Annotated in this window: 51 protein-coding genes and 1 pseudogene (1 of these 52 only partly in view); 12 read left to right on the forward strand and 40 right to left on the reverse strand. The window is 60.5% G+C overall.

What is annotated here, in order from left to right; genetic code table 11:
- From HMPREF3153_RS12505 to HMPREF3153_RS09250, 14 genes and pseudogenes are all read right to left on the reverse strand, one after another.
- Positions 1-208, reverse strand: a pseudogene (locus tag HMPREF3153_RS12505) (ammonium transporter); it reaches 691 nt to the left of the window's first position.
- A 78-nt stretch (positions 209-286) separates the two neighbouring features.
- Positions 287-655 carry a Na+/H+ antiporter subunit G gene (locus HMPREF3153_RS09190; protein WP_046645266.1) on the reverse strand — a complete coding sequence of 123 codons (369 nt, stop codon included), beginning with the start codon at positions 653-655 and terminating at the stop codon, positions 287-289.
- Positions 656-657: 2 nt separating this feature from the next.
- The gene (locus HMPREF3153_RS09195; RefSeq protein WP_046645265.1) at positions 658-948 is read right to left on the reverse strand and encodes a cation:proton antiporter; all 291 of its coding nucleotides are present in this window, start codon (positions 946-948) and stop codon (positions 658-660) included.
- Positions 948-1,478 carry a monovalent cation/H+ antiporter subunit E gene (locus tag HMPREF3153_RS09200; protein WP_005528845.1) on the reverse strand — a complete coding sequence of 177 codons (531 nt, stop codon included), beginning with the start codon at positions 1,476-1,478 and terminating at the stop codon, positions 948-950. Before HMPREF3153_RS09200 ends, HMPREF3153_RS09195 begins: the two co-directional genes overlap by 1 nt.
- On the reverse strand, positions 1,479-3,020 hold the full coding sequence (locus tag HMPREF3153_RS09205) for a monovalent cation/H+ antiporter subunit D family protein (RefSeq protein WP_046645264.1): 1,542 nt from the start codon (positions 3,018-3,020) through the stop codon (positions 1,479-1,481). It abuts the gene before it with no gap.
- On the reverse strand, positions 3,020-3,463 hold the full coding sequence (locus HMPREF3153_RS09210) for a cation:proton antiporter subunit C (RefSeq protein ID WP_005528840.1): 444 nt from the start codon (positions 3,461-3,463) through the stop codon (positions 3,020-3,022). Before HMPREF3153_RS09210 ends, HMPREF3153_RS09205 begins: the two co-directional genes overlap by 1 nt.
- Entirely contained in the window at positions 3,463-6,441 is a 2,979-nt protein-coding gene (locus HMPREF3153_RS09215; RefSeq protein ID WP_070420635.1) for a DUF4040 family protein, read from the reverse strand. Before HMPREF3153_RS09215 ends, HMPREF3153_RS09210 begins: the two co-directional genes overlap by 1 nt.
- A 286-nt stretch (positions 6,442-6,727) precedes the next feature.
- Positions 6,728-8,326 carry a signal recognition particle-docking protein FtsY gene (ftsY, locus tag HMPREF3153_RS09220; protein ID WP_070420636.1) on the reverse strand — a complete coding sequence of 533 codons (1,599 nt, stop codon included), beginning with the start codon at positions 8,324-8,326 and terminating at the stop codon, positions 6,728-6,730.
- A 49-nt stretch (positions 8,327-8,375) separates the two neighbouring features.
- Positions 8,376-11,918, reverse strand: a complete 3,543-nt coding sequence (smc, locus tag HMPREF3153_RS09225; protein WP_070420637.1) for a chromosome segregation protein SMC — start codon at positions 11,916-11,918, stop codon at positions 8,376-8,378.
- A gap of 28 nt (positions 11,919-11,946) precedes the next feature.
- On the reverse strand, positions 11,947-12,225 hold the full coding sequence (locus HMPREF3153_RS09230; protein ID WP_005528834.1) for an acylphosphatase: 279 nt from the start codon (positions 12,223-12,225) through the stop codon (positions 11,947-11,949).
- Positions 12,226-13,743 carry an alanine/glycine:cation symporter family protein gene (locus HMPREF3153_RS09235; protein WP_070420638.1) on the reverse strand — a complete coding sequence of 506 codons (1,518 nt, stop codon included), beginning with the start codon at positions 13,741-13,743 and terminating at the stop codon, positions 12,226-12,228.
- Between the two features lie 37 nt (positions 13,744-13,780).
- Positions 13,781-14,602, reverse strand: a complete 822-nt coding sequence (gene mutM, locus HMPREF3153_RS09240; protein ID WP_070420639.1) for a bifunctional DNA-formamidopyrimidine glycosylase/DNA-(apurinic or apyrimidinic site) lyase — start codon at positions 14,600-14,602, stop codon at positions 13,781-13,783.
- Positions 14,602-15,372, reverse strand: coding sequence for a ribonuclease III (rnc, locus tag HMPREF3153_RS09245; protein ID WP_005528828.1), 771 nt, complete (start codon positions 15,370-15,372; stop codon positions 14,602-14,604). Before rnc ends, mutM begins: the two co-directional genes overlap by 1 nt.
- Entirely contained in the window at positions 15,369-15,923 is a 555-nt protein-coding gene (locus HMPREF3153_RS09250; protein WP_223197602.1) for a YceD family protein, read from the reverse strand. The genes rnc and HMPREF3153_RS09250 overlap by 4 nt, the downstream gene beginning before the upstream one ends.
- 161 nt (positions 15,924-16,084) lie before the next feature.
- Between HMPREF3153_RS09250 and HMPREF3153_RS09255 the strand changes: the two genes are divergently transcribed.
- Positions 16,085-16,666, forward strand: a complete 582-nt coding sequence (locus HMPREF3153_RS09255) for a hypothetical protein (RefSeq protein WP_141740936.1) — start codon at positions 16,085-16,087, stop codon at positions 16,664-16,666.
- A gap of 9 nt (positions 16,667-16,675) precedes the next feature.
- Here the strand turns inward: HMPREF3153_RS09255 and HMPREF3153_RS09260 are convergent, their stop codons facing one another.
- Together HMPREF3153_RS09260 and gdhA are read right to left on the reverse strand one after the other, a co-directional pair.
- Positions 16,676-17,371 (reverse strand): DivIVA domain-containing protein, encoded by a 696-nt coding sequence (locus tag HMPREF3153_RS09260; RefSeq protein WP_005528822.1) that lies wholly within the window; start codon positions 17,369-17,371, stop codon positions 16,676-16,678.
- 138 nt (positions 17,372-17,509) lie between these two features.
- Positions 17,510-18,856: an NADP-specific glutamate dehydrogenase gene (gdhA, locus tag HMPREF3153_RS09265; RefSeq protein WP_070420641.1), complete on the reverse strand. Its 1,347-nt coding sequence runs from the start codon at positions 18,854-18,856 to the stop codon at positions 17,510-17,512.
- 127 nt (positions 18,857-18,983) lie between these two features.
- Here gdhA and HMPREF3153_RS09270 point away from each other — a divergent pair, with 127 nt between their 5' ends.
- The gene (locus tag HMPREF3153_RS09270; protein WP_070420642.1) at positions 18,984-20,072 is read left to right on the forward strand and encodes a glycerate kinase; all 1,089 of its coding nucleotides are present in this window, start codon (positions 18,984-18,986) and stop codon (positions 20,070-20,072) included.
- Here the strand turns inward: HMPREF3153_RS09270 and HMPREF3153_RS09275 are convergent.
- Positions 20,069-20,467: a hypothetical protein gene (locus tag HMPREF3153_RS09275; protein ID WP_005528817.1), complete on the reverse strand. Its 399-nt coding sequence runs from the start codon at positions 20,465-20,467 to the stop codon at positions 20,069-20,071. The two genes, HMPREF3153_RS09270 and HMPREF3153_RS09275, sit on opposite strands and share 4 nt — an antisense overlap.
- A gap of 36 nt (positions 20,468-20,503) precedes the next feature.
- Here HMPREF3153_RS09275 and HMPREF3153_RS09280 point away from each other — a divergent pair, with 36 nt between their 5' ends.
- Together HMPREF3153_RS09280 and HMPREF3153_RS09285 are read left to right on the forward strand one after the other, a co-directional pair.
- Entirely contained in the window at positions 20,504-21,706 is a 1,203-nt protein-coding gene (locus tag HMPREF3153_RS09280; RefSeq protein ID WP_070420643.1) for an amidohydrolase, read from the forward strand.
- 87 nt (positions 21,707-21,793) lie between these two features.
- On the forward strand, positions 21,794-24,181 hold the full coding sequence (locus HMPREF3153_RS09285; protein ID WP_070420644.1) for a glycogen/starch/alpha-glucan phosphorylase: 2,388 nt from the start codon (positions 21,794-21,796) through the stop codon (positions 24,179-24,181).
- Between the two features lie 67 nt (positions 24,182-24,248).
- On the opposite strand, the gene HMPREF3153_RS09290 is transcribed toward HMPREF3153_RS09285, so the two are convergent.
- From HMPREF3153_RS09290 to hisD, 15 genes are all read right to left on the reverse strand, one after another.
- A complete protein-coding gene (locus tag HMPREF3153_RS09290) occupies positions 24,249-25,286 on the reverse strand; it encodes an HNH endonuclease signature motif containing protein (RefSeq protein ID WP_070420645.1) in 1,038 nt (345 codons plus the stop codon).
- 167 nt (positions 25,287-25,453) lie between these two features.
- The gene (pyk, locus tag HMPREF3153_RS09295; protein ID WP_046645399.1) at positions 25,454-26,866 is read right to left on the reverse strand and encodes a pyruvate kinase; all 1,413 of its coding nucleotides are present in this window, start codon (positions 26,864-26,866) and stop codon (positions 25,454-25,456) included.
- A gap of 209 nt (positions 26,867-27,075) precedes the next feature.
- Positions 27,076-27,972 (reverse strand): prolipoprotein diacylglyceryl transferase, encoded by an 897-nt coding sequence (gene lgt, locus HMPREF3153_RS09300; RefSeq protein WP_070420646.1) that lies wholly within the window; start codon positions 27,970-27,972, stop codon positions 27,076-27,078.
- Between the two features lie 29 nt (positions 27,973-28,001).
- Positions 28,002-28,832, reverse strand: coding sequence for an indole-3-glycerol phosphate synthase TrpC (locus tag HMPREF3153_RS09305; protein WP_046645254.1), 831 nt, complete (start codon positions 28,830-28,832; stop codon positions 28,002-28,004).
- A gap of 70 nt (positions 28,833-28,902) precedes the next feature.
- A complete protein-coding gene (locus tag HMPREF3153_RS09310; RefSeq protein WP_046645253.1) occupies positions 28,903-29,535 on the reverse strand; it encodes a TIGR02234 family membrane protein in 633 nt (210 codons plus the stop codon).
- On the reverse strand, positions 29,536-29,898 hold the full coding sequence (hisI, locus tag HMPREF3153_RS09315) for a phosphoribosyl-AMP cyclohydrolase (RefSeq protein WP_046645252.1): 363 nt from the start codon (positions 29,896-29,898) through the stop codon (positions 29,536-29,538). It lies immediately after the preceding gene.
- Positions 29,895-30,659 carry an imidazole glycerol phosphate synthase subunit HisF gene (gene hisF, locus HMPREF3153_RS09320; protein WP_070420647.1) on the reverse strand — a complete coding sequence of 255 codons (765 nt, stop codon included), beginning with the start codon at positions 30,657-30,659 and terminating at the stop codon, positions 29,895-29,897. Before hisF ends, hisI begins: the two co-directional genes overlap by 4 nt.
- A 36-nt stretch (positions 30,660-30,695) precedes the next feature.
- Positions 30,696-31,457: an inositol monophosphatase family protein gene (locus HMPREF3153_RS09325; protein WP_005528804.1), complete on the reverse strand. Its 762-nt coding sequence runs from the start codon at positions 31,455-31,457 to the stop codon at positions 30,696-30,698.
- 3 nt (positions 31,458-31,460) lie between these two features.
- Positions 31,461-32,243: a bifunctional 1-(5-phosphoribosyl)-5-((5-phosphoribosylamino)methylideneamino)imidazole-4-carboxamide isomerase/phosphoribosylanthranilate isomerase PriA gene (gene priA, locus HMPREF3153_RS12880; RefSeq protein WP_005528802.1), complete on the reverse strand. Its 783-nt coding sequence runs from the start codon at positions 32,241-32,243 to the stop codon at positions 31,461-31,463.
- A 15-nt stretch (positions 32,244-32,258) separates the two neighbouring features.
- A complete protein-coding gene (hisH, locus tag HMPREF3153_RS12885; RefSeq protein WP_005528800.1) occupies positions 32,259-32,894 on the reverse strand; it encodes an imidazole glycerol phosphate synthase subunit HisH in 636 nt (211 codons plus the stop codon).
- A gap of 3 nt (positions 32,895-32,897) precedes the next feature.
- Positions 32,898-34,088: an MFS transporter gene (locus HMPREF3153_RS09340; RefSeq protein WP_141740938.1), complete on the reverse strand. Its 1,191-nt coding sequence runs from the start codon at positions 34,086-34,088 to the stop codon at positions 32,898-32,900.
- A 50-nt stretch (positions 34,089-34,138) separates the two neighbouring features.
- Complete coding sequence (locus HMPREF3153_RS12760; RefSeq protein WP_046645250.1) at positions 34,139-34,297, reverse strand: hypothetical protein; 159 nt, start codon at positions 34,295-34,297, stop codon at positions 34,139-34,141.
- 14 nt (positions 34,298-34,311) lie between these two features.
- Positions 34,312-34,914: an imidazoleglycerol-phosphate dehydratase HisB gene (gene hisB, locus HMPREF3153_RS09345; RefSeq protein ID WP_070420649.1), complete on the reverse strand. Its 603-nt coding sequence runs from the start codon at positions 34,912-34,914 to the stop codon at positions 34,312-34,314.
- A complete protein-coding gene (locus tag HMPREF3153_RS09350; protein ID WP_070420650.1) occupies positions 34,914-36,044 on the reverse strand; it encodes a histidinol-phosphate transaminase in 1,131 nt (376 codons plus the stop codon). The genes hisB and HMPREF3153_RS09350 overlap by 1 nt, the downstream gene beginning before the upstream one ends.
- A 4-nt stretch (positions 36,045-36,048) precedes the next feature.
- Positions 36,049-37,374 carry a histidinol dehydrogenase gene (gene hisD, locus HMPREF3153_RS09355; protein WP_070420651.1) on the reverse strand — a complete coding sequence of 442 codons (1,326 nt, stop codon included), beginning with the start codon at positions 37,372-37,374 and terminating at the stop codon, positions 36,049-36,051.
- A 221-nt stretch (positions 37,375-37,595) separates the two neighbouring features.
- Between hisD and HMPREF3153_RS09360 the strand changes: the two genes are divergently transcribed.
- On the forward strand, positions 37,596-38,543 hold the full coding sequence (locus HMPREF3153_RS09360; RefSeq protein ID WP_070420652.1) for a YbjN domain-containing protein: 948 nt from the start codon (positions 37,596-37,598) through the stop codon (positions 38,541-38,543).
- A 19-nt stretch (positions 38,544-38,562) separates the two neighbouring features.
- Here the strand turns inward: HMPREF3153_RS09360 and HMPREF3153_RS09365 are convergent, their stop codons facing one another.
- The 4 genes from HMPREF3153_RS09365 to HMPREF3153_RS09380 form a co-directional block, all read right to left on the reverse strand.
- Complete coding sequence (locus tag HMPREF3153_RS09365; protein WP_070420653.1) at positions 38,563-38,805, reverse strand: hypothetical protein; 243 nt, start codon at positions 38,803-38,805, stop codon at positions 38,563-38,565.
- A gap of 39 nt (positions 38,806-38,844) precedes the next feature.
- Positions 38,845-40,386, reverse strand: coding sequence for a molybdopterin-dependent oxidoreductase (locus tag HMPREF3153_RS09370; protein ID WP_070420654.1), 1,542 nt, complete (start codon positions 40,384-40,386; stop codon positions 38,845-38,847).
- 228 nt (positions 40,387-40,614) lie between these two features.
- Complete coding sequence (locus HMPREF3153_RS09375; RefSeq protein WP_246817183.1) at positions 40,615-41,103, reverse strand: hypothetical protein; 489 nt, start codon at positions 41,101-41,103, stop codon at positions 40,615-40,617.
- A gap of 116 nt (positions 41,104-41,219) precedes the next feature.
- The gene (locus tag HMPREF3153_RS09380) at positions 41,220-41,951 is read right to left on the reverse strand and encodes a hypothetical protein (RefSeq protein ID WP_246817184.1); all 732 of its coding nucleotides are present in this window, start codon (positions 41,949-41,951) and stop codon (positions 41,220-41,222) included.
- 358 nt (positions 41,952-42,309) lie between these two features.
- Here HMPREF3153_RS09380 and HMPREF3153_RS09385 point away from each other — a divergent pair, with 358 nt between their 5' ends.
- The 5 genes from HMPREF3153_RS09385 (at position 42,310) to HMPREF3153_RS09405 (ending at position 48,461) form a co-directional block, all read left to right on the forward strand.
- Positions 42,310-42,849, forward strand: a complete 540-nt coding sequence (locus tag HMPREF3153_RS09385; RefSeq protein WP_046645243.1) for a TetR family transcriptional regulator — start codon at positions 42,310-42,312, stop codon at positions 42,847-42,849.
- Positions 42,850-42,948: 99 nt separating this feature from the next.
- Positions 42,949-45,168 (forward strand): glycogen debranching protein GlgX, encoded by a 2,220-nt coding sequence (glgX, locus tag HMPREF3153_RS09390; RefSeq protein ID WP_070420656.1) that lies wholly within the window; start codon positions 42,949-42,951, stop codon positions 45,166-45,168.
- A 31-nt stretch (positions 45,169-45,199) separates the two neighbouring features.
- Positions 45,200-46,555: an exonuclease domain-containing protein gene (locus HMPREF3153_RS09395; RefSeq protein WP_070420657.1), complete on the forward strand. Its 1,356-nt coding sequence runs from the start codon at positions 45,200-45,202 to the stop codon at positions 46,553-46,555.
- Positions 46,556-46,670: 115 nt separating this feature from the next.
- Positions 46,671-47,384, forward strand: coding sequence for a hypothetical protein (locus tag HMPREF3153_RS09400; RefSeq protein ID WP_246817185.1), 714 nt, complete (start codon positions 46,671-46,673; stop codon positions 47,382-47,384).
- 69 nt (positions 47,385-47,453) lie between these two features.
- Positions 47,454-48,461 (forward strand): GTP pyrophosphokinase, encoded by a 1,008-nt coding sequence (locus HMPREF3153_RS09405; protein WP_070420658.1) that lies wholly within the window; start codon positions 47,454-47,456, stop codon positions 48,459-48,461.
- Here the strand turns inward: HMPREF3153_RS09405 and HMPREF3153_RS09410 are convergent.
- From HMPREF3153_RS09410 to ilvA, 4 genes are read right to left on the reverse strand one after another with little or no spacing between them, the layout of a single operon-like run.
- A complete protein-coding gene (locus tag HMPREF3153_RS09410) occupies positions 48,458-48,844 on the reverse strand; it encodes an RNA-binding S4 domain-containing protein (RefSeq protein WP_046645240.1) in 387 nt (128 codons plus the stop codon). The two genes, HMPREF3153_RS09405 and HMPREF3153_RS09410, sit on opposite strands and share 4 nt — an antisense overlap.
- A 19-nt stretch (positions 48,845-48,863) precedes the next feature.
- Positions 48,864-49,100 (reverse strand): hypothetical protein, encoded by a 237-nt coding sequence (locus tag HMPREF3153_RS09415; protein WP_005528768.1) that lies wholly within the window; start codon positions 49,098-49,100, stop codon positions 48,864-48,866.
- Positions 49,101-49,121: 21 nt separating this feature from the next.
- Positions 49,122-49,763 carry a YigZ family protein gene (locus HMPREF3153_RS09420; RefSeq protein WP_046645239.1) on the reverse strand — a complete coding sequence of 214 codons (642 nt, stop codon included), beginning with the start codon at positions 49,761-49,763 and terminating at the stop codon, positions 49,122-49,124.
- Between the two features lie 15 nt (positions 49,764-49,778).
- Positions 49,779-51,062: a threonine ammonia-lyase IlvA gene (ilvA, locus tag HMPREF3153_RS09425; RefSeq protein WP_005528764.1), complete on the reverse strand. Its 1,284-nt coding sequence runs from the start codon at positions 51,060-51,062 to the stop codon at positions 49,779-49,781.
- 462 nt (positions 51,063-51,524) lie between these two features.
- Here ilvA and HMPREF3153_RS09430 point away from each other — a divergent pair, with 462 nt between their 5' ends.
- Entirely contained in the window at positions 51,525-52,793 is a 1,269-nt protein-coding gene (locus HMPREF3153_RS09430; protein WP_371440906.1) for a choice-of-anchor I family protein, read from the forward strand.
- Positions 52,794-52,890: 97 nt separating this feature from the next.
- Positions 52,891-53,391: a hypothetical protein gene (locus HMPREF3153_RS09435; RefSeq protein WP_046645238.1), complete on the forward strand. Its 501-nt coding sequence runs from the start codon at positions 52,891-52,893 to the stop codon at positions 53,389-53,391.
- Positions 53,392-53,427 lie beyond the last annotated feature (36 nt).

The following is a 53,427-nucleotide window of genomic DNA, read 5'->3' on the forward strand; positions in this document are numbered from 1 at the left end:
GTCGTCTACGATTTTGGCCGCTGCGGCCGAAGAGTTGGAAAGGGCTGCCGAAGAGGCCAGCGACGGACCGGGAGCCGTAGGACATGGACCAGCCCCACAAGACGTAGATGACGGGGACCACGGCCACGACTCCGAAAGGCATCATCATGTTGAGCACTTGACGACGCCCCGACATTCCGCCGTAGAAGAGCGCCATGCCTGGGCTCATGAGGAGTTGCCGGAAGCGGCAATTACTTGATCTGTCGTCGTCTTCCACATCTTTTCTATTGAAAAGACAAGGGGTCAGTTAGAACTCGTCTTCGTCGGCCTTGACAGTGCGCAGTTTTTTATGAACACGGCGAGCGTACTTCACGTCCGTGACGGTGACTCCATAAATCGAACGGCCCATGTAGAACGAGCCCACGGAGCCGATAATCCAGACACCGAAGCACGCGATGAGCACGCGCACCAGCGACCACAGCGAAAAGCCGTTTTCCGAGAAGTCCACGATGAGTTTCGCCACGAGCAAAAGCGGCACAGCCAGACCGACGGTGGGCCCAAGCAGATTGACTCGGGTCAAGGCGTCAGGAGCGCGCCAGAGTGCAATTGCGGTGGCGACCACGAGGATGGTGGCCACGATGAGCAGGATGGATGCGATAATCTCGTAAATCGCCATGCTTATCGACGTCCCTTCGAGATGATGCGCGCCATCGACAGCGTCGGGAGCACGCCGGCCGCGATAGCCGCCAGCATGGCAATGTCGTAGAGAATCGACGCGTGGTTCGTGAACGTCCACGCGATGTACATGCAAAGCATGCCATAGAAGGCCATGTCTGACATGACCGTGCGGGTCAGCTCGTCGCGGGAGCGCAGAGCTAGAAGCAACGCGGAGGCAAGGGCGCCGCCCATGATGAAGATGCAGACGAAAATGACCCATTCGAAAGCACTAAATTGCGCGAAATCCAGCATTATTCGCCTTTCCTTTCAGGGCGCAATGGCCACACGGAATACTTCTCAGTCTCGTCGGCAGGAAGCGGAGTGTCCTCAACCTGCGCGATGTCCGGCGCGCGCATGTGACGACCGAGCGTCTCGAGTGGGTACTCGTAGAAAGCCGGGTCGAGTACCTTGGTGTCACTCTGGCCGGGAACGCCGTAGTCCAGCTCTTTAACGTGCGGGGCGAGGCGCTCTTCCATGTCGGCCAAGGATTCCATGATCTCGACTGGGTCGTCGCCCATGACGGCTTGGACGAGCACGATGCGCGGCAAGCCCTCGGCCACCGGCTCGCGCAGGCCCAGCGATAGCGTGCCAGGGGTAGCGGTAATGGAGGATGTAAACCAGAAGATTTCCCACGCGCCCGTCACGCGCAGCGGGTAGCGCACGACGACTGGGTGGTAATTGTTCTTTGGCTTGAAGGACTCAGCCGCCAGTCCAAAGCCAGCGACGAAGATTTCCTTCACCAGCCACAGCGCATACACGCAGGAGTGAAAGAAGAGTTTCATTTAGCGACCTCCCTGGGTGGAGTCGATGTCCGGCAGGGCAACGGGGGCGTCGCCAAGCACAGCTTGAGTGTAGGCCTCGGTGTCGAGCAGGTCCTCGGCGGCGTGCATCGTGACGTCGATGACTGGGCCCGCCAAAATAAACATGGTGAGCGAGCCCATGATGAGCGCAGCCGACGGCGCCATCAGCTTCTTGCGGATGATGAGCTCAGCGGGGACCTTTTCCTTCGGCAGATCCTTGCCCCAGAAGACCTCGCGCCACACGCGCAGCATCGACAGGAAGGCGGCGAAGGATGCAATGATGATGACGGCGATGACAATCCATGCCCATAGGTCACCGGTGCGCGCAATCTCGACGACGATGAGGACCTTGCCCCACATACCGGAAAACGGCGGGAAGCCCACCACGGAAAAGGCACCGGCTGCGAAAATCCAGGCGATGATCGGGTCGCGGCGAGCCAGGCCCGACAGCTTGGAGAGCAGGCCCGTGCCGTAGGTCTCCTCGATGGCACCCGAGGCCAGAATCAACGATCCCACGGTGAGCATGTGGTGGATGGTGTACAGGATGCCCGCGCCCAGAGCGCGCTGCGGGTCGTGGGTGGTAAATGCCATCATCACGAGGATGAACGGCATGCCGTTGAGCATTTGGTAGCCCAGCACGCGACGGATCGAGTTCTCGGCCATACCGCCGAAGGCACCGATGATCATGGAGACAATCATGACCACGATGATGAGGGTGCCCCAGCGCTGGTCCATGTCAAAGAGGTGGACCCAGAGGCGGTAGAGCATGTAGACCGCGACCTTAGTATGCAGGCCCGAGAACAAGCCCATAACAGCGGCGGAGGTTCCGGGGTACGTGCGTGGCAGCCAAGACTGTACAGGGAACACGCCGGCCTTCGCCGCGATGGCGATGACCACGATGCCGGAAGCGACGGTCACTGGGCCGTTACCCGCGGCTGCGCTCTCGAGCGCCGCGAGGTTCACCACGCCCGTAACCGAGTAAATGTAGCCGACGCCGACCACCAGCAAAGTGGACGCAAAGAGGTTGACCAACACGAACGCGCGGCCCGCAGCAAGGCGAGACCACGTACCCGACATGGTGATGAGGCCATAAGACGGCAACAGCATGACCTCGATAAACACGAAGAAGTTGAAGAGGTCCGCAGTCAGCAAGGCGCCACACACACCGGTGACTAGGATGAGGGTCAGCGACGCGTAATAGCGTGACTTGGTCTCGCCGCCCACGATGGCGAACCAGTTGGCGCCGAAGGCCACGATCATCGTGGTGACGATCATCAAGGCGGAGAAGGTATCCGCAGCAAACGCGATACCGGCGTTGCCTGGATACAAACCAACCGTGTGCGCCACGACGCCATTGTTCATGGTGTATAACAGCAACGCGAAGCCCGCGAAAATGCCCACGCCGGGGATGACAAGCATGATGGAATCGCGCACGCCGCGCCACGGCGCGAGCAGAGCCAACGCCGCAGCGACGAGGGGCACCGCTGGGAACAGCGGCAACAGTGCACTGACGAGTTCAGCCATTACTTCTCCCCTTCCTCAGCTTGGTCAAGTTCCTTCAGGCGATCCATCTTGTTGGCAGAACGCTGCAAAATCTCTCGATTCTTAGAATCACGACCCAGCGTGGAGAACGCGTGGTCAATAGTGTTGTCATCAACCGGCTCCACGATGTCCGTGTCATCATTGGCGCCCATAGCGGCCATGGTGAGCAAAATCGTCGAGGTCGCCATGGAAATGACCACGGCGGTCAGCACGAAGGCCTGCGGCAGCGGATCCGCCATCTGGTCAGCTGGTACCTGCGATGGGAAGGACTCACCGCGGTAGGAGTACACCCCCGTTGCCAGAAGAGTCAGGTTCGCGCCGTGACCGAAGGCCATCATGCCCAACACGATGTGGACCAGGCCACGCTGCTGAATGAGGTAGACAGCAGAGCCGATGAGCAGTGCAATAGTCAGTGCAAGAATCATTAGTTATCCTCGCCCCTCTTTCGAATAGTGCGAGGGGATTCCTTCTTGGTTCGAGCTTCCGATTTGTTGAGCAGCGCCAAGGGGTTGCTCGAGGGATTGATGGGCTCGGGGTAAGGATCATCGACGTCGTCAAGCACCACGCGTGGGGTCGTAGGCAACGCGGAATCATCGTCGTGGACCCACGGCAGGTAGTCACGTTCAGTACCTGGGCGCAGGTAGCCACCCAAAGCGTTGATGGCCATGGTGAGCATACCCAGCACTGCCAGGTAGATACCGAGATCGAAGATGAGCGACGTGGTCCAGTGTTGCCCCAGAGCATGGCCGTGGATGGCGGTGAGGAAGCCGCCCGGCTCGCCGTGATGCGGGATGTAGCCGATGAAACCGGCTGTCAGCGCAACGATGATGCCGATGCCTGTCAGATGAATCGGGGTCATGCGGCCGAAGACAATCTCGTCCGAACCGCGCGAGAGGTAGGTTAAGCCGATAGCCGCGCCCATAATCAGCGCCGCCGGGAAGCCACCGCCCGAGGCCTGGTGGCCGCGGTAGAACACAACCACGGACATGATGACCAGAATCGGGATAACAATCGCAATGCCCTTGCGCAGCGGAACGGAGTTGAGCTGGGACTGTCCAAACGGCGCCGGACGAGTACCCGAGGTGAACGGGAAACGCGGCAGCGTCGAAGTGACCGCTGCGATAACCACTGCGGCCATACCCAGAACCGAAAGCTCACCCAAGGTATCGAGTGCACGGAACTCAACGATGATGGTGGCCACGACGTTGTCGCCGCCGGTGATATCCGGAGCGTTGTTCAAGTACCACATGGCAAGGTCCGAGCGCTCGTGGCGACCCATCAGGCCCCAAACGCCGAGGAATGCGGCGACACCAGCGAAGACTGCGATCACAATCGAGCCAGCCTTACGTGAGGTGTCCTGCACTGGGTGGAACTTCTCCGGCAGGTAGCGCAGGACCATCATCATGACGATGACCGACAGTGCCTCAACGGTGAACTGTGTGAGGGCGACGTCGGGCGCGCCCAGCAGGAACATCTGCAGGGTCACGCCGGTACCGGCAATGCCGATCATCACAGCACCCGTAAGACGGTTGCGGGTGCGGACGAGGCCAATCATGGACAGCGCCACGATGGAGAGCGGCAGCAGATCCCAAGGGTTGTCCAGGCCATCGACGCGGGGCGCCAGAGCGACGCCGTCGACGCCCTCGCTGATGAGCCCCGCGGCCGCCAAGATGATGAGCAGCAAGACGATCGGAAGCATGAGGCGCGAAGGGTTGTGAGTATCCGACATGCGGCCTACAAAGCGGCCGATGGAGGTGGCCCACTTCTGCACGAGGTTGAGCATTTCGTTACCGGTGCGCGGCACCAGCTTGGTGCCCTCAAACGCGGCCCACAGCTGCTTGCGCACGAAGACTCCCGCGATACCCGCGAGTAGGACCACGGTGGAGATGATCAGCGGAACATTAATGCCGTGCCACAAAGCCAGGTGTGCGTGGGAATGCATACCGACAGAACCGGCCATCAAGTCCAAAGGCTTGTCGAAGGTGCCCAGGAAGAACACCAGCGGCAGGGACATAAAGCCCGGCAGCGCAGCCGGAAGCCACAGGCGAACAGGCGCCTCGTGGACCTTGGACATGTTGCGCGGACCGTCGAAAAAGGCGCCGAAGACAATCTTCGCGGAATACGTGAAGGTAAAGAACGCGCCAATCGCGGCGACGAGCAGCAAGATGACCTGCCCTGCCCCACCGATTGGAGCCTCTTCAAAGGCAGTCAGCATGCCTTCCTTCGAGACAAAGCCCAGAAGCGGCGGAACTGCGGCCATCGACGCCGCGCCGATAGCCATCGAGGCAAACGTGAATGGCATCTTGTTCCACAACACGCCCAGACGGCGGATGTCTCGGGAGCCGGCCTCGTGGTCGACTACACCGATCAGCATAAAGATAGAGGACTTAAACAGCGCGTGAGCCAGCGTGTGCACGAGGGCCGCGGTGATAGCGAATGGCGTTCCGACGCCGATGGTGGCCACAATCCAGCCCAAGTGCGAGACCGTGGAATAAGCGGTGAGCTTCTTCAGGTCCGTCTTCTGCACGGCAAAGACCGCGGACATCACCGCGGTGCCCATGCCGACCACGATCAGCAACCAGTTCCATACCGCCACGTCGTGGAAGATAGTGGAGAAACGAATAAGCAGGTAAACGCCCGCCTTAACCACTGCGGCCGCGTGCAGGAAGGCCGAGACCGGGGTCGCAGCTGCCATGGCTTCGGGGAGCCAGAAGTGGAAGGGGAACTGCGCTGCCTTGGTAAACGCCGAGCACGCAATCAGGACGGCAACACCGGCAGTAAGACCAGGGCGCTGTGCCCACACGCCGGAGGCAAGGATCTCCTCCAGATTCGTGGTTCCCGCCGCAGTCGCGGCAATCGCCACGGCAGCAAGCAGGGTCAGGCCGCCGATGAAGGTAAGAATCAAGGTGCGCTGCGAGCCTGCCTCACCTGCCTTGCCGGAGCGAGCAATGAGCATAAACGACGCCAAGGACACCAGCTCCCAGGCGAGGAACAGCAAAATGACGTCGTTCGCCAGAGCTAGCAGCAGGATGGACATTGTAAAGGCAGTCATCAGCGTATAGAAGCTGACGTTGCCTTTGCCCGCAGGAAGGTAGGCCGCCGAATAGGTAAATACCACCGCACCGATAACGAGTGCCAGCATGGCGAAGAAAACGCCGAGGGCATCGCCGCGGAGGGCGAAATTGACGTCGATGCCTAAGTCCACGACATCGCGAACCCAGGTGCGGCTAAAGGAAATTTCTTTGCCCTCGGATAGAGTTCCGAATTCTTTAGCAAGGAGAACTGCCGCCACAACAAAAATGCCGGCTAGCGGATAGCCGGCGGCGCGATCGGCGACCCTGACAGTCACCGGGGCAAGAACCACTGCCAAAGCTGCGAGGAGGACAACATAAAGAAGTGTCACGAAAGATTAGCCTCACGAACCATTGTTTAGAGATTTATAACTTTGAGCGTGCAAAAAATAATACTTAACCACAGTACCACTGTGGTTAAGGTCAAAGCACATTGTTTCTGTGCCCAAGGTGACGCTGGGACGTTTTAGGTTGCCAGAAAAACACCGCAGGAGCTGCGCTTTTCGACGCCCTCTTTCCCAAAATTCTAACGGCTACTCGATATTAGAAGCAAAATAGGTACAGAAAAAGCCGCCGGGTTTTCCCGGCGGCTTTTCACGCATTAGTGCAACGACGCTGCTACTTCTCCCCTAGCAGAGCGTCGACAAAGCCCTCGACCTCGAATGGAGCCAGGTCATCGGCCCCCTCGCCAAGGCCAACCAACTTGACCGGCACACCGAGTTCCTCCTGTACTTGGAACACAATGCCGCCCTTGGCCGTGCCGTCAAGCTTGGTGAGGACAACACCGGTGATGTCCACGACCTCGCGGAAAATGCGAGCCTGGGTCAGGCCGTTCTGGCCGACGGTGGCGTCGAGCACCAGCAGCACCTCGTCTACTTCGGTCTTCTTCTCGACGACGCGCTTGACCTTACCCAGCTGATCCATCAGGTCGACGGAGGTGTGCAGACGACCGGCGGTGTCGACGAGTACCACGTCGACACCCTGGTCGACGCCGGCTGCCACGGCATCGAAAGCAACGGATGCGGGGTCAGCCCCCTCCTTGCCGCGAACGGTCGTGGCGCCGACGCGGCGACCCCAGGTCTCCAGCTGATCGGCGGCAGCAGCGCGGAAGGTATCGGCCGCGCCCAGCAACACTTTGTGGCCCATGGCGACGAGTACGCGAGCCAGCTTGCCTGTGGTCGTGGTCTTGCCGGTGCCGTTGACGCCGACGACCATGATGACGGCCGGCTTGCCCTCGTTTGGCATGGCCTTGATAGAGCGGTCCATCTCTGGGTGGCCGGCCTCGATGAGGGACTCACGCAGCATCGCGCGTGCTTCTTCCTCGCTGGACACGCCGCGCTCAGCGATCTTGTCGCGCAGGGACTCGGTGACCTTCAGCGTGGACTTGGTGCCCAGGTCTGCCATGATGAGGGTGTCTTCGATTTCTTCCCAGGCGTCCTCGTCGAGGTCGCCTGCAGACAGGATGCCCAAGAGGCCCTGACCAATAGCGTTCTGGGACCGGGACAGGCGGCCGCGCAGGCGGCCCAGGCGGCCGCCTGCCGGCTCGATGTCAGCATCTGGTTCGGACGGCGCTGGAATAACTTCAGCGTCCTTGGAGACCTGCAGTTCCTCCGGCTCAGCATCAAGAGCGGCCTCAGCGCCCGCAGTCTGCGCTTCCGCAGCGACAGCCGCTTCCTCTGCCTCTGGAAGGTCTGGCACGTCTTGCGCGACTGGCTCATCTTCCGCCACAGGTTCGACTGAAACCGTGTCCTCTTCGACGGTCTCGGTGGAGTCAACCTCTGGAGTCTCCTCAGCCTCTGGCTCAACAGCCTCTGGCTCAACCGACTCAGCTGCCGGCTCAGTGGTTGGCTCGGCTACAGGAGCCTCTACGTCCTCGTCTGCGAGCTGGGCATTGGCGAGCTCGGTTGCATCGCGGGTATCGCTTGGCTCGGCTGACACCTCTGCAGGCTTTGCCTCAGGCTGGGCTACAGGCTGAGCAGCAGGAACCTTTTCTGGCTGCTTGTCGGCATCGCTACCAGCCGGAGCGAAGTTAAAACCGGATTTAGCCTGGTAGTTGCCAGACTTCTGCTCCTGGGTCAGCTCTTTCGGTGCTTCCTCGGCGGGCTTTTCGAAGGAAACCTTCTTCGAATCACCACGCTTCTTGCCAACAACTATCAGCACGATAGCCAGCACCACAATGACAGCTACGGCAATAAGAATCCACGAGATAGTATTCATGCCCTCTATAGTGCCAGGCTTAACCCCATCGGGCACCACTTGCCGTACATTAATTGCCGTCAGTATCTCCTGCGCCGTCAACAGCGGCAGGTCCGCGCGGCGCGTCGACGCCCAGGCGGGTGGCGTCCTGGGCCGCAGCGTCAGTTCCCGGCGCAGCGCCGGCTGGACTCATGCGCTGGGAAATCACGCGCGTGACACCGTCGCCGCGCATGGTCACGCCGTACAAGACGTTAGCCACGTCCATCGTCGGCTTCTGGTGCGTGATCACAATCAGCTGCGAGTCCTTGCGCAGCTCCTCGAAAAGGGCGATGAGGCGTCGGAGGTTGACGTCGTCAAGCGCGGCTTCAACCTCATCCATCACGTAGAACGGGCTCGGTCGCGCGCGGAAAATCGCCACCAGCATTGCCAACGCCGTCAAAGACTTCTCACCACCAGAGAGCAAGGACAGACGCTTGACCTTCTTGCCCGGCGGACGGGCTTCCACCTCAATTCCGGTAGCCAACATGTCGTCCGGCTCCATCAAAATCAGGCGTCCCTCACCGCCTGGGAACAGCGTCTGGAAGACCTTCGGGAACTCCGCTTCCACGTCTTTCCAGGCATCAGTGAACAGCTGCAGTATCTGCTTATCGACATCCTCAATAACCCCCGAGAGATCCTTGCGGGCCTGGATGACATCGTCAAGCTGCGTCGACAAGAAGGAGTAGCGCTCCTCCAACGCCTTGTACTCCTCCAGCGCTAACGGGTTGACCTTACCCAATGAGTTGAGGTCCTTCTCCGCCTGCTTCAGGCGCGCGGTCTCGGCGCCGCGGTCGAAGTCCTCGCCCGGGGTGTAGTCCTTGAGCAGGTCCGGGATAGCGATCCCGAGCTGCTCTACAATCTTCGCTTCCGCCTCATCGGCACGCACCTGTGCCTGGGATCGCGCAATCTCCGAGTCATGCGCATTGGAGGTCAGGCGGTCGAGCTGCTGGCGGGTGGCAGAGACGTGCTGCTTCGCGGACTGCAAGCGGGCGTTCAAGACGTTGCGCTGGTTGACCAAGTCATCGCGCTCGGCGGTGGCACGCTCCAAGGCATGGGCCGCGCGGGTAGCCAGGTCCTGGGCGTGCTTGGACACCGCGCCAGCCAAAGCAGCTTGCGCTTTGCGACGTGCCATCGCCTGCTCATGGCGGGCTTTTGCCTGACGTTCATGCTCTGCTTGACGACGCAGCGCGTCCCCCTTGCCCGCAGCCTGGCCCACCCTATCCTGGGCGGTGCGGGCCGCGAGCTGAGCTTCCATCTCCATAGCTTTGACCTGCTCGAGTGCCGTCGACGCGGAGTCGCGCTCGGCGGAGGAAGGCTCGTTGTCGTGCTCGTCCGCGTCGACGCGCGCGAGGCGGTCCCGAGCTTCGGCGAGTTGCTCGCGCAGCTCCGCGAGTTTGACCTCGATGTCGGTTGCGCGCGCGGCAGCCTTCTCGTGTTCGGCTTTGTTGACCTCGTGCTGCTTGAGAAGACGCTGGTGGTCGCGGCGCCAGGCCTCGACCTCAGTGTCGTGCTCGCGGAGAGCAGCTTTAGCCGACGCCGCGGCAACGCGGGCTTCGTCAGCTGCAATCTTGGCGCCCTCCAACGTGCCGGAGAGCTCCTCAAGCTCCTGCGTCGCGGACTCCAGCTGGGACTCAGCCTCCGCGATGCGGGCGGAGACCTCCACTGTGGAGGAAGCGCCGGTGCCGGCCTCGACCCAGCCCTCGCCCACCAGCAGGCCTTCCGGGGTCACAGCGCGCAGGCGCGGGTCCTCGCGCACCACCTCGCGGGCGGCGGAGAGATCCTGGACCAGGACGACGTCGGAAAGCAGGCGTGTGACCGCAGCTTGCACCTCCGGCACCAGCACTACTTCGTCGAGCAGCCACGTGGCCGTGGAGGGAAGGGCGGAGTCCAAGCGCCACTGTGTGGCAGCGTTGCTGGCGATGTCAATGAGCGGGGTGCGCGTGGCGTTGTTGAGGCTTTCAACGACACTGTCGGTGACCTCGCCGGCTTGGGCCTCAGCAAAGGCACCCAATGCTGCCGCGACGGCGGTCTCGTGTTTGGTGGAGATGAAGTTTGCCAGCGGCTGGAAGTCCTCGCCCAGGTCGATGTGCTCAGGCGCCGTCTGCGCCAGGGTATCGATACGCGAGCGCAGGGTGTAAACGGCGCGCTCGCGTTCGCGTTGGCCGTCGCGCAGCTGCTCGAGGCGCTTGTCGGCGGCGCTCGACTCGCTGGCAGCGCGCACGTGCGCCTCTTCGAGAGGCTCGCGCTCGGCATTGAGCGCTCGGAGTTTGTCGGCGACATCGTCTGCCTCGGCCTGCGCCGTGCGCGTGCGAGACTTGGTGGACTGCAGGGTCTCTTCCTGGCGCTGCAGCTCTTCCTCTGCTGCGGTGACCTGGCTTGCCAGGTTCTCCTCAGCGGCGATGAGCCTGACGACGCCCTCTCTGCGGTCCGCGATGGCTCGCAGCTGCGCCATGTGTTCTTTTTCGGCCTCTTCGAAGGCTGCGCGGCGCTCCGCGACTTCCTCGCGAATACCTTCGAGGCGCTCAGCGGCCTCCTCGGCGACCATGAGCAGCTCCGCGTGCTCCTCATCTGCGCGGAGTGCGCGGGCCTCGAGTTCCTCGGGGTCTTGACCTGCATAGGCGACCTGCGCGCCGACATTGCTGGCACGCTCGGCGGCGATGCGCTGGGTCGCGGAGATTCGCTCGGAAAGGGTCGAAAGGTCAAACCACAGCTTCTGAGCGGCCTCGGCTTTGGGGGTGGTCTCGCCGAGCTCAGCCTCGATTTCGAGCTGCACGCCGGAGGCTTCCTCAAGCTGCTCGGTGATTTCGGCGACCTGCTCCGCCAGCATGGCAGCCTGGTGCTTGGCGTCGGCGAACTTCTTGCGCAGTTGGACTACTTGGTCGCCGGCGATCCGCAGGCGCGCGTCGCGCAGATCTGCTTGCACCGTGGCGGCGCGCTTGGCTGCCTCTGCTTGACGCGCCAGCGGCTTGAGTTGTTTTCCCAGCTCGTCGGTAAGATCCTGGAGGCGATCCAAGTTGGCCTGCATGCCAGTAAGCTTGCGCTGCGCCTTCTCCTTGCGGCGGCGATGCTTGAGCACGCCGGCGGCCTCTTCGATGTAGGCGCGGCGGTCCTCAGGGCGCGATTCAAGAATCTCCGCCAACTTTCCCTGGCCGACGATGATGTGCATCTCACGGCCGATGCCTGAATCAGATAGCAGCTCCTGAATGTCCATCAAACGGGCTTTAGAGCCGTTGATTTCGTATTCGCTGGCGCCGTCGCGGAACATGCGGCGGGTAACGGAGACCTCAGAATAGTCGATGGGCAGCGCGCCATCCGAGTTATCGATGGTCAGCGTGACCTCGGCGCGCCCCAGCGCCTTGCGGTCGCCCGCTCCGGCGAAGATGACGTCCTGCATCTTGCCGCCGCGCAGGGTCTTGGCGCTGCCTTCGCCCATTACCCACGCCAAGGCGTCAACGACGTTCGACTTGCCCGAGCCATTGGGCCCCACAACGGCACAGATACCGGGCTCGAATTTTAGGTTCGTCGCAGACGCAAAAGACTTAAAGCCTTTGAGCGTGAGCGATTTGAGGTGCATTCGTGAAAGTTTAGCAACTACTACGGCGCTAGCGTTCGATGAATCCGCTTTCGCCCCGCGGCGTCGACCATTGCTCCACCACGGTGGTGACCACGCCCGGGCGGCGAGTGGTTGAAGGCTCCTCGCGCAGCAACTCGAGCAAACGCTTGCAGTCGACGCATGGGCCCTCCGCCACCACCTGCACGCGGCCATCAGCCAAGTTGGTGGCATGGCCGGCAAGGCCTAGCTCCAAAGCGCGCGAACGCGTCCACCAGCGGAAGCCCACACCCTGGACCGAACCGTGGACAAACGCAGTCATGCGCTCCATTTAGTACTCCCTCAAGTTGGAGTGGTCGCCCAGGTCGTACTGGTGCTGCAGGCGCTGGCGGTCCTCCGGACTGCGGCGGGTAACTGGGTCAGAGCCGTCCCAGCACTCAACGTTCTTGAGCTCCGGCAACATGTCGCGGTGGAAGACGGGATCGATGCCCTTACGGCGCTGCTCGTTGTAGTTCTTGAGCAGCTTGATGGCCACGCCTGAGAGCGGAACGATAGCCAGGATGTTGAGGAAGACCATCGTCGCAGCGCCGGTATCGGCCAGTGCGAAGACGAACGGGAGGGAGCCGACCGCACCGAACCACACGAAGAAAAGCACGACCAAGCGGAAGATGTTGAGGACAACCTTGCTGCGGGTCAGGTACTCAACGTTGGACTCTGCCAAGTAGTAGTTGCCGAGAATTGAAGAGAAAGCTAGGAAGAAGAGGATGAAGGTCACGAAGTGAATGCCCCAGTTACCGACCTCAGAAGCCAAAGCCGCCTGGGTCAGGGAAACACCCTCAGCGTCCTCACCATAAGCAATGGACGGGCCGAGCAAAATAATGAACGCCGTGATGGAACAGACCACCAAGGTATCGAAGTAGACGCCCAAGGTCTGCACGAGGCCCTGCTTAACTGGGTGGGACACCGTTGCGGTGGCAGCTGCGTTAGGAGCAGAACCCTCACCGGCCTCGTTGGAGAACAGACCACGCTGGATACCCTTCATCATCGCGGTACCCAAACCAGCACCGGCGATCTCCTTGAAGCCGAGGGCGTGGCCGATGATGTCGCCAATCATGCCCGGCACCTTGTCGAAGTTCGTAATCACCACGAAGCCACCGATGAGCAGATAAGCAATAGCCATGAAAGGAACGATGACCTGGGTGATGTTCGCGATGCGCTGCACGCCACCGAAGATGATGAGTGCAGCCACAGCAGCCACAATCAGGCCGACGATAGCGCGGAACATGGTGTCCTCGCGGCCGAAGGAGAACGCGATGGAGTCAGCAATCGCGTTGGTCTGGAAAGCGTTGTAGACAAAGCCGAAGGTAAACGCGATAGCCACCGAGAAAATCGCAGCCAGCGGGCCCCAGCCTAGACCGCGCTTCATGTAGTAGGCCGGGCCACCGCGATAAGCGGAGCCCTCGCGGACCTTCCACACCTGCGCCAGGGTGGACTCGACAAACGCAGTCGCACCGCCCAGAATCGCAATGAGCCACATCCAGAAGACAGAACCCGGGCCGCCAACGGAGATGGCCACGGCCACACCAGCCACGTTGCCGGTGCCCACGCGCGACGCCGCCGAAATGGTGAAGGCCTTAAAAGCAGAAATGCCGCCGTAGTCCTCGTCTTCGTCGCGACCGACGCCCTTCGGGCGCTCAACCACGGCCTTGAACATTTCCGGCACCATTCGGATTTGCACCAAAACGGTACGGAAACCAAAAAAGAGTCCGGCAGCGATCAAGATCCACGGGATCAGATAGGTCCAGACTGAGTCATTGAACGTTGTCACAGCGTTCTCAAGAAATTCCATGGAGAGTATTAAACGCTATGCATCCCCTATCGATCCATTAATAGGTCTGGCAGCGGGGGCAAAAATGGGTGGATCTACCACCCACTACGACGCGCACCAGCTCGGTTCCGCACCTGTCGCACGGCGCTCCGGTGCGCCCATACGCGTGCAGGGATCGCTCAAAATACCCCGACTCACCATTGACGTTGACGTATAAGGAATCGAAGCTCGTGCCACCGACCTTGAGGGCGGCGCGCATGACGGAGGCGGCGGCGTCGATAAGCGCTATAGCGTCACGTTGCCGCAGTGTAGAAGCCTTCTTTTGGGGCTGCACCTGCGCGGCCCACAAAGCCTCGTCGGCATAGATGTTGCCGATGCCCGAAACCACCGTCTGGTCCAGCAGGGCGGTCTTCACCGCGGTTTTCTTCGCGCGAATCCGCCGCGCGGCCGCGACGATTTCGAAATCAGGCTCGAGGGGGTCCGGGGCGATGTGCGCAATCTTAAGCCACGGGGCCAACAACCAGTAGCCAAAAGTACGTTGGTCAATAAAGGACAGGTCCACGCCGCCGCTTAACGACGCCCTGATCCGCACATGTTTCGAGTCCGTCTCCCCCACCCGCATCTGGCCGGACATGCCCAAGTGCACGAAGAGGACGTCGCGACCGGGGTCGTGGAGATTCTCGTCGGCGAACTCAATCCACATGAATTTGCCGCGCCTTGCGACGCCGCCTATCTCCCGCCCCACCAACAGCTGGTCGAGAGGACCTTCCTGCCCACGGTTCGCGCGCGGGTGCAGGACTTCAACGCGCTCGAAAGTCCGCCCGGGAAGGTAACCCTCCAACCCGCGGCGGACTGACTCAACTTCGGGCAGCTCCGGCATTAAAGCTCGCGGTTGGCGGTGCCCTGTACGAGAAGCGGAGTCTCGCGCAACGTTTGGCACGCTTCTTGCGCGGCCTGCTGCTCGGCCAGCTTCTTGTTGTGGCCCACACCATTTCCTACGGTCAGGCCGGCGACGGTAGCCACAGCGGTGAAGGTTTGATCATGCTCAGGGCCCGTCGACGTCGCGGTGTAGACCGGCATCGGCGCCTTGAGCTCAGCGCAGAGTTCCTGCAGGTTGGTCTTCCAGTCCATGTGGCGACCGGAGACGACAGCGTTGTCGATCTTCTTCTGGAACAGACGCAGGATGACGTCGCGTGCGGTTTCAAAGCCGTACTGGCGGTAGATGGCGCCAAAGATGGCCTCGGTGGTATCCGCAAGGATGGAATCCTTGTCGCGACCGCCCGTGGACTGCTCGCCCTTGCCCAGCAGAATGTGCTGGCCAAGCTCGATCTCGCGGGCGATATCGGACAAGCCATAGCGAGACACGATGGAAGCACGCATCTTCGAGATATCCGACTCCGGACGCGACGGGTACTGCTCGTACAGCTTCGAAGCCACAGACAATCCGAGGACTGCATCGCCTAAGAACTCGAGCCGCTCGTTGTTGGGAAGGTAGCCGTTTTCGTTGGCAAAAGAGCGGTGCGTCAGGGCCAGACGCAGGTTTTCATCGGCCAGCTCGACGCCCAAAGACTTCAGAAGTGGCGCATGGTCGACCGCAGCATATGCTTGCTCGAGAGCCTCTTCACCGGTTAGCTTATTTTTCTTGCTCACAGGAACTTCTCCAGTCCGGACCATCGAGGATCGACCTTATCTTCCTCCTCACCGGATACTCCGGTGGTGACACCCTCTGGGGTTTCGATGTCGCAGCCGTTCTCGCACACCGGTGCGAAGGGCAAGCCGAGGCCCGCCTCATCAATGACGGTCTGCAGAAGGTCGAGCTCGTCGTTGACGATTTCCGGGACTTCGTCGCCCGAGCCTTGGTCCTCGGCGTCGGCTTCGTCGCCGCCAATGAAGTCCTCATCCGCGGCGAATACTTGCGATACGTGGAGGTCCAGCTCCGGATGGAGCTCCTTGAGGCACCGCGCGCACTCCCCGGTGAGGGTGCCGGTAACGGCGGCGTCGACAAGCACGCCCGATCCCAGCGGCGTCAAGGTGGCGTCGACGGTGATTTCGTCGCCCTTTTCGACGGCGATCATTTCCACACCGATGCGCTCCGGCGCGGGTCCCTTCTGCACGCGCTGCTCAGGCATCGCGGCAGCGCCCTGGCTGCGCAGCAACTCGGCCACATTAAATTTCAGCGGTGATTCCAATACATCTGCCATAACGCCTCATAGCCTACCCTGTGGGGCGTCATACTCTTAGCCGACGCCGCACCTAGCCGCCGCAACCATACCTGGGGATTACCTGAAACCCACCGCACAAGCCCCTATGCACCATGTTTATAGGGTTCACACATGACCTAAACGCCCCTACGCTAGCTCTTATGAATTTCGACACCGCAGGCCTGCCCGGCGAATTGTCCCAGCTTGGTTGGGCGTTTCCCCTCTATTGCGTAACTCCCGTGTGCCTGCTCGTTGGTGTCGCAGCTTACTGTCATCGCCATGCCAAACGCACTGCTCAGGGATATCCGCTGTGCTCGGTTGCATGGCGCGGATTGATGTTCGGGATGATTCTCGGAGCGTTCTTCGCGCTGCCACTGCCTTTCGACGTCACTAGCATCATCGCCTCCGCCGCACTCGGCGTTGGTGTGGGCTGGCTGACGTGGTACTCCCGCGAATCGGTGGCGGGCGTATTCATGACTACCGCCTCGACGATTGCCGGAATCAGCACGATGGTCGCCCTGATGTACGTCGTCGAAGCGTTCACGCAGTTCGACGCCTTCGCATCCAGCCCGTCGAGCATGTGCCCGCTTCTTTGGGCCATCTTCGGGCTCCCTGCCTTCGTGAGTGCCGCTATTGCCGCCGCAGCAAAGACAACGACCCCTGCTGATGGCCAGGCGGTGTACGACAGACCGTCTGGCCACCAGCAGGGGCCACTGGCGACGTCCCTAGCAGAACCCCGCTAGGGACAGGATTTAACGCTCGTAGCGTTCCGAGCTGCGCTCGGTGCCACGCGCACGCACACCGGCGCCACGACGCAGCGCCTGGCGGTCAGAATTAACGGTGCGCAGCAGGCCAGACAGCGTGGACTCGAACTCGCCCAGCTTGGAATCAACGAACTCGTCGCACTCGGTGCGCAGGCGGTTGGACTCGGTGTGGGCGGTCTCGACGATGCGGTGTGCCTCGTCGTTGGAGCGGCGAACCACCTCAGACTCGGAGACCAAGCGGTCCTGCTCGGCCTGGCCGGCAGCGACGCTGCGCTCGTACTCCTTGTTGCCCTGTGCGATGGTGCGGTCCGCGTCGGCACGGGCGCTTTCGATCATGGCACTGGCGTCGTCTTCTGCCTGAGCCACCATGGTGGTGGAACGGTGCTGGGCGTCGGAAAGCATGGCGTCAGAGTCTTCCTGCGCGCGGGACATGATCTCATCAGCCTGCGCGTTGGCGTCGGCGACAATCTGGGCGGCGCGCTCCTCGGCGCCAGCCAGGATTTCGTCCTGCTTATCGAGGACGTCTTGGGCGTCGTCCATTTCGACAGGTAGGGCGTTACGAAGGTCGTCAAGAAGCGCCAGCATTTCGTGGCGCGGAACCATGCAGTTGGCGGTCATGGGAACGGAGTAAGCCTGCTCCAGGTTGCGAACAAGTTCATCGAGGGACTCAAATACGCGGTACATGCGCTCAGAGTAACCAAAGAAACTTTCGTCACACGTATCCCACGCGGCACTTTAGACAAAAATCTCAAGTTCGACTTGAAGTTGGCATGAAAAAAGAGCCCCGGAGAGCTCTTTCCACTTATGCAGGTACCTTAAGTCTTAGATAACACCCTGGGCGAGCATGGCGTCAGCAACCTTCTTAAAGCCAGCGATGTTCGCACCAGCGACGTAGTCGCCTGCCATGTCGTATTCCTTGGCAGTCTTGTCGATGTTCTTGAAGATGTTTGACATGATCTCGTGCAGGCGCTGGTCCGTGTAATCGAAGGACCAAGAATCACGCGAAGCGTTCTGCTGCATCTCCAGAGCAGACGTTGCAACGCCGCCGGCATTAGCAGCCTTGCCCGGCGCGAAGTTCACGTCAGAGCCCAAGAAGTAGTGGACAGCATCCGCGGTACACGGCATATTTGCTCCTTCAGCGACGTAGCGGACGCCGTTCGCTGCCAGGACCTTAGCAGAGTCGACGTCGAGTTCGTTCTGAGTTGCGCAAGGCAGGGCGACGTCGGCAGCAACCTCCCAGATGTTGCCACCTGCGTGGTACTCCACTCCCTCGCCGGCTTCTGCAGCATAGGCGGAAATGCGCTCGCGGCGGACTTCCTTAATGTCTTTAATCAGCTCGATGTCCACGCCATTCGGGGTGGTAACGTAACCAGCGGAGTCAGACATCGCTACGACGGTGCCGCCGAGCTGTTGGACCTTCTCTGCGGCGTAGATGGCCACATTACCGGAACCGGAGACGATGACCCTTGCCCCCTCGAAGGACTCGCCGTGGGCCTTCATCATCTCGGAGGTCAAGTAGACCAGGCCGTAGCCGGTAGCCTCGGTGCGCACCAAGGAACCACCCCAGGTCAGCCCCTTACCGGTAAGGACGCCGGATTCGTGCTTGTTTTCCAGGCGACGGTATTGACCAAACAGGTAGCCAATCTCGCGGCCGCCGACGCCGATGTCGCCCGCAGGAACGTCGCGATACTCGCCGATGTGGCGGTGTAGCTCAGTCATGAAGGACTGGCAGAAGCGCATGACTTCAGCGTCGGACTTGCCCTTCGGGTCGAAGTCAGAGCCACCCTTGCCGCCGCCGATGGGCAGGCCGGTCAGGGAGTTCTTGAAGATTTGCTCAAAGCCCAGGAACTTGATGATCCCTAGGTTCACGGACGGGTGGAAACGCAGGCCGCCCTTGTACGGGCCAAGCGTGGAGTTGAACTGAACGCGGAAGCCACGGTTGACATGAATGTTGCCCTGGTCGTCGGTCCACGGAACACGGAAAATCAGCTGACGCTCCGGCTCACACAGGCGCTCAACGAGGCCGTAATCAGCGTAGTGAGGATCCTTATTCAAGACTATCTTGAGGGAATCCAAGACCTCGAACAATGCCTGGTGGAACTCTGGCTCACCGGCGTTGCGCTTGAGGAGCTTGTCGTAGTATTCGGAGATTTGCTGGTCGATCGACACGTGGGTCACCTTTCGCTACGGCCGCAGGGCGGCTGATGTCTTGCAGAACAAAAAATAGTTTTCTATTAATCGACCAAAAATGCAACTCGGTATGAGCAGAAACACCCCTACGCCTATACTTTTCCGCATGCATATAATCGTCGCACCAGACTCTTTCAAAGGAACGGCAAGCGCAGCCCAAGCCGCCGCAGCCATCGCTGGGGGCTTGCGCGCCGCGCTTCCCGACGCCACCATCACCACCCTCCCCATGGCCGATGGCGGCGAAGGCACAGCAGAAATCCTCGCTAACGCCGCCGCCCTTTTCGGAGCTGAAGTGCAGACCATCACGCTTCCGACTACCGACGCCGTAGGCCGACTCACCGAGGCCAGCTACTACTTGGCCGGCGAGCAAGCGCTTATCGACGTCGCCTCCGCCACTGGTTTGCCCGCCGTCGCCGATGCTTTGAACCCACTGCACTCGGATTCCTATGGCACGGGTGTGCTCATCGCTGACGCGGAGTCGCGCGGCGCCAAGCACATCGTGCTGTGCCTCGGCGGCAGCGCCACCATCGACGGCGGCATGGGCATCCTTGCGGCGCTGGGCGCAGCGGCTCACGACGACCGTGGCTATGCCCTGCCAAAGGGCGGCGCCCCGCTGGTGCGCCTGGCAAGCATCGATACTGCGCAGCTCAACATCAAGGCGGGTGCGCTCGACTACACGCTCCTCGCAGATACCCGCGCCATCCCTGTCCAGGCCGCCACCATGTACGGCCCACAAAAGGGCGCCGAGGGCGAACAAGTTGCATTGCTCGCGGGTGCGCTGCTGCAGCTGTGCGAGGTAACGGGCGTCGACGAAACCGCCGAATCCTTCGGCGCCGCAGGCGGCATCCCCATTGCGCTGCGCTGGCTCTCGGAAACGCTGTGGGGCAACGACGAGCACTTCGAGTTGCTTGCCGGCGGAGCTTACGTGGCAGAAAAAATGGGCCTGCCCGAGAAGATTTCTCAGGCAGACCTCATCATCACCGGTGAAGGCCGCTTCGACGAGCAGTCGCTCACCGGCAAGGTCGTGGGAACCCTCGCGGACCTGGCGGACAAGACTCCCCTAGGCATCATCGCCGGGAGCATCGACGCCCCACTGCCCGACGGCGCGATAGGCGTGGAGCTGGGTAAGGAAGGCAACGTCGTCGAGCAACTGCGTGAAGCAGCCATCCAGCTAGCAGCTAAGTTTGCAGGCTAAGGCTGCACCTGGACGGACCACGGGAAGATAGCAGGACGCTCGTGTGCCACCTCGTCTTCCAACAAAACATGGTCCTTCGGGAGCACCGCGTGCGGGGTAAGCAGGCGCGCGAGCACCATCGTCAGCTGATTGACGGAGCCTTTTACTCCTTCGACGTTGATGTCGTAGCGGTAAACGTTAGCGTCTTCTAGCTCGCGATCCTCGTGCTCATCGCGGTAGGTCTGGCGCAGCTGCGCATCGAGGCCCTCTGGGATTTTGGGATCGGCCACGCGAGTAACGTTTGCGGCAGACAGAGTTCCGTTATCTAGGAGCTTTTGAGTGGCGGTGCTAAAGACTTCGGCGACGCGCTCGGCTTGGGTATCCGGCACAAGGACATCAAACTGAATAATTGGCATGTAGGTAACCCTACCCAAACTAGAAGAAGATTAGCTATGGCAGACTCCCTTAAAATCGCAGACCTCCTCACGACCAGCGCCGTTGACCTAAGCTGGCAGCGCGAATTCTACGAAGACCTCCACCGCCATCCCGAGCTCTCCCACGAAGAGGAGCGAACCGCGGGCCGCATCCTGGAGAAGTTGCGCGCTTTCGACTGCGAGATTGTCGACTCCATCGGCGGCCACGGCATCGTCGCGATCTTCCGCAACGGCGACGGTCCTACGGCACTGATGCGCGCGGACTTCGACGGGCTGCCTGTCGCGGAGGAAACGGGTGTCGACTTTGCCGCCACGAACGGCAAGATGCACGCCTGCGGCCACGACATGCACACCACGACTCTGCTGGGAGCATGTGCGCTTCTCGACGCCCACCGCGAGGCCTGGGCCGGCACCTTCCTCGCGCTATTCCAACCGGCGGAGGAGTCGTCAATGGGCGCAAAGTTCATGATTTCCGACTCACTGACCTCCCGTGTACCGAAGCCCGACATCTGCCTGGGCCAGCACATCATGCCGGGTAAAGCGGGCGACGTGCAGTCGCGTCCTGGGGCTATCATGGCTGGCTGCGATTCACTCCGCATCCGCGTCTTTGGCCGCTCCGCGCATGCATCCATGCCCCACGAGAGCATCGACCCGACATATATAGCGGCAATGATCGTCACTCGCCTGCAAGCCATCGTGGGCCGCGAGGTTGCTCCACATGACTTCTTCGTTATTTCTGTCGGCGAGTTGCATTCAGGCGATAAGAACAACATCATCCCTGAGACCGCCGAGTTGGTGCTCAACACGCGCTACTACAAGCCGGAAATCGCCACCCGCGTCTACGCGTCGCTGGAGCGCATGGTGCGCGCCGAGTGCGAGGCCTCTGGGGCTCCTACTCCGCCGACCTTCGAGTACTTCGCCCACGGCGAGGTCACCGACAACGACTTAGCCGCCCACGAAACCGTCCGCAGCATCTTCGACGCCGTCTTCGACGAACAGTCCGTCACCGCCTCTCCTTCCACTGCATCCGAAGACTTCTGCTACCTACCGCAGGCTTGGGGAGTTCCCTACTACTTCTGGTTCATCGGCTCCACCCCCGCAGAATTCGCGGACAATCCACCAGTCAACCACCAATCGACGTTCCTGCCGGACTATACCCCCACCGTTCAATCCGGTACCCGCGCAGCTGCCGCGGCGGTGCTGGCCTACTTGGGGAAATAGCGGCGTCGCCAAGCGCATGCCAGCGCAACTGAACCGATACCGTTAAGCTGACACACGGAAATTATCTTCTTAGGGATAGGTGAAACATTGAGCCAGCCAAAGCACTCCGCTTTTCAGTCCACTGTTCCTGCGCACGTGCGCTCCGCAGCCGGCGTACGCCCCACCACGGCGACCGACCGCAAGTTCTGGTCCGGTCTTTCCTCTGCCGTCATGGCGCAAATCGCCGACAACTGGGAGGCCACCCGCACCGCTTATGCCGCTACCCGCCAGCAGCACTACTTCTCCGCCGAATTCCTGCAGGGTCGCGCGCTCCTGAATAACCTCACGAACCTGGACCTCGTCGACGAGGCAAAGGCCGCCGCCAAACAGGGCGGACGCGAGCTTTCCGACGTCCTCGAAGCCGAGCACGATGCGGCCCTCGGCAACGGTGGCCTTGGCCGCCTGGCAGCGTGCTTCCTTGACTCTGCGGTCACGCAGGATTACCCGGTGACCGGCTATGGCCTGTTGTACCGCTACGGTCTGTTCCGCCAGTCCTTCGAGAATGGCCGCCAGAAAGAGGAGCCAGATGCGTGGATGGAAAATGGCTACGAGTTTGTGATTCGTCGCGCTTCCGAGCAGCGCCGCGTTCACTTCGACGACATGGACGTCCGCGCGATTCCTTATGACATGCCAATCACTGGCTACGGCACCGACAACGTGGGTACGTTGCGTTTGTGGAAGTCTGAGCCGATCGATGAGTTCGATTACGATGCCTTCAACTCACAGCGCTTCACCGACGCGATTGTCGAGCGCGAGCGCGTCATGGATATCTGCCGCGTGCTCTACCCCAACGACACCACCTACGAGGGCAAGGTGCTGCGCGTTCGCCAACAATACTTCTTCGTATCTGCGTCCTTGCAGGCGATGATCGATAACTACATCGAGCACCACGGTTCCGACCTGCGCGGGTTCGCTAAGTACAACAGCATCCAACTCAATGACACCCACCCGGTTCTGGCCATCCCGGAGCTGCTTCGTTTGCTGCTTGATGAGCACGATTTGTCGTGGGACGACGCGTGGAAGGTCGTGACCGAGACCTTTGCCTACACCAACCACACCGTGCTGGCCGAGGCGCTGGAGAGCTGGGAAGTCTCCATTTTCCAGAAGCTTTTCTGGCGCATCTGGGAGCTCGTGGAGGAAATCGACCGCCGCTTCCGCGAGGACATGGCTACCAGGGGCCTCGATCAAGGGCGCATAGACTACATGGCGCCTGTGTCCAATGGCCAGGTGCACATGGCATGGATTGCCTGCTACGCCGCGTACTCCATCAATGGTGTGGCTGCACTGCACACGGAGATCATCAAGGCCGACACGCTGTCCGAGTGGCACGAGCTGTGGCCGGAGAAGTTCAACAACAAGACCAACGGCGTTACCCCGCGTCGCTGGTTGAAGATGTGTAACCCGCGCTTGGCCAAGCTTTTGACCAAGCAGTCCGGTTCGGATGAGTGGGTCACTGACCTCACCAAGCTCGCTGAGCTGGCTGAGTTGGCGGAGAATGAGAAGGTTCTGCGCAAGCTCATGGAGATCAAGCACAAGAACAAGGTGGACTTCGCCCAGTGGGTAAAGGAGCACCAAGGCGCCGAGATAGATCCGGATTCGATTTTCGACGTTCAGATTAAGCGCCTGCACGAGTACAAGCGCCAGCTCATGAACGCCCTGTACATCTTGGACCTGTACTTCCGTATCAAGGAAGACGGCGAATCCGTACCGAAACGTACCTTCATCTTCGGCGCCAAAGCGGCTCCGGGTTACGTGCGCGCCAAGGAAATCATCAAGCTCATCAACACCATTGCGGAGTTGGTGAATAACGACGAGGACACCCGCGACATCATTCGCGTGGTCTTCGTAGAGAACTACAACGTCTCTCCTGCCGAGCACATCATCCCAGCGGCGGATGTTTCCGAGCAGATTTCCGTTGCCGGTAAAGAGGCTTCCGGCACGTCCAACATGAAATTCATGATGAATGGTGCTTTGACGCTGGGCACGATGGACGGCGCGAACGTTGAGATCGTGGAGGCCGTTGGCGAGGACAACGCCTACATCTTCGGCGCACGCAACGAGGAGATTCCGTCCCTGCGCGAATCCTACAACCCAGGCGAGCTGTACAACACGGTTCGAGGCCTCAAGCGTGTCCTCGATGCGCTTAACAACGGCACGTTGGGCCACGAGAATTCCGGCATGTTTGGGGACCTACGCTCTTCGCTTCTCGACGGCCAGGGAGTACATGCCCAGGACACCTACTACGTCCTCGGTGACTTTGAGTCCTACCGCGAAGCACGCGACCGTATGGCCAATGATTACGTCGCCGCCCCACTCGACTGGGCGAAAAAGGCATGGCTCAACATCTGCCTGTCTGGCCGCTTCTCTTCCGACCGCACGATTGCCGACTACGCCAACGAAGTGTGGAAGCTCAACCCCGCTCCGATTAACCGCTAACCGCAGGCACGACTAGTAGGCGCTAGGGATCTTCCCTAGCGCCTTTTGCGCGTGTGGTGGTCGAGTCTTAAGGCGGTGGCCGCAGGTCTTGTTTGATAAACACCGGCTTGCCTGACTTGGGCGATATCCAGGCCAGCCGGCCGCCCACCCGGCCGATGCGTCCGCGGTGGGCTGGTCCGGCAGGGTCGTCTTGGTTGAGGCCATTGTGATAAACGCACAACGGAACCAGGTTGTCGAGGTTAGTCATCCCACCGCCTCGCCACGACTCGATATGGTGGATCTGGCATTCGTCGAAAGGCACCTGACAACCTGGCCATACGCAATGGCGGAAGCGTGCTTTGAGGATTGCACGCTGCTTATCGTTGGCCACGCGCTGAGTCCGGAAAGCGTCTATGGGGCCTTCCAGCGGATGCACCAGCACGGCCTCGCCATGGTGGGAAAGCGCTCGTTGAATGTACTGCGCCCCAGACATGACCGCACCATTGCTGAGCTCGATGGTGACTTCCTCACCGTCGCCGTCAACGATGCGGTCGAGCTGGTCCAGATACACAATCGCCGAGGTATGAACTTTTACTACCCCGCTATCGCTTCCTCCTGCGACCAAAGCCCGGAATCCTTCCAGCTCTCCTTCTGCATGACGGAGCAGGGCGCGGAAGTCGGCAATGGTTAGCGCAGTGTCGGTGATGCGGATGGACCCGAGTCCGTTGGCGTGACGGGAGTGTGTAACCTTCGGAGCCGGTTGCGGTGGGGTGAGGATTTCGCGCAGTCGCTTGCGGGCGACAAAGTCGATACGGTTGCCCGGAGTCTGGCACAGCTCGACGCGCAGGTCCCACGCTTGTCGCTGGCCGCGCACCCGCGAGACATACTTCTCAATCTGACCCAGCGTGCTGAGACCATGGCGCTGGCGCCGCGCACCGGCGACCGCCCGCGCTTGTTTGCGACTAAAAGGTGTCTTGCCATAGTAAGCCGCTGCGAGGGTGAGCAGGAAGTCGGCGTCGTCAGGCGCGGCTCCCATGGAAACCATGTCAGACTTACTCAGCGCAGCTGCCTCGGCGAGGAGTTCCACGCCGAGGGCACGCGCCTGAAAATACGTCTGAAGGTTCATACCTCACACGCTAGAAGCATTTCCCAGGCCCCTACAAGAGCGATTTCTAAGCCTGTGGATAACTCCCGCAAAAATCTGCTTTTTCACAGCCTCAGATGACCCGACAACAAAGTTATCCCCAAAACCACGAAACCCCCTGCGCGAGGCAGGGAGTCAACGAGTGAGAATTAGTTGCTCTCACCAAGCAGGTGGCACTGAATCATGTTGGTGTTGCCAGCGATTCCCGGAGGAGTACCGGCGATAACCACGATGAGGTCGCCTTCCTTGTAGTTCTCCATAGCAAGCAGAGAACGATCGATGGTGGCCATCATGTCGTCAGTGGAGTCGACAGCGTCGCTCAAGAAAGTCTGAGCGCCCCAGGTCAGGGCAAGCTGCGAACGGACAGCTGGGTCCGGTGTAAAGGCCAGCAGCGGTAGCTTGGAGTGCAGACGAGCCACGCGCTTTGCGGTGTCACCGGAGGTGGTGAACGCAACGATTGCCTTCGCGTTGAGGCGCTCTGCGATATCGCGAGCCGAGTAGGACACAACGCCGCGCTTGGTGCGTGGAACGTGCGACAGCGGCGGAACCTGTCCGCCAGACTCAGCGTTCTGGACAATGCGACTCATAGTGCGGACGACGTTCTGCGGGTCGATACCAACGGAAGTTTCTCCGGAGAGCATCACGGCATCGGCGCCATCAAGGACGGCGTTGGCGACGTCGGAAGCCTCGGCACGGGTCGGGCGCAAGTTGCTGATCATGGAATCCAGCATCTGGGTAGCCACGATGACTGGCTTGGCGTTCTCGCGTGCAATCTGGATAGCGCGCTTCTGGAAGAGCGGAACCTGCTCGAGCGGAACCTCAACGCCGAGGTCGCCGCGAGCAATCATGATGGCGTCGAAAGCCAGAACGATGGACTCCAGAGCATCGACTGCCTCTGGCTTCTCCAGCTTCGCGATGACAGGAATGCGACGGCCTTCCTCATCCATGATGGCGTGAACCAAGTCCACGTCAGCTGGCGAGCGCACGAAGGAAAGCGCAATCATGTCGACGCCCAGCTTCAGGGCGAAGCGCAGGTCGGCGATGTCCTTCTCGGACAGGGCAGGCACGGAAATGTCCATGCCTGGCAGGGAAACACCCTTGTTGTTAGACACTGGGCCACCCTCGGTGACCTCGCATACGACGTCGTTGCCGTCCACTTCCTTGCAGACAACGGCGACCTTGCCGTCGTCGATAAGCAGGCGGTCACCTGGCTTCGCGTCGTTGGCCAGGTTCTTGTAAGTGGTGGAAACTCGGTCGTGAGTGCCCTCGACGTCATCCACGGTGATGCGGACGATTTCGCCGTCTGCCCACATCTCTTCGCCATTGACGAAGCGACCGAGACGGATCTTTGGCCCCTGCAGGTCGGCGAGGATGCCGACTGCCCGGCCAGTCTCGTCCGTTGCTTCACGAACCCAACGGTAGTTGGCTTCGTGATCGGTGTGATCACCGTGGGACATATTGAGGCGTGCTACGTCCATACCCTCGCGCACGAGGCCAAGGATTCCGTCCTTGCTTGCCACGGCCGGTCCCAGAGTACAAACGATTTTGGTTCTTCTATCCAGCATTGAAAGCCCTATTCACGTCGGAAATGCTAACGCCACCCAACGTACCCGCGTTCGCGCTCAACGGCCACTGCAAAAGCCAACACAAAACCTCACGCCCACAGAAAAATCTTTGGGAAACCGGGTAAAAAGGACCTTAAAACGGTCACAAACGGGCGTGAGCGGGCAGAATGGCCACGCGTCAAAGAAGCATAAACGCTGCCAAATTCCTAGTGTGATTCAGCCGACGCTCTTGACGACGCCCCCTCATCCCCACGTGGATTGACCTCCTCCGGGCTTTCCTGCCCGCGCGGCAGACGGAAGAACACAATGAGCGCCACCACAAACAGAACCACCGAAACAATGACGTTGATGCGCAGCCCGAATACCAACGTGGCCTCGTCGGCTCGCATGTTCTCCACGAAGAAGCGGCCCAACGTATAGCCCGCCACGTAGAGGGCAAAGAGACGACCATGGCCCAGTTTCCAAGCTTTTTGCGCCCACAACAGGAACAGGCACACGAGCACGTTCCACACCAGTTCGTAGAGGAAGGTCGGATGCACGGAGGTCATAACCTCGCCCGTGGAGTGCCCGGAGACTGGTGCGTACTCCCCCGCCTCGTTAACGCGGTAGAAGATATCAAGTGCCCACGGAACGTCGGTAGGGCGCCCGTAGAGTTCCTGGTTGAACCAATTACCCAAGCGTCCGATGGCTTGGGCCAGGATGAGGCCGGGGGCGACGGCGTCGGCAAACGGCGCCATGGGCACCTTTTTGACCTTGAACATGACCCAGATAGCAAACACGCCAAGCGCCACCGCGCCCCAGATGCCGAGTCCGCCGTTGGCGACTTTCAGCGCATCGACCGGGTTGCAGTCCGCGCAAAAGTACTTCTCGTGGTCAGTGATGACGTGGTACAAACGCCCGCCGATGATTCCGGCCGGGATGATGACAATCGCGGCATCCCACACCACATCTGGGTTGCCGCCGCGCGCTACGTAGCGCCGGTGAGTCATCCACATCGCCACCAGAATGCCTGCAATGATGCAGAGTGCGTACGCACGCAGCGGGATTGGACCAAGTTGCCACACGCCTTGCGGCGGGGAAGGGATGTTCGCGAGGATTTGCACGCTAAATAGTTTGCCCTATGTGACGCCGCCTAGTCCATCTTGCGCGAGGGACACGCCGGGTGTTGGCCCGCCGCCACCAAGGAACGCGCCGTAGCCGCTGGGTCTTGGGCGGCCATGATAGCCTCGCCAACCAACACCGCATCCGCCCCCTGCGAAGCATAGGAGAGCACGTTGCGCGGCGAATTCACGCCACCAATCGCGATGCGGACAATCGATTCCGGCAGGCCCGGCACAATCTCCGAAAAGGCCTCGCGGTTAATCGCATCCGAGACCACCGACCACGCATTAATGGCCACCACGCTGCCGCCGGCTTTGATAGCGCGGTCAACCTCGTCGCAGGACCGGACCTCCAAGATGGCCGTCATCCCTAAGGACTCGATGCGGTCGAGCAGAGCCTCCAAACGTGCCTGTTCCAAAAGCTCCACCTGCAGCGGCACGGCGTCGGCACCGTAACAGCGCGCCTCGTGAATCTGATAGGGGTCCACCACGATGTCACGGCAAATCATCGGGATATCAATGGCTGAGCGCGCCGCGCGCATGTCTTCCAAAGAACCATGGAAACGGCGCCTATCCGTCTGACACGCCATCAAATGCACGCCGGTATCCGCCAGCTGGCGCGCCATCGCCGCCACCGATTCCGGCGAGGCCAGGTGAGCGATTTCGCCCGCATAGGGAATGGCGCGTTTGATTTCAGTGATGATCGAGCAGCCGTTACGCAACAGCGCAGCGCGTACGTCACGGGGCTCTTCCATGGAGCGGGAGCGAGCCTTGATATCCTGAAAGGAGACGCGGGCCTCGCGCACGGCGACGTCGTCAAGCACACCTGCTATCAGGTGGTCTACCGCGATAGGTGTGGACATCAGCACCTCCCTCCATAAGGGCGTTTTAGATCACACTTAGGCTATCGCGTCAACACCTCGAATCTAAAATCTAGTCCCGCTTTACATCCGTGGGATCAATGTCATTGTCGAGGGCGTCCCACATCACGCGGCCGGAGTCGGTGGTGGTTTCCAGTTCCTCGGCGATCATCTCCTGGCGGGCGGCGGGGGTTTCGTACTTGGTGGAGCGCGGCTTATCGACGCCCGGCTTACGCACCAGGAGGACCGCTCCAAACAGGGCCACTGCCGCGCCGATAATCGCGATGACCGGCCCGCCCTTGGAGACCTCGGTGCCAATCACGATAGCCCAGTCCGAGATTTGTGCGCCGTTGACGGCATTTTCGTCGGAGGAGCCGGCACGCAGGAGTTCCTGGGCGCGGGCGGCGTCCGCGCCGTAGGTCAGCAACGACACTGGGTTCCATGCCACGGCAGCGGCCGCGACGGCGCATACGGCAGCCACCACGCGGCGCGCTGTACGACGCAGCGCAGCACCCGCGACAGCGCCCACGAGGAGCACCAAGGTCAACGCGATAAGCTCCAGCGACCAGAAGGAGCCGATCATGTCCACGATGCTGAAGCCGGATTTATCGTCCTCCACTGACGCGATGGCCCAGGTCATGCGAGATGAAAGCCACAACAGGATTGCTCCAACTGCGATAAGGAGCGGGCCAATACGGCGTGCCATCTAAAAAGCGCCTCCCAAAAGGTCATGAGAATCAAAGCAGGTGCGGTCCCCCGTGTGGCAGGCCGCGCCTTCTTGGCGAACTGTAATCAGGATGGTGTCGCCATCGCAATCCAGACGGGCGCCGAGGACCTCTTGGGTATGCCCCGAAGTCTCGCCCTTAATCCAGTAGGACCGGCGCGAGCGCGAATAATACGTGCCCTTACGCGTGGCCAGGGTGTGGGCCAGCGCGTGGTCATCCATCCACGCCATCATGAGGACCTCGCCCTGCTCGGATTGCGCGATGGCGGGCACCAGACCTGCCTCGTTGCGCTTAAGGAGCGCCGCGATGGAAGGGGCGAGTTCGTAGTCTGCGGGGTTGCTCACCGGCGCACCTCGTAAGAGGCCTCGGCAAGCGCGTCCTTGACCTCCGCGATCGAGACCTCACCGAAGTGGAAGATGGAGGCGGCCAGTACTGCGTTGGCACCCGCGGCTACGGCCGGCGGGAAGTGCTCCGCCTTGCCCGCCCCGCCGGAGGCAATCACAGGGATGTTCACCGCCGCGCGCACCTTTTCAATGAGCTCGATATCGAAGCCGGCTTTGGTGCCGTCGCCGTCCATGGAGTTGAGGAGGATCTCCCCCACGCCCAGCTCCGCACCGCGCACAGCCCATTCGATAGCGTCAAGGCCCGCCGACTTCGTGCCGCCGTGCGTAGTGACCTCGAAGCCGGAAGGCTGCTCAGCACACCGGCGGGCGTCGACGGAAAGGACGATGCATTGGGAACCGAAGACGTCGGCAAGCTCGCGGAGCAACTCCGGGCGCGCAATCGCGGAAGAATTCACGGAAACCTTATCCGCCCCGGCGCGCAGGAGCTCGCGTACGTCGCTCACGGAGCGCACGCCGCCGCCCACGGTCAGCGGGATGAAGACCTGATCCGCAGTGCGCTTGACGACGTCGATCATCGTTCCGCGCCCATCCTTCGACGCGGAGACATCGAGGAAGGTCAGCTCGTCTGCTCCGAGCTCGTCGTAGCGAGCAGCAAGCTCGACTGGGTCGCCTGCATCGCGCAGGTTCTCGAAGTTCACGCCTTTGACGACGCGGCCATTGTCTACGTCAAGACAAGGAATAACACGCACGGCCAGCGCCATTGCATCCTCCTAAAAGATAAAAATTGGAAAGTTAAGCTAGCGGTGGCGAGCCACGATGTCGAGGAGTGCGGCATGCACCTGCGGGGTGCCAGCCACAAGGCCGCGGGAGGACGGAGTCCACTCGTTGCCTTCGGGATCGGTGGCGATACCACCAGCTGCCTTGATGAGCAGGGCACCCGCAGCGTTGTCCCACGGGTGCGGCGAGAAGTTGACCACGCCGTCAAACACTCCTTGGGCCACAAACGCGGAGTCCACGCCCACAGATCCGGTCATGCGCGGGCGCAGGCCGGTCTCGCGGATCTCGTGGAAGATGTCCGTGGGCAAGTGCGAGGAGCAGCCGACGTGGCCGCGGGCCTCGTCGAAGCCGGTAGCGGGGCCACCGATGGAGCGCAGCTGCATGCCGTCGGCCGCCACGAGTCGGCGCCCCAGCAGCGGGAAGTCCGCGACCGCCACGACGGGCGCGCCCTCGTGGATGAGGCTGACCAAGATGCCGCACAGCGGATTGCCCGCGGAGTAGTTGGCCGTACCGTCGATGGGGTCGACGACCCACATGGTGGAACCAAACTCTGCCGCATCATCACCGCCGAAGCTCGTGGATTCCTCGCCATAGACCTCAATGCCCGTGAGCTGCGTGAGGTGCAAGCGCAGTTGTTGCTCAATCTGCAGGTCTACCTCGGTGGCAAAGTCGCCTTCGCCCTTAAAATGGGCAGGCGGCGCGCCTAAGCCGGAGCGGAAAAGCTCCTCTACTTGGTCAACAGCCGCCTCGGCAAAGGCCACCAGCTCACGGGGTTGGGTCATGGCTTAGCGCTCCTCGATGGGGTCAATGTAGTCCTCTTCCGGCAGCGGTTCCACCTCGGCCACGGCGGCCAAGGCTTCCTCGAGGCTAAACCGACCCTCGTAGAGCGCCTTGCCGATAATCGCGGAGTCGATGCCCTGGTTCTCATAAAGTGCGAGCTCGCGGAGGTCATCGAGGGTAGAAATGCCGCCCGACGCCGTTACCTTGGCGTCGGTAGCCGCGGCGACCTCGCGCAGCAGCTGAACGTTAGGGCCTTCCAGTGTGCCGTCCTTGGACACGTCAGTGACCACAAAGCGCGTGCAGCCCGCAGCGTCGAGGCGCTCGAGCACCTCCCAGAGGTCGCCACCGTCGGACACCCAGCCGTTGCCGCGGGTACGCCATTCGCCATCCTCCAAACGCACGGCGAGGTCAACGGCTATCTTGTCGCCGTGCTCTGCCAACACCTTTTCGATCCACTCCGGATTCTCCAGCGCCGCAGTACCGATGTTGACGCGGCGTGCGCCGGTAGCCAGCACGCGGGCCAGCGACTCGTCGTCACGGATGCCGCCGGTGAGCTCGACCTGAATATCAAGCGAGGAGGTAATCTCAGCCATCAGCTCGTAGTTAGAGCCGCGGTTAAACGCTGCGTCCAGGTCCACGAAGTGCAGCCACTCCGCGCCCTGCGCCTGCCACTTCTCCGCAGCTTCGCGGGGTGCGCCATAGGACTTCTCGGTTCCGGCTTCGCCCTTATCTAGGCGGACGGCTTGGCCATCGACGACGTCGACAGCGGGCAACAAAGTAAAGCTCATAGTTTCAAATCCTATTTAAAGCGTGTTCATCCAGTTGCGTAACAAACGGGCCCCTACTTCCCCGGACTTCTCCGGATGAAACTGGGTAGCCCACAACGCGCCGTTTTCTGCTGCGGCCACGAAGCGGTCGCCCCCGTGCTCGGCCCAGGCAACCTTGGGCGGCTCGGTAATTTCGGTGCTCAGCTCCCACGAACGCGCGCCATAAGAATGCACGAAGTAGAAGCGTTCGTGCGGGTCAATACCGGCGAACATCTGGGAGCCCTCCGGAATCTCCACGACGTTCCAGCCCATGTGCGGCAGCACGTCTGCCTGCAGCTTCTCGATTCGGCCTGGCCACTCGCCACAGCCGGCGGTTTCAATACCATGCTCGTTACCGGCGTCGAAAAGCACCTGCATTCCCACGCAGATACCTAGTACCGGCCGGCCGCCCGCCAGGCGCTGGCCGATGATGCGCGGACCCTGTGCCTTCTTCAGCCCTTCCATGCAGGCGGCGAAAGCGCCGACTCCGGGCACCACGAGGCCGTCTGCCTCCACGGCAACTTTTGGGTCTGCAGTCACGGTGACCTCGGCCCCCGCGTGCTCCAGCGCGCGCTGCGCGGAACGCAGGTTACCTGCACCGTAGTCCAGCAGAACAACATTCTTCCGTGTCATGGGCTATACCTTACGCAACCTTCTCAACCGTGTTTGGATATCGTGAGTTTCGCTCACGCGGGTCTTGCCCAGCACCATATCTGTGACAGTGAGCAGCAGTCCGCCCGCGATAATCGCCGCGCCCACCCCGAAGGCGCCGCTATAGCCGGAGCCTGCGACGATGGCGCCCAAGACGGTGGAACCTAGGCCGGTGCCGGCGTCGTAGAAGATGTTCCACACGGCGGAGGCCTCGGAAATCTTTTCGCGCGGCACGCGGTTAAACATGGACAGCAGTGCCTCGTTTTGCGCGATGCCGAAGGAACCACCATAAATCACCGCGCCAAGCACAAGCAGCCACAGGGACCAGCCCTGTGCCAGCGTCAGCGCGATAAGCCCCACGCCCAGCGCCGCAGCGACCTGCGCCGGAATATAGAGGGTTCCGGGCCTGCCGAGTCGATCAGCGACCACACCCGCCAAGTAGCGCAGCACCATCGCTGCAGCACCCACGACAGACAGCAGGAGCCCGCCGACGGCCGCGCCTTTCACCGGGTCCAGTTCACGGGCGGCCGGAGCGATGAACGTGGACACCACGCCGTAGCTCATGGAGAAGGTGGTCAACGCGAGCGCTGGCACGGCGACGAGTTTCCACATCGGCGCCACCGCGTATTGCTGCGGCACCGCGCTTGGCCGCGCCGCCTTCAGCCGCGGCACCCGCAAGCACATGAGAAAGCCCACGATGCCGATAATTCCAGCAGTGATGTAGACGGTACCGAATCCCCACGCCTGCCCCATGGCGATACCAGCGGGCAGGAACAGCATCTGCGAGAAGCCGATGAATACGCCGATCATGCCGGTGGCCTTGCCGAGCAGGCGGGGCGGGGTGATCTCCGCAATGAGCGCGTTTTCGGCCACAGTCAGCGCGCCGAAGCCAATTCCGCGCAGCGCGGAGAAAAGCAGCACCACCCAGGCCTCGTTACCGAGGAGGTGGCCGAAGGCGGGCACGCCAAGCAGGAGTGCGGACGCAGCCATCACCGGACGATAACCAAAGCTGCGCAGCATTCGCGGGGTCGCGATCTGGGTCATGACCGTCGTAGCCATGAAGGCACCCGTGGACGCGCCGGCGAGGGTGGCCGAGCCGCCGGATTCAAGAACCGCGAGCGGAACTACCGGCAAGAGGATCGACCACGCGCTAAAGGCCGCTGCCACAGCCACCATCGTTGCTGCGTATCCGGGCACCGACCACACAGACGCCTGTACTTTGCGACTCACTGCCCCATCACCCCAAACATCCACGCTAAAGCCGCCGCTGCGGAGACCGCCCCGAGAACAGCTGCGACAAGCGTAAAGAACTTAGAACCCTGCTGGTACGCCGACCATGCGCCGCCAAAGAGCAGACCCGCCACGAGGAACAGGATCAGGATCATGATGTTGCCAGAAATCAGAGCGCTCCCTTCGTGGAAGGAATTCCCTTCATGCGCGGGTCAGACTCCACGGCCTGGCGCAGCGCGCGGGCCACGGCCTTGTACTCCGCTTCGGTGATGTGGTGGGGGTCGCGTCCGTAGCGCACGTTGAGGTGCAGCGTGGTCGCGGAATGGGTAGCCAAGGTCTCGAAGAAGTGGCGGTTAATCACGGTGGCGTAGTGGCCACCGATGACCTGCCACTGCATGTTCTCCGGCTCGCCGTTCATGACAAAGTACGGGCGGCCAGAGATGTCGATAACAGCCTCGACGAGGGTCTCGTCCATCGGCAGCAGCTGGGAACCGAAACGGCGGATGCCGGCCTTGTCACCGAGGGCGTCGGCAATAGCGCGTCCCAGCACAATCGCGGTGTCCTCGACCGTGTGGTGAGCGTCGATCTCGGTATCGCCTTGGGCGTGAATTTTCAGGTCGAAGCTGCCGTGCGTGCAAAACGCGCCCAGCATGTGGTCAAAGAACGGCAGCCCAGTGCTGATGTCTGATTTGCCGGAGCCATCGAGATTGATCTCGATTCGGATCCGGGACTCTGAAGTCACGCGTTCGGCGGTACCGATGCGATCTGCCATTACCTGTCTCCTTCGCTTTCAGCCGTTGTAGAAGCGCCTAAGACTTTACCGGCAAGCTCTTCGGCGGCGGCAAGGAAGGCATCGTTTTCCTCCGGCAGGCCGATGGTGGTGCGCAGGAAGCCTGCTTGGCCAACGTCGCGAATGAGCACCTGACGCTCCAAGAACTGCTCCCACACCGTGTGCTGGTCTGCAAAGCGCCCGAAGAATACGAAGTTCGATTCGCTGGGCATGACGAAGTAACCGAGCTCCTGCAGCTTGGCGACGACCCTGTCACGCTCAGCCGCCAGCTTGGCCACTGTGGCAAGCGTGTCCTCGCTATAGCGCAGAGCGACGGTGGCGGCCGCCTGCGACAGAACCGACAGGTGGTACGGAAGACGCACGAGCATGACTGCCTCGACGAAGGCTGGGTCAGCCACGAAATAGCCCAAGCGGCCACCTGCGAAGTCGAAGGCCTTGGACATGGTGCGGGAGACCACGAGCTTGGTGGGGTACTTCTGCAGCAGTGTGGTGGCCGAGGGCGAGTCGGAGAATTCCATGTAAGCCTCGTCCAGGATCACGATTCCGGGAGCGGCCTGGATGATCTTCTCCACGAGCTCGATTGGGGTGACGTCGCCAGTAGGATTGTTGGGCGTGGTCACGAAGACGACGTCAGGCTGGTGCTCCGCAATGGCTGCGAGCGCAGCGGACTCATCGATGCAGAAGTCCTCACCGCGTGGGCACGCGATGAACTCCGTCTGGGTGCCCGCACACAGAATGGGGTGCATGGAGTAGCTCGGGGTAAAGCCCAATGCCTTGCGGCCTGGGCCGCCGAATGCCTGCAGCAGTTGTTGCAAAACCTCGTTGGAGCCATTGGCGGCCCACAGGTTTTCCACGCCCACGCGCACGCCGGTCTGCTTGGTGATGTATTCAGCAAGCGCCGTGCGCAGCTCTACCGCGTCACGCTCTGGGTAGCGGTTGAGGCTCGTCGCCTGCTTCTCAATGGTGCGCACCAAGTCGTTGACCAGCGCCTCGCTCGGTGGATAAGGGTTCTCGTTGGTATTGAGCTGGTTGTCGACCCGCAGCTGCGGAGCACCGTAGGCGGACTTTCCGCGCAGTTCTTCGCGCAGCGGAAGATCGTTGAGTTCAGCCATGGTTCTAGTTCTCCTTAAAACGGGCTGCGATGGATTCGCCGTGAGCGGGAAGCGCCTCGGCGTCAGCAAAAGCAATGACGTTAGCGGAAATATCTTCCAGCGCAGCGCGGTCATACTCGATGAGGTTGACCGGGCGCAAGAAAGTGTGGGTGGACAGGCCCGCGCTAAAGCGCGCGGTGCCGGAAGTCGGCAACACGTGGTTAGAGCCCGCCGAGTAGTCGCCCAGCGGCACCGGCGAGTAATCACCCACAAAGATGGCGCCGGCGTGTTTGATGCGCTCGGCTACCTCACGGGCATTCGTGGTGTGGATTTCTAGGTGCTCTGCGGCGTAGGCATCCGCTACGGCAATGCCTGCCTGGAGGTCATCTACCAAGATAATTCCGGACTGCTCACCTTCGAGAGCCTCCCGCACACGATCGGCGTTGCGGGTGACCTCGAAACGTGCGGCAACCTCGGCGTCGACAAGCGCAGCGAAATTCGCGTCATCCGTAATGAGCACGCTCGCCGCCAGCGGATCGTGTTCTGCCTGGGAGATAAGGTCATAGGCCACGTAGATAGGGTTCGCCGTGGAATCCGCCAAGATGGCAATCTCCGTGGGGCCCGCCTCGGCGTCCGTTCCCACCACGCCGCGCACTAGGCGCTTGGCGGCCGTGACGAAGATGTTGCCCGGACCAGTGATGATGTCCACCGGCTCCAACGCGGCCTCGCCCGTTTCGGGTTCGTCGTCGCCGTAGGCCAAAAGTGCCACTGCCTGGCTACCGCCGACGGCCCACACCTCGTCAACGCCGAGCATGTGGCAGGTTGCAAGAACGGTGGGATGCGGCAGACCGCCGAACTCCTCCTGCGGCGGCGACGCCACTACCAGCGCGGAAGCACCGGCCTCCTGGGCTGGAACCGTGTTCATGATGACAGAGGATGGGTACACCGCCTTGCCGCCCGGCACGTATAGACCCACGCGTTCGATGGGCTGGAACACCTCGGTGACCGTGGCGCCTGGGGCAAGCGTCGTGGTGTGCGAGCTAGGCTTTTGTTCGGCGTGCACCTTACGAACGCGCTTGATGGATTCTTCGATTGCCGCGCGTACCTTGTCGTCGAGTTCCGTTGCTGCCTTGGCCAATTCCTCAGCAGGCACACGCACCGTTGCGGGGCGCACGCCGTCGAATTGCTCGCCGAAGCCAAGTGCGGCACCAGCGCCACCGTCACGGACCGCATGGACCATCGGAGCAACCTTATCCACATAGGCGGCAACGTCTGCACCTCCGCGCGGAAGGACACGACGCAACTGGGATGCCGTGAGCTGCTTTCCGCGGAGGTCGATGGTGTGCAACATGCTTGAATCTTCCTTTTCGGTTGGTTTTTCTAGATTCCGCTGGCCAATTAGGGGGACCACTGTGGCCTCATTGTAGGCCACAACTTATTGGACTTTTTCTATAGCCAAACCAATATACTAACGCTAAATTCGCAGCGCGGGGCCATGTTTAGGTAATAGAATTAAGCAGCACCATATCCACGCATCATCGGTACGTAGATTAAGGAAGGCAGGGCTCGCGCATGGACGAATTCGATCCGGAAGCCGAACTGGGCCCTTCTCCGGGCGAGCTGTTGCTCATGAGCGTTGCACGCATTGCGGCAACAAACGGCATCCACTGCATTCACGTCAGCGATGAGTTACTCATTTTCCCCCATTCCACGCTGGGAGAGACCCGTGTATGCATGGATCCGGAGGGCGAACCGGTGTTGCGCTTTTATACGACGCCGAGCGGCCACCTGGGCTTCGCGGAGGTCTCCGCAGCAGGCGAATTCGCCAACGACTGGAACCATGACTGCATTTCCCCACGCATAGTGCTCGACTATGACGACCCCACCGCAGTGACAGTGTGGGGCCACACGTTCTTGGTGGTCCAAGACTCCCCCACCACCGAACAGCTAGAGGCTACCTTGACCCCGGCGTTGCGTAATTCGGAGCTGTTTTTAGAAGCGCTTGGCGACGCCTTCCCTTCCCTCCGGCAGGCACCACCCTCACTGTCGATTACGCCGTTAGAGATGGACCATACGGACGAGGAATCAGATACGGTTCGTCCGGTCGACGTGGAACGAATTGAGGAGATTCTGCGCAAGCTCGGGATAAACCGCTTTCAAACCGATTCTTCGCAGTCCATCTACGCGTGGATTAACGACGTTTTGTTCGCATTCGTAGTCGACGTGGGGCCGAGTTTTATTATCAAAGGCCACTGGGATCCGAATTTCCGCGGCGAAGACTTCACCCGCATATTCCTGACCTGCAATGATTGGAATCGCACCAACCACTCGGCGGCGGCATTTTGCCACTCAAACTCCGATGGCTTGCAGGTCCGCTTGGACTACGCGGTCATGACCGGTGGCGGAATGAGCGACGCGCAGATGCTCACCACCTTGGGACGAGGCATGAAGCACATCCTGCACGGCATCGACGATATTGCCCGAGAGGCGGTCGGCGCCTCACCGGTGCAGTGGCCTTAACAGGCCTTAAAGGCTCAAACTACTGGACGATTTCGTAGTTGCCCGCCTTAGCCAGGGCCTCGTTCATCGCCGGGACGGAGGGGATCACATCGTCCTTGTGCTTGACAACGAGGAGGGCATACTCATTGTCCGTGATTTCGAAGGTGGCCTGACCCAGGCCACCGGAAGCGAAGATGTCATAGAGTGCCTGCAGCGCTTTACGGACATCGTTGTCATTCTTTACGCCGCTGACGTGGTAGTGAGTGGAAACAATAATCGACATGAATCAAATTGTACGACTTTTGCCGTGAGATTCCCGAATTTAGATACGGCCGTTGAACGCCTGCAGCGCAGAATCCTCGCGGGTACCGCCGCGGCCGTCGCCGTAGTCTGCGTAGTCAGCGATCCAGCTAACCTTGGAAACCCACTTCACGGCCTTGTAGCCGTGGTTGGATTCCACGCGGCAGCGCGCCGGGGCGCCGAGATGGATGTCGACTTCATGGCCGTTGCGGGACAGGGCGATGACAGACTGTGCATCCAGGGCGTCGTCAATGCTAAAGCAGGCATAGAAGGGCTCGCGCGGGCGGTTGTCATACATCTTCTGCGCCAGGCCATAGGACTCAACCATGACGTAGTTGGCGCCTTCTGGGCGCGGGCCCAACAGGCTAAGCACGTCCTCGATGGAAGGCCCAGCCCAGCGGGAGGTCGCCGACCAACCCTGCATGCAAGTATGCGTTGCCACGTAGGACTGCTGCGGCAACTCACGCAGCTGCTCGATGGTGACGACCTTCTCTACGCCATTAATGTCATCAGCCAGCGTGATTTCGTAGCCCTTCCAGTCGTTCTTACGGAACTTGGTCCACTCCGGCGACTCATCGGGCGTCGGCGGCAGGCCGTTGGTCCAGTGAAACTTGGAGATGTCCTTATCGGTATAAGCCTGCTGGGTAGAAGGCGAAACCTTCAACCAGTTCAGGAAGATTTTGCGACCGAACTCGGTAAACTTCACCACGGTGCGCTGGGCACGGGCGCGATCTGCCAGGGACCAGTAGGACAAGAAGATCCAGAACAAAATGACCACCACGATGGTAAAGACCACGGTGGTAAAGGCCTGCGCGTAGCGCTCCACACTCACGTCGCCGAAGACCATGTGGACCATGTTGTGCTCGCGGTGAACAAAGAACACGAGGAAGACGTGCACCACAATAAACGCGCTCATCAGCACCATTCCAATGAAGTGCAGGGAGCGAGCACCCTGGTGGCCACCCCAGAATTTCACGTAGCGTGGGAACTTCACTCGCACGGCAGGGGCCATGGCTACGCCGGTGAGCATCATAAACGGCGCCAGGATGAAAATGACGAAGGAGTACGCGAGCTGCTGGAGGGCGTCGTATGGCGTGAAGTGCTCTAGCGAAGGCGCCTGCAGGCTCAAGTAAACCTTGGCCGATTCCCAGGCCTCAGGGAAGATATCCCAAGAGGTCGGAATCAGCCGGCGCCACAGGCCGGTGGCAAAGAGCAAGGTAACGTAGACAAAGCCATTGAGCACCCACAGCATCACCGCGGCGCCGTGCCAGTGGCGGCCCAATCCGATGTTCTCGCGGCCGGGCAGGGAAAGCATCGGCGAGACCGAAAGCTCATCCATAAGGGAGGTGTAAACGCCCTCCTCTTTAGGCAGCTCACGCTTTGTAAACTTGATCCACTCGGTGCCAGGCGCGCAATCACTGCGCCACCACAGGCGCGGCAAGGAAGAGAGCATTTCAATGCCGGAGCGCAGCAGCATACCGATGAGTACGAAGTTAATGAGGTGCGAGGCCCGCAACCAGATAGGAAAGTCTGGGTTTTCACCCAGAGCCAATACATAGTCCATGGGAAAATTCCTCGGTGGTGAGAGATACAACTTTTCACTAGTGTGACTTATTTTTCATTGTGTCGCATCCGCCCCGAAATTCCAATGGTTTTTCCGTACTTATTTAATTCTTGGACAAAACCAATCCCCCTAGCTGGAACAATGGAGATTTACTCCACAGCATGATTCCCGCCACACATCCAGCCAATTCACATAACGTATACCCCCCGAACCCCGCATCCTCGGCCCCTAATCTACGCCCGGCACGTCCACGAAGGCCGCCGACCAATAGGCAAACATCGCCATAAACGGCGAAACCACCCACGCAATACCCGGGTCAAACTTTGGCACAAACTGGACTACCTGCCCCGGATCCGCCGGTGCGGAATGCGCCGTTACCCCGCCGACTACATAGAAAGCCGCCGCACCTGCCAAGCAGGCCACCCCACACCACAGCAATTGCCCTACGCCGCGGAAAGTCGCACCGCGCATATAAGAAAACAGTCCGAAGCAAAGCCCCAAGAAACCCACCAGGACAGCGAAGACAATGAAGGAAGAAAACTGCACGTCAGCAACATTTTCGATAGCATAGCCACCGTCTTCTACTTCACGGCCAGTAAGAGTCGGGCGCCACATCCCCCATACCGCCCCCACTGCCGAATAGACAACAAGGATTAGGGCAAGCAGCCCTGCGCCGAACCCGATGGAGCGAGGAATACGAAACTTGGACTTGGACACCATTTCTTTATAAGGCCTGACTCGAAAGAACTAAAAACGAAAAGGAGGAAGTGCCAAAGCACTCCCTCCTTATAAATTACAGCGCCTTGATTGACGCTATCTTCTCCGCGGAGAGTTTAGACCTCACCACAGAAGGTCCAGTTGCCGTTCTCGCGACGGAAGCGCATGGTAGAGCTGTCCACGCCCTGGTTAGTCTTGACGTTCACCGTTGCAGAGGCGTCATCGCCATTGACCACAACATCGTTAATAGATTCCACACCAACAGCATTCCAGTCGAAGCCATTGAGTTGGCTTGTATCCTGGCCAGAAGCAGCGAGCATGTTCTTCAAGTCGTTCATTGGAACGTCCGGAATCTGGTTGTAGTCCATGTTGGCCATCTCAGCGCCCTGAGCATTCAGCACTGCAGCGCAGGTGTGATCCGGCATGTACTTAAAGAACTGACGCATCGTAGTGGTTTCGTACAAGCCACGAACCAGCCGGTTAATGCCATCGACATCAGCCTGGCTTGCTGGCTCGCCCTGAACCGGTGGTACCGGAGCAGCGTTCTCGAGCGGGTTAGCGCCGCCTTCAAAAGGGTTCACCAAAGTCTCTGGAGCAGCAGCGGCGTCCGCGTCCTTCTTTTCCTTGTTTACATCCTTCTCATCGCTAGCCTTAGCGTCCTTGCTTGGCGCAGCCGACTTGTCTGCGCTCTCAGAAGCTTTGGACTTTGTGGATGGGGCTGCGGATGTTTTCTTATCGTCAGACTGAGCTTTGTTCGCTTCATCGTCGCTTCCACACGCTACCAGTGCCATCGGCAGCACCATTGCTACGGCAACGAGGGACTTCTTCGCAGGGGTTAGAAAAGACAAGGGTTGGGCTCCTGAGATATACGGCTTTGCTCGATTCATCACAACGTGCCTCAACACGACGTGATGATAGACCTTGTGTTCAAGTGTCCAAGCAAGTTTTGGTTCTGGTCAATACTAACAAGTCGACGGTGAATATTACATGGCGGCAACCTTAAAGAAGTCTGTGAAACTTTGTCGCTTCTTGGAGATCACTGTCAAATGTTAGCCCCAGCACCTAGTTCGTCGAGTTACCTCCAGTAATCACCCCGCATTTCACGTCCTATCAACCTTGCGGGCCAACCCCTAGATTCGACGTCGGCACAAGCGCTTTCTATCTGAAATAACCAAAACCCAAGATTTAAATAGGTAAGATGTCACCGTGCAACTACACCGAGACCGCATTTTGTTCACAGCCCTTGAGCTCCTCAATTCCTACGGGCTTGCAGACGTAACGATGCGCCGAGTTTCCACCACGTTGGGCGTTGCCCCCGGTGCGCTGTATTGGCACGTTGCCAACAAACAAGCCCTCATCGCAGGCATGGCAGAGGAGATCCTCTCCCCAGTCGAGGGTTCCAACCCAGTTGATTTTGCCATGAACCTGCATGCCACCCTGATTAGCTGGAGGGACGGCGCTGAAGTAGCAAGTGCGGGTTTGGCTTTCCCCGATTCTCACGCATGGGACACCCTCATCGACAAGCTGTCAGCATCGTTTGATTCGATCAGCGACCAAACGGTTTCAGATGACAGCATTCATGCCGCAGCCTTAGCAATCGCGCATTTGGTGCTAGGAGCTACGCAGATGGAACAATCCCAACAACAGTTGTTGGCCACCGCAGGCGAAGGTCAAACAATCGACCATGTCCCTGACATTCGGCGGGGCGTGGAAATTATCGTCAAAGGCCTCCGCGCCCCATTTTAATCCTCCACTTTGCTCCCCCTTACCCGCTTTTCGTGCGGGTTTGCCGCTAAATCCGTTCACGCCACGACCGTGTCCGCTTGATTCATTAAGCTCTAATGCATGACTGAAACCTCTGTTTCCCCGGTTGAAGCCTCGTCCAACGCTGACACCACGGCTGATGCAATTTCCCCGACTCAAGCATGGCCCGGTAAAGCTGCCCCACTGGGTTCAACCTTTGACGGCTCTGGCACCAACTTCGCCATCTTCTCTGAAATCGCAGAGCGGATTGAATTGTGCCTCATTGATCGCGATGGCTCCGAAGAACGCGTTGAGCTAACCGAAGTCAATGCTCACGTCTGGCACGCATATTTGCCAAACGTCGGACCCGGCCAGCGTTATGGCTACCGCGTCTACGGTCCATATGATCCAGACAATGGCCTGCGCTGTGACCCCAACAAACTCCTTGTGGATCCTTATGCGCGCGCTTTCGATGGCGACTTCGACGGTGATGCTTCCCTCTACTCCTACGACATCCATGCCGAAGAACCAGGCACTGGCCGCAACGAGGAAGACTCCCTCGGCCACACCATGCTTTCCGTGGTCATCAATCCATTCTTCGATTGGGCGGGTGACCGTCGTCCGCGCACTCCAGACAATGAAACGGTCATCTACGAAACCCATGTCAAGGGCATGACGATGACCCACCCGAACGTACCAGAAGAGCTCCGCGGTACCTACGCAGGTATGGCGCACCCAGCCATCATCAACTACTTCAAAGAACTCGGCGTTACCGCAGTGGAGTTGATGCCGGTGCACCAGTTCCTGCAGGATGACCGCCTGCGCAATCTCGGCCTGCGCAACTACTGGGGCTACAACACCTTCGGTTTCTTCGCACCGCACCTGGACTACGCCCATGCCAAGAAGCCAGGCGAGGCGGTCGCCGAGTTCAAGGCCATGGTCCGCGCATTCCACGAGGAAGGCATCGAGGTTATCCTCGACGTGGTGTATAACCACACCGCCGAAGGAAACCACTTGGGCCCGACAATTGCTTTCCGCGGCATCGATAACCACGCTTATTACCGCTTGGTGGATGACAACAAGCGCCACTACATGGACTACACCGGCACGGGTAACTCCTTGAACGTGCGCCACCCTCACTCCCTGCAGCTCATCATGGACTCCCTGCGCTACTGGGTCACGGAGATGCACGTCGACGGTTTCCGCTTCGACTTGGCGTCGACGCTGGCGCGTGAGCTTGACGACGTCGACAAGCTCGCCACCTTCTTCGACTTGGTACAGCAAGATCCCGTGGTCAGCCAGGTCAAACTCATCGCTGAGCCGTGGGATGTGGGCCATAATGGCTACCAAGTGGGCAACTTCCCACCGATCTGGAGCGAATGGAACGGCAAGTACCGCGACACGGTCCGCGACTTCTGGCGTGGCGAGCCCGCCACGCTGGGTGAGTTTGCGTCCCGCATCACCGGCTCTTCCGACCTGTACGCCAACAACGGCCGTCGCCCAACCGCGTCGATCAACTTCATCACCGCACACGATGGCTTTACGCTGCGTGACTTAGTCTCGTACAACGAGAAGCACAACTCCGCTAACGGTGAGGACAACCGCGACGGCGAGTCTCACAACCGTTCGTGGAACCACGGCGTTGAAGGCCCCACGGATGACCAAGAAGTCAAGGCACTGCGTCGACGCCAGGTACGCAACTTCCTGACCACGTTGCTCCTGTCCCAGGGCACACCGATGCTGTGCCATGGCGACGAATTTGGCCGCACCCAGGGAGGAAACAACAACGTCTACTGCCAGGACAATGAAATCTCCTGGATGGACTGGTCCTTGTTGGACGAGGAAAAGAGCGCCACAATGCTTGGGTTTACCAAGCGCGTACTCAACATTCGCCGCGAGCATCCGGTATTCCGCCGTGAACGCTTCTTGGCCGGTGGCCCGCTGGGCTCGGACGTGCAGGATCGCGACATCGCCTGGCTCGTTCCTTCCGGCAAGCTCATGACGCAGAATGACTGGGACCATGACTTTGGCCGCGCGCTGATGGTTTACCTCAATGGCAACGCGATTACTGAGACCACTGCCCGCGGCGAGCGCATCACCGATGATTCCTTCATCATGATCTTCAATGCCCACCACGGTGACATTGAGTTCACCCTGCCCACCAAAGACTTGGGTGCACGCTGGCGTCTCATCGTCGATACTGCCGATTCCGGCGGATACCCCGCGGAGGAAACCTACATTGATGCGGAGGGTACGATCACAGTTCAACCGCGCTCGACGCTGATCCTTCGCCAAGAAGAGCCACCAGTCTTCGACGCTTAAGAATTTGTCCGCTTCCTCGGAAAGGTAGTTCGTGTCTTTTCACGCCCACGGCACCCATGTCGATGTCACCACTAAGGAGCTCGTGTTTTCTGCTTCATTGCTCGCGGCTTCCTTGGGGCATGCCAAGCAAGAGCGCATCGAGCTTGACCAAGTCACCGGTGTGACCGTCACCGAGCCATCGGCGACGAGCTTTGGGTACGTGGAGCTAGACGGCGTCGACAAGCGCGTGCTCTTCGCACCGAATCAGGATGCCGCCGCTTTTGCACGGGCGGTGGAGGCGGCGCTCAAGGGCGAGGCGCCCGCGGGCGGTGCTGGAGTCACCGGGCTGAACTTCACGGCAGTTGACGTGGAAACGGCCAACGACAACTGGGGCTCGGTGTGCCAGATCGGTGCGGTGCGTTTCCGCGATGGCCAGGAAGTGGAGTCACGCACCTGGCTGTGCACTCCCCCGCCGGGCCTTGAGGAATTCGCCGACATCAATATCTCCATTCATGGCATCACGCCCGAGGATGTCGCGGATGCCCAACCTTTTGCTGCGGCCGCGGCGGAGCTTTTTGAGTTCCTGGGCGAGGATGTTCTCGTGGCCCACAACGCGCAGTTTGATTCGACTGCACTGCGCAGCGGCCTGCTCAAGGCCAGCGCCTCCATTCCGGAAATCACTCTGGCTTGTTCGTTGGCTTTGGCTCGTGACGCCTCGAAGGCCGGCGTGATCGACGTGGCTAACCACAAGCTGCCCACGGTGGCATCATTCTGCGGCGCGGAGGATTTCCAGCACCACGAGGCCACCGCGGATGCGCGCGCTGCTGGCGTCATCGTCGTGGACTTGGCTCGCCGTTTCGGGCACACCGGCTCCATCCACGAGCTGTTCCGACACCGCGAATTCACGCTGGGCAAGCTCGATTCCGCGGCGATTATCCCGGTGCTGCGTGCACACACCGCGCCAACTTCTGCGGCTGACCTCGGAGCCGGAACGGACTTCCGCGACAACACCCGGCGCGCAGGCACGTCCAGCAAAAAGAGCTCTTCTGCAAAGAAGACCAACCGCGGTCCCGCCCCGTGGCAGTCCGTGGCTACTCCGGATACCATCCCAGATCCGAATCTTGATGCCGATCCCGAAGGCGCGCTGTTTGGCCAGAACGTTACCTTGACTGGTGAGTTTGAGCCCTTCGACAAGGGCTTGCTATGGCGCGGCATCGCCGAACGTGGCGGTCAGGTGGGCAAGAACGTCACGAAGAAGACCACCATCTTGGTGTTGGGCGAATGGGCGACGAAGACCTCCAAAGAAAAGCGTGCGGAGGAGCTCATCGAGAAAGGCCAGGAAATCCAGCTGTGGCCTGCTTCCAAGCTTCTTGAAGAGCTGCAGCTCGACGCCCAGCCGCCCTTCTAGACTTCTTGCGCGGGGATTTAAATAATTCCGCAGGTTTAGGGAACCATTTGCGGGCGAGCCCAGTCCAACAAAGGCAGACTCTCACCAAGATTTGCTCTCAAGGAATGTCCTCGCCATGACCACTACAATCACCGCACCACTCTCCCACCAACACCGCCACTTTCACCCCAAGTTCCCGAACTTGGATTCTGGTCCCGATTTTGAGGCGATCACTCTTGCCGGGCTGTTGCCTGCTCTTGCACGGCGCATCGACTTCAACGGCGTTACTCTCACGGACCAAGGATTCGGCGATACGCCCGCAGGGGTGCAGCTTTCGCGGGAGCTATCGATGTTATTCTTGCACTGCGATGAGTATTCGACGGACCCTACGGGCGCGGCATCGTCAAGCGGCCCATTGGCCTGGGTATCGCATCGCACCCTTGGGGAGCTCAGTCTGTCCACACGGCAGGCATGGGACCTTGCAGCGGCGAACCTACAACGCCGCGCGCTAACAGACCAAGGCCTCGAGTTTCGCACCCGCCGCGCCACCGAGCTGCTGCCTGGTTGCACCGGAGGAGTCCAGGTCGAGGCCCTGGGCGCACCAACGAGCTCGTGGTTGGCGCACCCACAGACCTTCGCCATCCTGGACCAGCATCTGCGGCGTCTCATCCGCGCGCAGAAGATAACCTACCTCATCCCGGATCGCCGCACCGTCATCGCGCTCAAGGATGCACCAATCGAGCGAGCGCGTTACTGGTCTCAGAAGCTGTCTGAGCAAAGGCGGTTGCGCGGCGCGGTATTGTCGCCGCAGCCACTAGTATGGGCTAACGGATTTCCTCTCGAAGTGTAGAGGAACATTATGCCCGCGCCACCGTCTGGCCGCGGGCCCGTATCAAGAGGCGTCAGGAGGCCGGCGAGGGTGAGCGAATCCACCATCTCTAAGTTGAGCAACCAGTACCACGATTGGGTCCGGCAGCATCCCCAGGCCGCGGACGAGTTCAACGACGCCATCGAGGACTTGCTTAACGACGCCGGCGTCATCTTCGACCGCGTCTCTACCCGCGTGAAGCGCTGGCCTTCGCTGAAAGCCAAAGCCAAGAAGCGCCACGCCAACGGCGAGGCCTACTATCCCAATCCCTGGGACGATATTCACGATATCCTCGGCGTGCGTGTGACGGTCTTTCACTCCACCGCGATTCCGCAGGCGCTGGAGGTGCTCGGTGATTCTTTCACCGTGGTCCGCTCAGTGGACAAAGCGGCAGAGACCCGCATCTCCGGCGGCTTTGGCTACGGTTCCCACCACTTGGTGCTGCGCGTGACTAACGCTATCGAGGAGCTCGCGGCCTACGAGGGCTGGACTTTCGAGGTCCAGATCCGCACCGTACTGCAGCACGCGTGGGCTGAGTTCGAGCACGATATCCGTTACAAGCAGGGCACGTCCGTGCCTTCGGCGCAGGTGGACCGTTTGTTTACTCTGGCGGCGGGTCTCATCGAGCTCGCAGACCAGCAGTTCGACGAGATCGCTGCTCTCAAGGATCCTTCCACGGATACCAGTGAGGACGTAGAGCTTAGCCCCGAGACCCTCCCCGGCGTTCTGGCAGTGTTGGTAGGCGGCCGCTTTCCGCGTTCACGCTCCGAGCATTACCGCTTCCTGTTGGAGATTCTCGAGCTCAACGGCATTACCACGATGAGCCAGCTCAAGGCGCTGCTCAACGCAGGCGACATTGCGTTCGTCCACGACGCCATTCGCTACAGGTTCCGCCCGGGCCAAGTGCGCCTTATCGACGATCTACTGCTCAACAAGTTCGGCAGGCAACACATCGACGCCACTGCCGACGTCGGCGACCGCAACGATCGCAAGCGCCGCCTAGCTGGCCGCTTCAAGGCGCTACAAAACTACCGCGCGCATACGGCAAAGCAGGACTAGCGGAAGCCGCCGCGGAACTTATCCATCTCGCGGCGTTCCTTCTTGGTGGGTCGTCCGGAGCCGCGCTCGCGCACCGGAACCGAAGGCATGAACTCTTTAGGCGGTGGCGGCGGCGCGTGGTCGATGTAGCAGGTGCGCGCGATGGGAGCACCCACGCGCTTCGACACGGTTGCAAGAACCTCGAGGTCGTGCTCGTGGTGGTTGCGCCAGATTCGCACGCGATCCCCCGGAACCACCTGCTGCGAGGGCTTGGTGGCGTTCCCGTTGAGTTTGACGTGCCCGGCCTTGACTGCGTCTGCGGCCTCCGAACGAGTTTTGGCCATGCGGACAGACCACACCCACGCATCAATGCGGACAGGTTTGGAGTCAGGTTGGAGGGGCATGGCTAAAGGAAAACCGCGCTTAACGGTTGTTGTTCTCGTTGACGATCTTTTGGACCTTGGTCCAGTTGTAGACACCGCCGACCACAGCGACGATGAGGCCCAAGGTCATCCAGGTCCAAAAGCCCGTCAGTGCCCAGCCGAGCAGCACGCCACCAGCAACACCGCCCACCACGGAAACCACCGCATTGCGGGAGTACTTGCGTACCTGTTGCTTCTTAAGCTCGATCGGATTGTTAGGGCGTCGCTGCATAGTCATAGCGGCTATTCTAGCGCAGCGTCAGCTAGCCAGCTCCACCCACGCGGTACCGGCTTCCTTTGCCTGACCCACGCCTTGTGTCAGCGCCGCAATCGTGGCATCCAGGTCTTCTTTGCCGCCCGGCTCAATGGCGAGCGTGTAGACCACCGCTGCCCCATAGGCGGTATCAGTGATGTCGTATCCGCGGTTGCGCAGCTCCGCCTCCAAGCGCCCGGCATCGGCATGAGAAAACTCCACCGTGTAGAGCTCGCGCAGAGCACGCGTACTCCGTGAGACAAGCTCGATCGCCTCGCTCACGGAGCCGCCATAAGCATGGACCAAGCCGCCCGCGCCCAGCTTGACGCCGCCGAAGTAGCGCACCACGACCGCGCACAGGTCCAGCATCCCGGAGCCTTTGAGCACATCGAGCATGGGCTTTCCGGCGGTTCCGGAGGGCTCGCCATCATCGGAGGAGCGCTCCACGGGGTTCGCCCCATCCACGTGGTAGATATACGCCGAACAATGGTGACGGGCGTCCGGAAAGCGCTCCCGCGCGGCGTCGATGAACGCGCGTGCTTCCTCCTCATTCGTCACGCGGTCCACGAGCGTGATGAAGCGCGAACGCTTAATCTCAATCTCGTTTTCCACCTGCCCCAGCGCGGGGCGCTCATAGCTAGTCAGCACAGCTAATTAGCGTACCTAAGCCACGAGGAAGTCATACTCCGGGGTGCCCGGCTTGAGCTGCTGCACGTTAATCTTGGAATCGGCCATGCGCTGCAGCAAGCCCTCGATGTCCGAGGCGCGTCCAAGCTCCAAGCCCACCAGCGCTGCACCCGTCTCACGGTTATTGCGCTTTAAGTATTCGAAGAGCGTGATGTCATCATCTGGCCCCAGGATGTCCTGCAGGAAGTGACGCAGCTGGCCCGGTTCCTGCGGGAAGTTGACCAGGAAGTAGTGCTTCAGACCACGGTGGACCAGGGAGCGCTCCATGATTTCCGCGTAGCGCAGGACGTCGTTGTTGCCGCCCGAGATAACGCACACGACCACGCTGCCCGGAGCCAGCTTCAGCTCGCGCAAACCCGCCACGGACAAGGCGCCCGCAGGCTCGGCGATGATTCCTTCGTTCTGGTAGAGCCCCAACTGTTCCGTGCACACCAGGCCCTCGGAAGCGATATCCCAGTGCAGGCGCCCCTGGTTTGCCTCCAGTATTTGGAAAGGCAGCGCTCCGATGCGCTTGACTGCGGCACCATCGACGAAGGGATCGACGGTTGTCAAGGTCACGGGTTCACCTGCATCAAACGCCGCGCTTAGCGACGCCGCGCCCGCCGGCTCAATCCCCACGATCGCCGTTCGCGGTGCCATGTCCGCGAGGTAAGAGGTGATGCCGGAGATGAGCCCGCCGCCACCAACAGGAACGACGATGGTATCGAGGGACTTGCCTTGGGCGGACAGCTGCGAGAGGACCTCTGCGGCCACGGTGCCTTGGCCGGTGATGGTGTCGCGGGCGTCAAAGGGCTCGATGAAGATGGCGCCGCGGGCGGCGGCGTCGGCATGCGCGGCAGCTGCCGCCTCGTCAAAGTTGGCGCCGGTGACCACCAGCTCCACCATGTCCCCACCGTGAACCATGATGCGGTCGCGCTTCTGCTTCGGCGTTGGCTCTGGGACGAAAATCTTGCCCTGGATTCCCATGGAGCGGCAGGCAAAGGCCACGCCCTGCGCGTGGTTGCCGGCAGAGGCGGTCACTATGCCGTGGGAGCGCTGTTCCTCCGACAAGTTGGAGATACCAAAGAGCGCACCGCGGATCTTGTAGGAGCGCACGTCTTGCAGGTCCTCGCGCTTGAGATAGACCTCGTAGCCGGTCTCAAGGGAAAGACGCGGGCAGTACTGCAGCGGGGTGGGCGCAATTTCCGAGCTAATTCGCGCCTGCGCCATTTGAATATCAGAGGCATGGATAGGCTCAAAAGCAACGGAGGTATCAGTCATAGGTGCCAAGTTTAGCGCGCAGCGCTGGCGCGGAGCACATTACCTAGCAATCGACCGATTAACCGGAATTTAACTTAAAACTTCCCTCGCCGTTGCGTTAATTTTCTGCACCGCTCATCTTGAGTAGCAAAGGTATCTCGAGGCGCTTTGAGCCCGCTATAAACCATTGCGCGGCCTACTTTTCTCATGCCTTCTCTCCAACTTTTTCTTCAAAGGAGCGCACAACCGTGATTCACGCTGACCGTTTCCCCCTTCGCCGCCGCGTCCTTGCGCTGTGCGCAGCTGCAGCTACCGGGGTTCTCCCCTGGTAGTTCCAGCTAACGCTGCAATCGTGGCCAAGCCAGTCGAGCACTCTGCCGAAAATGCCGGCCTCAAACTGACGCCGCGAATCCACAGAAGGGTTCCACTGTCTCCGCAGGCGGAGACAAAGAGATCAATTCCGTCGCCGTACGCCGCGATGGCTTGGCAGTTGCTGCCGTACAGCAAGCCGACAAGACGCAGCAGGGCGAAGCCCTCTTCTTCGATGTCAGCACCGGCAAGGAGTTGGGCCGCGTCGGCGTTGGCTCCTTGCCTGACAACGTGCACATCACTGCAGATGGTTCCTACGCGCTGCTGGCGAACGAGGGCGAGCCCTCCAACGAGCTCAACGCCACTGGCGATGACTACGCCGTGGACCCAGAGGGCTCGGTCTCCGTAATTGCCCTGCCCAAGACCGTCAGCGCGCCCACCGAGGCAGACGCCCGTATCGCAGACTTCCGTGCTTTCGACGGCACCACTTTGCCAGAAGGCATACGTGTATTCGGCCCGGAGGCGCACGACGCTAAGCCTTCCATCGACTTCGAGCCGGAGTACATCACCTCTGCGGACGGGGTGGCTTATGTGACGATTCAGGAGGCCAACGCCATCGCGGTCCTCGACATCGCCTCGGCGACGGTCACCAAGATTCTTCCTGCGCACATCACTGATCACTCGCAGGTTCCACTCGATACTTCCAACAAGGATGGCGCGGCGCAGCTGCGCACCCTAGGCGTCAAGGGCCTGTCCATGCCGGATTCCATCGGCGCATTCAAGGCCGGCGCTAAGACCTACTTCGCCACCGCGAACGAGGGCGACGCGCGTGAATGGGGCGTTGCCGAGGACGAGGGCGGCACCGATGTCTACACCGAAGAGACCGAACTCAAGGACCTCATCAAAGAAGGCAAGGTGTGCGAGGGCGCGCTTGGCGACGTCGTCCTTGACGAAGTTGCCAACAAGAAGGTCGCTGGCAACTTGAAGGTCACTAACGCTTCTGGCTGGAATGAGGAAAAGGGTTGCTTCGACGAGGTCTACTCCTATGGAACGCGCTCGTTTAGCATCTACGATGAAGCTGGCAATGTCGTCTTCGACTCTAGCTCCCAGTTCGAGGAAATCAGCGCCAAGCTGCATGCTGAGGCCGTTCTCAACCACAACGCCGACAACGAGTCCGCGGAGTTCGACGACCGTTCCGATAACAAGGGCCCTGAACCAGAAGCACTAGCCATCGGCAAGGTGGGCTACAAGACCTACGCGTTCGTTGGCGCTGAGCGCCTTGGCGGCATCTTTGTCTACGACGTCACCGAGCCCGCAAATGCTAAGTTCACCACCTACGTCAACAACCGTGACTTCAGCACCGATGGATTCTCTCAGGCCACCACCCTCATTCTGCGAGTCTTGCCTGAAAATCTGCGTTCCGAACTGGAAAAATACTTTTAGACAATTAGATTTCTCCAAGTTATAAAGACCTTGCTATGGTATAGGAGATTTAAATCCCATCGGCTTTGATGCCAACTCTCAAGGAGAACTAACTCTTATGCGACTTTCCACGACTTTGGTCGCCGCTTGCGCCGCCGGTCTTGCTCTCATCACCCCTGTCGCCGCTAACGCCGCTCCAGCCGCTCCCGCACCGGAACTGTCCGCTGAATGCCAAGCTCAGGTTGATAAAGCTAAGCAGGCCCACAAGGATGCTTTTGAGAACGGCACCGCAGGTTCTTCCTTCATGGGCCCACAGGAGCTGCTCAAGGGAATCTTCAACGGCTACGGTTCCTCCGGCATGCCGAAGACCCCGGACTGCGTTGCTGCAGAGCAAAACGCTGCCGATAAGGCCAAGGAAGAGGAAAAATGGTCGAAGATGCCGGAGTGGGCACAGTCCGCTCGCCCATCTGAGGGGACCAAGGAAGTCTTCTCTTGGATCTCCGTCGCCCTGACCGGCGTCGCTGCGGTTGTCCAGGCTCTCGCAATGGTCGCTAAGTCTAACCCGGCCCTCCTCGAGCCGGTCAAGGAGATGCTGCGCAACGCAGGCGTCAATGTCTAATAGGCGGATTCTAGGCGTCGTTGCACCATTGGTTTT

It is taken from the genome of Corynebacterium sp. HMSC06C06, from assembly GCF_001807295.1.
Lineage (GTDB): Bacteria > Actinomycetota > Actinomycetes > Mycobacteriales > Mycobacteriaceae > Corynebacterium > Corynebacterium striatum.

Excerpts from the sequence above, each read along its gene's own strand:
- HMPREF3153_RS09435 (WP_046645238.1), top strand. The coding sequence starts at position 52,891 with ATGCGACTTTCCACGACTTTGGTCGCCGCTTGCGCCGCCGGTCTTGCT.
- hisF (WP_070420647.1), bottom strand. The coding sequence starts at position 30,659 with ATGGCGCTGGCCGTGCGTGTTATTCCTTGTCTTGACGTAGACAATGGC.
- HMPREF3153_RS09210 (WP_005528840.1), bottom strand. The coding sequence starts at position 3,463 with ATGATTCTTGCACTGACTATTGCACTGCTCATCGGCTCTGCTGTCTAC.
- HMPREF3153_RS09260 (WP_005528822.1), bottom strand. The coding sequence starts at position 17,371 with ATGTACCGCGTATTTGAGTCCCTCGATGAACTTGTTCGCAACCTGGAG.
- HMPREF3153_RS09340 (WP_141740938.1), bottom strand. The coding sequence starts at position 34,088 with ATGGTGGCTGTGGCAGCGGCCTTTAGCGCGTGGTCGATCCTCTTGCCG.
- priA (WP_005528802.1), bottom strand. The coding sequence starts at position 32,243 with ATGAGCTTTACTTTGTTGCCCGCTGTCGACGTCGTCGATGGCCAAGCC.
- glgX (WP_070420656.1), top strand. The coding sequence starts at position 42,949 with ATGACTGAAACCTCTGTTTCCCCGGTTGAAGCCTCGTCCAACGCTGAC.
- HMPREF3153_RS09305 (WP_046645254.1), bottom strand. The coding sequence starts at position 28,832 with ATGTCCACACCTATCGCGGTAGACCACCTGATAGCAGGTGTGCTTGAC.
- smc (WP_070420637.1), bottom strand. The coding sequence starts at position 11,918 with ATGCACCTCAAATCGCTCACGCTCAAAGGCTTTAAGTCTTTTGCGTCT.
- HMPREF3153_RS09255 (WP_141740936.1), top strand. The coding sequence starts at position 16,085 with ATGAATTTCGACACCGCAGGCCTGCCCGGCGAATTGTCCCAGCTTGGT.
- HMPREF3153_RS09290 (WP_070420645.1), bottom strand. The coding sequence starts at position 25,286 with ATGAACCTTCAGACGTATTTTCAGGCGCGTGCCCTCGGCGTGGAACTC.
- ftsY (WP_070420636.1), bottom strand. The coding sequence starts at position 8,326 with ATGAATACTATCTCGTGGATTCTTATTGCCGTAGCTGTCATTGTGGTG.
- mutM (WP_070420639.1), bottom strand. The coding sequence starts at position 14,602 with ATGCCGGAGCTGCCCGAAGTTGAGTCAGTCCGCCGCGGGTTGGAGGGT.
- HMPREF3153_RS09230 (WP_005528834.1), bottom strand. The coding sequence starts at position 12,225 with ATGGAGCGCATGACTGCGTTTGTCCACGGTTCGGTCCAGGGTGTGGGC.
- HMPREF3153_RS09400 (WP_246817185.1), top strand. The coding sequence starts at position 46,671 with ATGACCACTACAATCACCGCACCACTCTCCCACCAACACCGCCACTTT.
- HMPREF3153_RS09350 (WP_070420650.1), bottom strand. The coding sequence starts at position 36,044 with ATGGCTGAACTCAACGATCTTCCGCTGCGCGAAGAACTGCGCGGAAAG.
- hisB (WP_070420649.1), bottom strand. The coding sequence starts at position 34,914 with ATGGCAGATCGCATCGGTACCGCCGAACGCGTGACTTCAGAGTCCCGG.
- HMPREF3153_RS12760 (WP_046645250.1), bottom strand. The coding sequence starts at position 34,297 with ATGATCCTGATCCTGTTCCTCGTGGCGGGTCTGCTCTTTGGCGGCGCA.
- HMPREF3153_RS09205 (WP_046645264.1), bottom strand. The coding sequence starts at position 3,020 with ATGGCTGAACTCGTCAGTGCACTGTTGCCGCTGTTCCCAGCGGTGCCC.
- HMPREF3153_RS09410 (WP_046645240.1), bottom strand. The coding sequence starts at position 48,844 with ATGCCCCTCCAACCTGACTCCAAACCTGTCCGCATTGATGCGTGGGTG.
- HMPREF3153_RS09415 (WP_005528768.1), bottom strand. The coding sequence starts at position 49,100 with ATGACTATGCAGCGACGCCCTAACAATCCGATCGAGCTTAAGAAGCAA.
- HMPREF3153_RS09310 (WP_046645253.1), bottom strand. The coding sequence starts at position 29,535 with ATGGCACGCCGTATTGGCCCGCTCCTTATCGCAGTTGGAGCAATCCTG.
- HMPREF3153_RS09190 (WP_046645266.1), bottom strand. The coding sequence starts at position 655 with ATGGCGATTTACGAGATTATCGCATCCATCCTGCTCATCGTGGCCACC.
- HMPREF3153_RS09365 (WP_070420653.1), bottom strand. The coding sequence starts at position 38,805 with ATGTCGATTATTGTTTCCACTCACTACCACGTCAGCGGCGTAAAGAAT.
- HMPREF3153_RS09200 (WP_005528845.1), bottom strand. The coding sequence starts at position 1,478 with ATGAAACTCTTCTTTCACTCCTGCGTGTATGCGCTGTGGCTGGTGAAG.
- HMPREF3153_RS09270 (WP_070420642.1), top strand. The coding sequence starts at position 18,984 with ATGCATATAATCGTCGCACCAGACTCTTTCAAAGGAACGGCAAGCGCA.
- hisD (WP_070420651.1), bottom strand. The coding sequence starts at position 37,374 with ATGTTGCACACCATCGACCTCCGCGGAAAGCAGCTCACGGCATCCCAG.
- HMPREF3153_RS09280 (WP_070420643.1), top strand. The coding sequence starts at position 20,504 with ATGGCAGACTCCCTTAAAATCGCAGACCTCCTCACGACCAGCGCCGTT.
- HMPREF3153_RS09235 (WP_070420638.1), bottom strand. The coding sequence starts at position 13,743 with ATGGAATTTCTTGAGAACGCTGTGACAACGTTCAATGACTCAGTCTGG.
- HMPREF3153_RS09250 (WP_223197602.1), bottom strand. The coding sequence starts at position 15,923 with ATGGCAGATGTATTGGAATCACCGCTGAAATTTAATGTGGCCGAGTTG.
- HMPREF3153_RS09325 (WP_005528804.1), bottom strand. The coding sequence starts at position 31,457 with ATGACCCAACCCCGTGAGCTGGTGGCCTTTGCCGAGGCGGCTGTTGAC.
- HMPREF3153_RS09370 (WP_070420654.1), bottom strand. The coding sequence starts at position 40,386 with ATGGACTATGTATTGGCTCTGGGTGAAAACCCAGACTTTCCTATCTGG.
- ilvA (WP_005528764.1), bottom strand. The coding sequence starts at position 51,062 with ATGACTGATACCTCCGTTGCTTTTGAGCCTATCCATGCCTCTGATATT.
- hisH (WP_005528800.1), bottom strand. The coding sequence starts at position 32,894 with ATGACACGGAAGAATGTTGTTCTGCTGGACTACGGTGCAGGTAACCTG.
- HMPREF3153_RS09360 (WP_070420652.1), top strand. The coding sequence starts at position 37,596 with ATGGACGAATTCGATCCGGAAGCCGAACTGGGCCCTTCTCCGGGCGAG.
- HMPREF3153_RS09275 (WP_005528817.1), bottom strand. The coding sequence starts at position 20,467 with ATGCCAATTATTCAGTTTGATGTCCTTGTGCCGGATACCCAAGCCGAG.
- HMPREF3153_RS09195 (WP_046645265.1), bottom strand. The coding sequence starts at position 948 with ATGCTGGATTTCGCGCAATTTAGTGCTTTCGAATGGGTCATTTTCGTC.